This window comes from Pilimelia columellifera subsp. columellifera, from assembly GCF_039532605.1.
GTDB lineage: Bacteria > Actinomycetota > Actinomycetes > Mycobacteriales > Micromonosporaceae > Pilimelia > Pilimelia columellifera.
This window is the reverse complement of sequence record NZ_BAAARY010000007.1, coordinates 57,250-114,099: the sequence shown is the minus strand read 5'-3', so window position 1 is coordinate 114,099 and position 56,850 is coordinate 57,250. Positions and strand designations below refer to the sequence as shown.

Annotated in this window: 50 protein-coding genes and 1 pseudogene (2 of these 51 cut by a window edge); 38 read left to right on the top strand and 13 right to left on the bottom strand. The window is 70.9% G+C overall.

The genetic code is table 11. From position 1 onward, the window contains the following. From prmC to ABD287_RS10035, 16 genes are all read left to right on the top strand, one after another. Positions 1–773, top strand: partial view of a peptide chain release factor N(5)-glutamine methyltransferase gene (gene prmC, locus ABD287_RS10110; protein WP_344171557.1) — the 3' portion only. Its footprint begins 139 nt before the window's first position; 773 of the gene's 912 nt are visible here — the last part of the coding sequence; its start codon lies beyond the left edge, outside the window; the stop codon is at positions 771–773. Continuing rightward, positions 773–1,429 (top strand): L-threonylcarbamoyladenylate synthase, encoded by a 657-nt coding sequence (locus ABD287_RS10105; protein ID WP_344171663.1) that lies wholly within the window; start codon positions 773–775, stop codon positions 1,427–1,429. The genes prmC and ABD287_RS10105 overlap by 1 nt, the downstream gene beginning before the upstream one ends. Then, positions 1,426–2,046, top strand: a complete 621-nt coding sequence (locus tag ABD287_RS10100; RefSeq protein ID WP_344171555.1) for an arsenate reductase/protein-tyrosine-phosphatase family protein — start codon at positions 1,426–1,428, stop codon at positions 2,044–2,046. The genes ABD287_RS10105 and ABD287_RS10100 overlap by 4 nt, the downstream gene beginning before the upstream one ends. Continuing rightward, a complete protein-coding gene (locus ABD287_RS10095) occupies positions 2,043–3,320 on the top strand; it encodes a serine hydroxymethyltransferase (RefSeq protein ID WP_344171553.1) in 1,278 nt (425 codons plus the stop codon). Before ABD287_RS10100 ends, ABD287_RS10095 begins: the two co-directional genes overlap by 4 nt. Continuing rightward, complete coding sequence (locus tag ABD287_RS10090) at positions 3,317–3,826, top strand: hypothetical protein (RefSeq protein ID WP_425565576.1); 510 nt, start codon at positions 3,317–3,319, stop codon at positions 3,824–3,826. The genes ABD287_RS10095 and ABD287_RS10090 overlap by 4 nt, the downstream gene beginning before the upstream one ends. A gap of 134 nt (positions 3,827–3,960) precedes the next feature. Then, on the top strand, positions 3,961–4,194 hold the full coding sequence (locus ABD287_RS10085; protein ID WP_344171551.1) for an AtpZ/AtpI family protein: 234 nt from the start codon (positions 3,961–3,963) through the stop codon (positions 4,192–4,194). 31 nt (positions 4,195–4,225) lie between these two features. Continuing rightward, the gene (gene atpB / locus ABD287_RS10080; RefSeq protein WP_344171660.1) at positions 4,226–4,999 is read left to right on the top strand and encodes a F0F1 ATP synthase subunit A; all 774 of its coding nucleotides are present in this window, start codon (positions 4,226–4,228) and stop codon (positions 4,997–4,999) included. Between the two features lie 68 nt (positions 5,000–5,067). Next, entirely contained in the window at positions 5,068–5,322 is a 255-nt protein-coding gene (locus tag ABD287_RS10075) for a F0F1 ATP synthase subunit C (protein WP_344171549.1), read from the top strand. A gap of 29 nt (positions 5,323–5,351) precedes the next feature. Beyond that, the gene (locus tag ABD287_RS10070) at positions 5,352–5,882 is read left to right on the top strand and encodes a F0F1 ATP synthase subunit B (RefSeq protein WP_344171547.1); all 531 of its coding nucleotides are present in this window, start codon (positions 5,352–5,354) and stop codon (positions 5,880–5,882) included. Then, a complete protein-coding gene (locus ABD287_RS10065) occupies positions 5,879–6,700 on the top strand; it encodes a F0F1 ATP synthase subunit delta (protein ID WP_344171545.1) in 822 nt (273 codons plus the stop codon). The genes ABD287_RS10070 and ABD287_RS10065 overlap by 4 nt, the downstream gene beginning before the upstream one ends. A 154-nt stretch (positions 6,701–6,854) precedes the next feature. Continuing rightward, complete coding sequence (gene atpA, locus ABD287_RS10060) at positions 6,855–8,495, top strand: F0F1 ATP synthase subunit alpha (RefSeq protein WP_344171543.1); 1,641 nt, start codon at positions 6,855–6,857, stop codon at positions 8,493–8,495. Positions 8,496–8,504: 9 nt separating this feature from the next. Then, a complete protein-coding gene (locus ABD287_RS10055; protein ID WP_344171541.1) occupies positions 8,505–9,431 on the top strand; it encodes a F0F1 ATP synthase subunit gamma in 927 nt (308 codons plus the stop codon). Beyond that, a complete protein-coding gene (gene atpD, locus ABD287_RS10050) occupies positions 9,431–10,855 on the top strand; it encodes a F0F1 ATP synthase subunit beta (protein ID WP_344171539.1) in 1,425 nt (474 codons plus the stop codon). Before ABD287_RS10055 ends, atpD begins: the two co-directional genes overlap by 1 nt. Before the next feature lie 187 nt (positions 10,856–11,042). Next, complete coding sequence (locus ABD287_RS10045; RefSeq protein ID WP_344171537.1) at positions 11,043–12,167, top strand: LCP family protein; 1,125 nt, start codon at positions 11,043–11,045, stop codon at positions 12,165–12,167. Between the two features lie 239 nt (positions 12,168–12,406). Continuing rightward, on the top strand, positions 12,407–12,685 hold the full coding sequence (locus ABD287_RS10040; RefSeq protein ID WP_344171535.1) for a F0F1 ATP synthase subunit epsilon: 279 nt from the start codon (positions 12,407–12,409) through the stop codon (positions 12,683–12,685). Between the two features lie 13 nt (positions 12,686–12,698). Beyond that, a complete protein-coding gene (locus ABD287_RS10035) occupies positions 12,699–13,148 on the top strand; it encodes a DUF2550 domain-containing protein (RefSeq protein ID WP_344171533.1) in 450 nt (149 codons plus the stop codon). A 29-nt stretch (positions 13,149–13,177) separates the two neighbouring features. Here ABD287_RS10035 and ABD287_RS10030 read toward each other — a convergent pair whose 3' ends face one another. Continuing rightward, positions 13,178–13,750 carry a cob(I)yrinic acid a,c-diamide adenosyltransferase gene (locus tag ABD287_RS10030; protein ID WP_344171531.1) on the bottom strand — a complete coding sequence of 191 codons (573 nt, stop codon included), beginning with the start codon at positions 13,748–13,750 and terminating at the stop codon, positions 13,178–13,180. Between ABD287_RS10030 and murA the strand changes: the two genes are divergently transcribed. Beyond that, complete coding sequence (murA, locus tag ABD287_RS10025; RefSeq protein WP_344171529.1) at positions 13,749–15,119, top strand: UDP-N-acetylglucosamine 1-carboxyvinyltransferase; 1,371 nt, start codon at positions 13,749–13,751, stop codon at positions 15,117–15,119. The two genes, ABD287_RS10030 and murA, sit on opposite strands and share 2 nt — an antisense overlap. A gap of 65 nt (positions 15,120–15,184) precedes the next feature. After that, positions 15,185–16,033 (top strand): 3-hydroxyacyl-CoA dehydrogenase family protein, encoded by an 849-nt coding sequence (locus ABD287_RS10020; RefSeq protein ID WP_344171527.1) that lies wholly within the window; start codon positions 15,185–15,187, stop codon positions 16,031–16,033. Between the two features lie 5 nt (positions 16,034–16,038). Here the strand turns inward: ABD287_RS10020 and ABD287_RS10015 are convergent, their stop codons facing one another. Continuing rightward, complete coding sequence (locus ABD287_RS10015) at positions 16,039–16,788, bottom strand: ABC transporter permease (protein ID WP_344171658.1); 750 nt, start codon at positions 16,786–16,788, stop codon at positions 16,039–16,041. Between the two features lie 32 nt (positions 16,789–16,820). Next, positions 16,821–17,672 (bottom strand): ABC transporter ATP-binding protein, encoded by an 852-nt coding sequence (locus ABD287_RS10010; RefSeq protein ID WP_344171525.1) that lies wholly within the window; start codon positions 17,670–17,672, stop codon positions 16,821–16,823. Between the two features lie 83 nt (positions 17,673–17,755). On the opposite strand from ABD287_RS10010, the gene ABD287_RS10005 reads away from it, so the two are divergent. Both ABD287_RS10005 and nucS read left to right on the top strand, forming a co-directional pair. Next, complete coding sequence (locus tag ABD287_RS10005; RefSeq protein ID WP_344171523.1) at positions 17,756–18,649, top strand: pentapeptide repeat-containing protein; 894 nt, start codon at positions 17,756–17,758, stop codon at positions 18,647–18,649. Positions 18,650–18,716: 67 nt separating this feature from the next. Next, complete coding sequence (gene nucS, locus ABD287_RS10000) at positions 18,717–19,376, top strand: endonuclease NucS (RefSeq protein ID WP_344171521.1); 660 nt, start codon at positions 18,717–18,719, stop codon at positions 19,374–19,376. A 28-nt stretch (positions 19,377–19,404) separates the two neighbouring features. Here nucS and ABD287_RS09995 read toward each other — a convergent pair whose 3' ends face one another. Next, positions 19,405–20,229 (bottom strand): LamG domain-containing protein, encoded by an 825-nt coding sequence (locus ABD287_RS09995; protein WP_344171519.1) that lies wholly within the window; start codon positions 20,227–20,229, stop codon positions 19,405–19,407. A 138-nt stretch (positions 20,230–20,367) separates the two neighbouring features. On the opposite strand from ABD287_RS09995, the gene ABD287_RS09990 reads away from it, so the two are divergent. From ABD287_RS09990 to ABD287_RS09980, 3 genes are read left to right on the top strand one after another with little or no spacing between them, the layout of a single operon-like run. Next, positions 20,368–22,014, top strand: a complete 1,647-nt coding sequence (locus ABD287_RS09990) for a 3-hydroxyacyl-CoA dehydrogenase family protein (RefSeq protein ID WP_344171517.1) — start codon at positions 20,368–20,370, stop codon at positions 22,012–22,014. A 12-nt stretch (positions 22,015–22,026) separates the two neighbouring features. After that, complete coding sequence (locus ABD287_RS09985) at positions 22,027–22,311, top strand: hypothetical protein (protein ID WP_344171515.1); 285 nt, start codon at positions 22,027–22,029, stop codon at positions 22,309–22,311. A gap of 29 nt (positions 22,312–22,340) precedes the next feature. Further along, positions 22,341–23,120 (top strand): alpha/beta hydrolase, encoded by a 780-nt coding sequence (locus tag ABD287_RS09980; RefSeq protein ID WP_344171513.1) that lies wholly within the window; start codon positions 22,341–22,343, stop codon positions 23,118–23,120. Here ABD287_RS09980 and ABD287_RS09975 read toward each other — a convergent pair. The 5 genes from ABD287_RS09975 to mce all read right to left on the bottom strand — a co-directional run bounded on the left by ABD287_RS09975 (position 23,117) and on the right by mce (position 30,791). Next, positions 23,117–25,714 carry a hybrid sensor histidine kinase/response regulator gene (locus ABD287_RS09975; RefSeq protein WP_344171656.1) on the bottom strand — a complete coding sequence of 866 codons (2,598 nt, stop codon included), beginning with the start codon at positions 25,712–25,714 and terminating at the stop codon, positions 23,117–23,119. The two genes, ABD287_RS09980 and ABD287_RS09975, sit on opposite strands and share 4 nt — an antisense overlap. Positions 25,715–25,824: 110 nt before the next feature. Next, positions 25,825–26,964 (bottom strand): AI-2E family transporter, encoded by a 1,140-nt coding sequence (locus ABD287_RS09970; RefSeq protein WP_344171511.1) that lies wholly within the window; start codon positions 26,962–26,964, stop codon positions 25,825–25,827. Then, on the bottom strand, positions 26,961–28,340 hold the full coding sequence (locus ABD287_RS09965) for a coiled-coil domain-containing protein (protein WP_344171509.1): 1,380 nt from the start codon (positions 28,338–28,340) through the stop codon (positions 26,961–26,963). The genes ABD287_RS09970 and ABD287_RS09965 overlap by 4 nt, the downstream gene beginning before the upstream one ends. A gap of 137 nt (positions 28,341–28,477) precedes the next feature. After that, complete coding sequence (locus ABD287_RS09960; protein WP_344171507.1) at positions 28,478–29,914, bottom strand: DivIVA domain-containing protein; 1,437 nt, start codon at positions 29,912–29,914, stop codon at positions 28,478–28,480. Positions 29,915–30,314: 400 nt separating this feature from the next. Next, positions 30,315–30,791, bottom strand: coding sequence for a methylmalonyl-CoA epimerase (gene mce / locus ABD287_RS09955; RefSeq protein ID WP_344171505.1), 477 nt, complete (start codon positions 30,789–30,791; stop codon positions 30,315–30,317). 113 nt (positions 30,792–30,904) lie between these two features. Here mce and ABD287_RS09950 point away from each other — a divergent pair, with 113 nt between their 5' ends. The 7 genes and pseudogenes from ABD287_RS09950 to ABD287_RS09920 all read left to right on the top strand — a co-directional run. After that, positions 30,905–32,089 (top strand): acetyl-CoA C-acetyltransferase, encoded by a 1,185-nt coding sequence (locus ABD287_RS09950; protein ID WP_344171503.1) that lies wholly within the window; start codon positions 30,905–30,907, stop codon positions 32,087–32,089. A gap of 8 nt (positions 32,090–32,097) precedes the next feature. Then, positions 32,098–33,078 carry a methylmalonyl Co-A mutase-associated GTPase MeaB gene (meaB, locus tag ABD287_RS09945; RefSeq protein WP_344171501.1) on the top strand — a complete coding sequence of 327 codons (981 nt, stop codon included), beginning with the start codon at positions 32,098–32,100 and terminating at the stop codon, positions 33,076–33,078. A gap of 8 nt (positions 33,079–33,086) precedes the next feature. Beyond that, positions 33,087–34,334: a glycosyltransferase 87 family protein gene (locus tag ABD287_RS09940; RefSeq protein ID WP_344171499.1), complete on the top strand. Its 1,248-nt coding sequence runs from the start codon at positions 33,087–33,089 to the stop codon at positions 34,332–34,334. 161 nt (positions 34,335–34,495) lie between these two features. Next, positions 34,496–35,695, top strand: coding sequence for a hypothetical protein (locus ABD287_RS09935; protein ID WP_344171497.1), 1,200 nt, complete (start codon positions 34,496–34,498; stop codon positions 35,693–35,695). Between the two features lie 437 nt (positions 35,696–36,132). Next, positions 36,133–37,806 carry a coenzyme B12-dependent isobutyryl-CoA mutase large subunit gene (icmA, locus tag ABD287_RS09930; RefSeq protein WP_344171495.1) on the top strand — a complete coding sequence of 558 codons (1,674 nt, stop codon included), beginning with the start codon at positions 36,133–36,135 and terminating at the stop codon, positions 37,804–37,806. 79 nt (positions 37,807–37,885) lie between these two features. After that, on the top strand, positions 37,886–38,833 hold the full coding sequence (locus ABD287_RS09925; protein WP_344171493.1) for a tetratricopeptide repeat protein: 948 nt from the start codon (positions 37,886–37,888) through the stop codon (positions 38,831–38,833). Positions 38,834–38,844: 11 nt separating this feature from the next. Next, positions 38,845–39,738: pseudogene (locus ABD287_RS09920) on the top strand (arginase family protein); the annotation flags it as partial. Positions 39,739–39,787: 49 nt separating this feature from the next. Here the strand turns inward: ABD287_RS09920 and ABD287_RS09915 are convergent. Further along, positions 39,788–42,277, bottom strand: coding sequence for a sensor histidine kinase (locus ABD287_RS09915; RefSeq protein WP_344171491.1), 2,490 nt, complete (start codon positions 42,275–42,277; stop codon positions 39,788–39,790). A 108-nt stretch (positions 42,278–42,385) separates the two neighbouring features. Continuing rightward, complete coding sequence (locus ABD287_RS09910) at positions 42,386–44,368, bottom strand: penicillin-binding transpeptidase domain-containing protein (protein ID WP_344171489.1); 1,983 nt, start codon at positions 44,366–44,368, stop codon at positions 42,386–42,388. A gap of 193 nt (positions 44,369–44,561) precedes the next feature. On the opposite strand from ABD287_RS09910, the gene ABD287_RS09905 reads away from it, so the two are divergent. Continuing rightward, the gene (locus ABD287_RS09905; protein ID WP_344171487.1) at positions 44,562–49,466 is read left to right on the top strand and encodes an NAD-glutamate dehydrogenase; all 4,905 of its coding nucleotides are present in this window, start codon (positions 44,562–44,564) and stop codon (positions 49,464–49,466) included. A 128-nt stretch (positions 49,467–49,594) separates the two neighbouring features. After that, positions 49,595–50,422 carry an ABC transporter ATP-binding protein gene (locus ABD287_RS09900; RefSeq protein ID WP_425565581.1) on the top strand — a complete coding sequence of 276 codons (828 nt, stop codon included), beginning with the start codon at positions 49,595–49,597 and terminating at the stop codon, positions 50,420–50,422. 10 nt (positions 50,423–50,432) lie between these two features. On the opposite strand, the gene ABD287_RS09895 is transcribed toward ABD287_RS09900, so the two are convergent. Next, positions 50,433–50,918, bottom strand: a complete 486-nt coding sequence (locus ABD287_RS09895; protein ID WP_344171486.1) for a DUF6232 family protein — start codon at positions 50,916–50,918, stop codon at positions 50,433–50,435. Positions 50,919–51,003: 85 nt separating this feature from the next. Between ABD287_RS09895 and ABD287_RS09890 the strand changes: the two genes are divergently transcribed. The 3 genes from ABD287_RS09890 to ABD287_RS09880 all read left to right on the top strand — a co-directional run bounded on the left by ABD287_RS09890 (position 51,004) and on the right by ABD287_RS09880 (position 53,647). Next, on the top strand, positions 51,004–51,792 hold the full coding sequence (locus ABD287_RS09890) for an enoyl-CoA hydratase-related protein (RefSeq protein ID WP_344171654.1): 789 nt from the start codon (positions 51,004–51,006) through the stop codon (positions 51,790–51,792). Positions 51,793–51,890: 98 nt separating this feature from the next. Further along, a complete protein-coding gene (locus tag ABD287_RS09885; RefSeq protein ID WP_344171484.1) occupies positions 51,891–52,847 on the top strand; it encodes an ATP-binding cassette domain-containing protein in 957 nt (318 codons plus the stop codon). Next, positions 52,844–53,647, top strand: coding sequence for an ABC transporter permease (locus tag ABD287_RS09880; RefSeq protein ID WP_344171482.1), 804 nt, complete (start codon positions 52,844–52,846; stop codon positions 53,645–53,647). The genes ABD287_RS09885 and ABD287_RS09880 overlap by 4 nt, the downstream gene beginning before the upstream one ends. Positions 53,648–53,650: 3 nt before the next feature. Here the strand turns inward: ABD287_RS09880 and ABD287_RS09875 are convergent, their stop codons facing one another. Next, positions 53,651–53,965 carry a PLD nuclease N-terminal domain-containing protein gene (locus tag ABD287_RS09875; RefSeq protein WP_344171480.1) on the bottom strand — a complete coding sequence of 105 codons (315 nt, stop codon included), beginning with the start codon at positions 53,963–53,965 and terminating at the stop codon, positions 53,651–53,653. A gap of 170 nt (positions 53,966–54,135) precedes the next feature. Between ABD287_RS09875 and ABD287_RS09870 the strand changes: the two genes are divergently transcribed. The 3 genes from ABD287_RS09870 to ABD287_RS09860 all read left to right on the top strand — a co-directional run. Then, positions 54,136–54,915, top strand: coding sequence for an electron transfer flavoprotein subunit beta/FixA family protein (locus ABD287_RS09870; protein WP_344171478.1), 780 nt, complete (start codon positions 54,136–54,138; stop codon positions 54,913–54,915). Positions 54,916–54,929: 14 nt separating this feature from the next. Next, positions 54,930–55,889, top strand: a complete 960-nt coding sequence (locus ABD287_RS09865; RefSeq protein ID WP_344171476.1) for an electron transfer flavoprotein subunit alpha/FixB family protein — start codon at positions 54,930–54,932, stop codon at positions 55,887–55,889. Between the two features lie 120 nt (positions 55,890–56,009). Further along, on the top strand, positions 56,010–56,850 hold the 5' portion of the coding sequence (locus tag ABD287_RS09860; RefSeq protein WP_344171474.1) for a cysteine desulfurase family protein. 422 nt of this gene lie beyond the right edge of the window; only the first 841 of its 1,263 coding nucleotides appear in the window; its start codon is at positions 56,010–56,012; its stop codon lies off the right edge, out of view.

The window sequence follows — 56,850 nt, the reverse complement described above, 5'->3', positions numbered from 1 at the left end:
TGGGCGTGCCCCGCGCCCGGCTGCTGCTCGTCGATAGCTTCCCGGCCGAGGTGGCGGCCCGGTACGGCACGCTGGTCGCCGCCCGCGCCGCCCGGACGCCGTTGCAGCATCTGGTCGGGCACGCCCCGTTCCGGCAGCTGGGGCTGGCCGTCGGGCCCGGGGTCTTCGTCCCGCGCCCGGAGACCGAGCTGCTGGCCGGCTGGGGCCTGGCGGCGATCGCCGGGCTGGCGTCGCCGTTGGTGGTGGACCTGTGCTCGGGCTCGGGCGCGATCGCCTTGGCGGTCGCCCAGGAGGCGCCGGGCGCCCGGGTGGTGGCCGTGGAACGCTCCCCGAGGGCACTGGAGTGGCTGCGTCGTAACGTGGCGGCGCGGGCCGCGGCCGGGGACCGTCCGGTCGAGGTCGTCGCCGGCGACGTCACCGACCCCGACCTCCTCTACGACCTCCGTGGCCAGGTCGATCTGGCCCTGTGCAACCCGCCGTACGTGCCAGCGGCGGCCGATGTCCCGGCGGAGGTCGCCGGGCACGATCCGGCCGAGGCTGTCTTCGGCGGCCCGGACGGGCTCGCGGTGATTCGACCGGTGATCGCGCTGGCCGCGCGGCTGCTGCGACCGGGCGGCGCGGTGGGCGTCGAACACGACGACACCCACGGCGACGCGGTCGTCGACCTGCTCGCCGCCGACGGCCGGTTCGTCGAGGTCGCCGCGCACCCGGACCTGCTCGGCCGCCCGCGGTTCGGCGCCGCCCGGCTGGCGCGTGGCAGACTTTCCTGGTGATGTTCTTCGACTGCCGCACGCTGGCCGAACGCGACCGTGGCATCAACGCCGCCGTGGAGGCTGTCCGCCTCGGCGAGCTTGCGGTGCTGCCCACCGACACCGTCTACGGCCTCGCCGTCGACGCCTTCAGCAGCGACGCTGTCGCCTCGCTGCTCAACGCCAAAGGGCGCGGTCGGCACATGCCGCCGCCGGTCCTGGTCGGGTCCCGGCACACTCTCGACGGGCTGGTCTACAGCCTGCCGGCGGTGGCCAACGACCTGGTCGAGGCGTTCTGGCCAGGCGCGTTGACGCTGGTCGTCGAGCACGCGCCCAGCCTCAAATGGGACCTGGGCGACACCGACCACACAGTCGCGGTGCGGATGCCGCTGCACCCCGTGGCGCTGGAGGTGCTGCGAGAGACCGGGCCGCTGGCGGTGTCGTCGGCCAACCTCACCGGCCAGGCCGCGGCGACGACCGCCGAGCAGGCCCGCGACCAGCTGGGCGCCTCGGTGCGGGTGTACCTGGAGGCCGGGCGGTGTGGGGCGGCGTCGCTGCCGAGCACCATCGTGGACGTCACCGGCGAGGTCCCACGGGTGCTGCGGGAGGGCGCGATTCCCACCGCGACACTGCGGACGGTCGCGCCGACGCTGCTCGGCGCGAACGGTGAGTCGGCGTGAGCGCGCCGTTCGTGGTGCTGCACGTCTGCATGGGCAACATCTGCCGGTCGCCGATGGCCGAGCGGTTGCTGGCGCTCGCCGTCCGGGAGCGGGTCGCCGCGGCGGGGTGGTCGACACCTGCCAGCTACCTCTTGCACAGTCATGGCGCGGGGACCGGCGGGTGGCATGTCGGGCAGCCGATGAACGCCCCGGCGTCCCGTCAGCTGCTGGCCCGCGGCGCGGAGACGACCGGATTCGCCGCCCGGATGCTACGCGGCGAGCACATCGAGTCCTCCGATCTGATCCTCACCGCCACCGCCGAACAGGCCGAGCAGGTCCAGCTCATGCGCCCGGACGCCGCCGATCGCACCTTCGTGCTGGGGGAGTTCGGACGCCTCCTGCGAATGGTCGACCGGTCGTCGTTGCCGGTCGTCGCCGCGGACGCTGATGCCGTGTGCGCGCGCGGCATGGCGCTGGTGGGGGCCGTCAACAAGGCCCGGGCCGGCCTGCCACCGCGTCCCGGCGACGACTTGGCGGACCCGTACGGCCTTGACGATCACTACTTCGGGCGGATCGCCGACCAGATCGAAGCGACCGTCCGCCCGCTGGCCGCGGTGCTCATAGACTCGGAGGCGTGACGCAGACCTTCTGGGGGCCGGACTTCGCCCAGCTCGAGGCCACTGACCCGGAGATCGCCGCGGTGGTGCTGGGGGAGCTGGAGCGCGAGCGCGGCGGCCTCCAGCTCATCGCCAGCGAGAATCTCACCTCGCCCGCGGTGTTGGCGGCGCTGGGCTCCACGTTGAGCAACAAGTACGCCGAGGGGTATCCGGGCCGGCGCTACTACGGCGGCTGCGTCGAGGTGGACCGGGCCGAGGCGATCGGCGTCGAGCGGGCGAAGGCGCTGTTCGGGGCGCAGCACGCGAATCTTCAGCCACACACCGGCAGCAGCGCCAACCTGGCCGCCTTCGCGGCGCTCCTCCAGCCCGGCGATACGGTGTTGGCGATGGACCTGCCGCACGGCGGGCACCTCACCCACGGCAGCAAGGTCAATTTCTCGGGTCGGTGGTTCGCCACCGTCGGGTACCACGTGCGGGCCGACACCGAGCTCATCGACTACGACGAGGTGCGGGAGCTGGCGCTCGCCCACCGCCCGAAACTGATCATCTGTGGCGCGACCGCCTACCCACGACTCATCGACTTCGCCGCCTTCCGGACCATCGCCGACGAGGTCGACGCCTACCTCATGGTCGACGCCGCGCACTTCATCGGCCTGGTCGCCGGGCGGGCCGTCCCGTCGCCGGTGCCGCACGCGGACGTCGTCACCATGACGACCCACAAGGTGCTGCGCGGCCCGCGCGGCGGCATGATCCTGTGCACCGAGGAGCTGGCCCCTCGGATCGACAAGGCGGTGTTCCCCTTCAGCCAGGGCGGACCGCTCATGCACGCGGTGGCGGCCAAGGCGGTGGCGCTCAGGGAGGCCGCCGCGCCTGAGTTCGCCGCCTACGCCCGGCAGGTCATCGCGAACTCACGGGCGCTGACCGCGGCGCTGGCGGAGCATGGCATGCGCCCGGTCTCCGGGGGGACCGACACCCATCTGGCCCTGCTGGACCTGCGCGGCATCGACGTCACCGGGGCACAGGTCGAGGCCCGCTGCGACGCCGCCCGGATCAGCCTCAACAAGAACGCGATACCGTACGACCCGCAGAAGCCGATGACAGCAAGCGGGATCAGGGTGGGCACGCCGAGCCTGACCACCCAGGGAATGGGAGTGGACGAGATGCAGCTCGTCGCGCGGATGATCGCCACCGCGGCGCACAGCGACCCGGACGACCCGTCCGGCGCCGCGGCGCTGCGTGAGGTCGCCTCGGAGGTGCTCGACCTGGTCGGCAAGTTCCCGGCGTACCCGCGGTGAGGCTGCGTTTCGTTCCCAACGCCTGGGCCGACGAGGACGACGCGGAGGACGCCGAGCGCGCCGAGCGGATCGCCAGCGGCGAGATCGACCCGCCGGCGCCGTTGCCCGGTCTGGCCTGGCGGTTGGCGCACCTGCGGGTGTTGCTGCCCACAGCCGCGGCGATGCTGCTCGTCGCCGGTGTTGCCGGCGGGATGACTCGTGGCGTCGACGGGGCGGCCGGCGCGGTCAGTGGCGTCGCCCTGGTGGTCTTCAGTTATCTGTTGACCACGGTGTTCCTGGCCTGGGTCGACACCGCCGCGCCCGCGTTGATCTTTCCGATGGGGATGACGCTCTACGTCACCAAGTTCGGGCTGTTCGGCATGATCATGTACCTGGTCGCGAACGCCGGATGGGCCGGGCTGGCCCCGATGGCGATCGGGATCTGTTTCGGGGTCTTCGGCTGGACCGGCGTCCACATCTGGTGGCTGCACCGCGGCCAACGGCGCGGGGCGCTCGCGGTCAGCTGACGGTCCGTCAGTTCGCGACAATCTGCCCAGCGTCGCGGGTTCGAGGCATCGACACGCCCCGCTCCACTTGGGTCCTGGCGGCCCGGGGGGTGCGGGGCGTATCCGTAGGCGCTGCTGATATCGTTCGCCGCGTCATGGCCGGTGACCAGCCTTCCCAGTCCAGTGGTGCTCCGAACGGCGACGAGCCGCCCCGGAGCGATCAGGGCTGGGCGGTGATGGGTTACCTGATCGGCGGCATGGCTGTGTGGGGCGGCGTCGGCTATCTGGTCGATCGTTGGCTCGACACCGGTGGCATCGCCACCGCCATCGGGTTGGTGCTCGGCATGGCCGGAGCGATCTACCTCGTGGTCCGCCGGATGAGCGCGTAAGAACGGAAGGGATACGGTGCTCGCACAGCAGATGGCCCCCACGGCCGAGGTTCCTTTCCCGCCGACCGTGGGCGACTTCTTCACGCCGTCGATCCTCGGCGGCGATGACCAGTGGCTGACCAAGTACTCGATCCTGGTGTGGGTGGCGGTCGCCGCGATCATCATCTACTTCCTCATGAGCTACCGGGACCCGAAGCTGGTCCCGACGAAGAAGCAGTGGATGGCGGAGTCCATCTACAACTTCGGCCGTAACACCATCGCCAAGGACATGATCGGTCATGAGGGGCTGCGTTTCGCGCCGTATCTGACCACCCTGTTCTGCTTCATCCTGCTGACGAACTTCATGGGCATCATTCCCGGTATTCAGACGTCGCCGAACTCGCACATCGCGATGCCGCTCGTCATGGCCGCGATCAGCTACGTGATGTTCATCTACGTCGGCATTCAGAAGAACGGCGCGGGCACGTTCTTCAAGAACCACCTGATGCCCCCGGCGCCGTGGTTCATGATGCCGATCCTCATCCCGATCGAGCTGGCTTCGAACTTCATCTTCCGCCCCGCCACGCTGGCGCTGCGTCTGTTCGCGAACATGTTCGCCGGCCACGTCATCCTGTTGGTGTTCACCCTCGGTGGCTTCGTGCTCCTCAACTCCGAGAGTCTATTCCTCAAGCCGGTCTCGCTCCTGTCCTGGGCGCTGGCGATCGGGCTGACCTTCCTGGAGGCGCTGGTGGCGGTCCTTCAGGCGTACGTGTTCACCGTGCTCACCGCCAGCTACGTCTCCGGCGCGCTGGCTGAGGAGCACTGAGTCACCACCTGCAACGTCCGAATCTCGGCGCGTGAACGTCACGCCCGGAATCCAGGAGGAAACACAGCATGTCCGTAGCATCCGCAGTTCTCGCCGAGGGCGTCGTCGGCGGCAGCCTGTCCGCGATCGGCTACGGCCTCGCGGCCATCGGCCCCGGCATCGGCGTGGGTCTGGTCTTCTCGGCCTACATCCAGTCGACCGCGCGCCAGCCGGAGTCGTCGCGGCTGACCCTGCCTTATGTCTGGATCGGCTTCGCCGTCATCGAGGCCCTGGCGCTGCTGGGTATCGCCTTCGGTTTCGTCTTCAAGGGCAGCACCTCCTGACGTAACTCCAACACAGCCGGGAGGTTTACATGCGCTACCTCGCTGAAGGTGGTGAGCACCACCCACTCGTGCCGATCTGGCAGGAGATGGTCCTCGGCACGATCGCGTTCGCGCTGCTGTGCTTCGTGCTGATGAAGTTCGTCTTCCCGAAGATGGAAGAGACCTTCCGGGCCCGGGTGGACGCGATCGAGGGCGGCATCAAGCGCGCCGAGGCCGCCCAGGCCGAGGCGAACGCCCAGCTCGACCAGTACCGCGCCAAGCTGGCCGAGGCAAGCACCGAGGCGGCGCGGATCCGTGACGAGGCTCGCGCCGACGCCGAGGGCATCCGCAGGGACGTCCTGGCCAAGGCCGCCGAGGAGCGGGACCGCATCATCGCGGCCGGCAAGGAGCAGCTCGCCGCTGAGCGGCAGACCATCGTCCGCGAGCTGCGGGCCGAGATCGGCACCATCGCCGTCGACCTCGCCAGCAAGATCGTCGGCGAGTCGCTGGCGGACGAGGCGCGTCAGCGCGGCACGGTCGAGCGGTTCCTGTCCGACCTCGAGACCGCCGGACGGCGTTGATGTCGGCCGTCAGCCGGGAGTCGTACGCCGCCGCGGGCGAGCGGCTGGCGGCCTACGCCGCTGGCGCTCCGGCCGAGGCGGTGGCCGCGACCGCTGAGGAGATCCTGTCGTTGGCGTCGCTGCTGGCCGGTGAGCCACGGCTGCGTCGCGCCCTGTCGGACCCGGCCCGTGAGGGCCAGGACCGCGCCGGGCTGCTGCGTTCGGTGTTCGCCGGCAAGGTCGGCGCCGCCACAATCGACCTGCTGTCCGCGCTGGTGGTCGGCCGGTGGAGCTCGGCCGAGCTGCTCAACGCGGTGGAGCGGATCGGCGTCGACGCCCTCTTGGCCGCCGCCGACCTCGGTGGCGAGCTGGCGGAGGTCGAGGACGAGCTGTTCCGTTTCGGTCAGGTTGTCGACGGCTCCCCGGAGCTGGCCTCCACTGTGAGCGACTCGTCGGCGCTGCCGGAACGGCGGATCGCGCTGGTGCACAGCCTGCTCGTCGGCAAGGCCAGGCCGGTCACGGTTCGGCTGGCCGAGCTGGCGGTCCGTGGTTTCGGCGGTCGTAACTTCGCCGCTGGGCTCAGCCGCCTGGTCGAGCTTACCGCCGAGCGTCGGGAGCGTCAGGTCGCCTACGTGACCGTCGCCTCGCCGCTGAGCGAGCTGGCTCAAGGTCGCCTCGCCACGGCGCTGTCGGGGATCTACGGCCGGGAGATGTCGCTGCGGTTCACGATCGACCCGCGGATCCTCGGCGGCATCAGCGTGCAGGTCGGGTCCGACCTGTACGACGGCACCGTCGCCCGGCGCTTCGTCGACACCCGCAACGCGCTGGTCGCGCGCTGAGCACCACTCGCGCCCGAGAGGGCACGATGATCGTCTGGGCGCCTGACCGCGCCGAGGAACATGAAGCGTCCGACGGGCGCTTCAAGCACCACTTCGCCGTTCGCTCACGGCGCCCCTCGCGGGAGCCCGGGCACTGAATCAGAGGAAGCAGAGGATGGCCGAGCTGACCATCTCGACGGAGGAGATCCGGGGCGCCCTGGAGCGCTACGTCTCCTCCTATAACCCGGAGATCTCCCGCGAGGAGGTCGGTACTGTCACCGACGCCGGCGACGGCATCGCCCACGTCGAGGGCCTGCCCTCGACGATGGCCAACGAGCTGCTGGAGTTCGCCGACGGCACCCTGGGTATCGCCCTGAACCTGGACGTCCGCGAGATCGGTGTGGTCATCCTGGGTGACTTCACCGGCATCGAGGAGGGTCAGAAGGTCAAGCGGACCGGCCGGGTGCTCTCGGTCCCGGTCGGCGACGCCTTCCTCGGTCGTGTGGTGGACCCGCTGGGCACCCCGATCGACGGCCTCGGCGAGATCCAGAACGAGGGTTACCGCGAGCTGGAGTTGCAGGCGCCGAACGTCATGGCCCGTCAGGGCGTGTCGGAGTCGCTGGCCACCGGCATCAAGGCCATCGACGCGATGATCCCGATCGGCCGCGGCCAGCGTCAGCTGATCATCGGTGACCGCAAGACCGGCAAGACCACGGTCGCGCTGGACACCATCCTCAACCAGAAGGCCAACTGGGACTCCGGCGACCCGAAGAAGCAGGTCCGCTGCATCTACGTGGCCATCGGGCAGAAGGCGTCAACGATCGCGTCGGTCAAGGGCCTGCTCGAGGAGCACGGCGCGATGGAGTACACCACCATCGTGGCGTCCCCGGCGTCCGACCCGGCCGGCTTCAAGTACCTGGCGCCGTACTCCGGCTCGGCCATCGGCCAGCACTGGATGTACGCCGGCAAGCACGTCCTCATCGTCTTCGACGACCTGAGCAAGCAGGCCGAGGCGTACCGCGCCGTGTCGCTGCTGCTGCGTCGCCCGCCGGGCCGCGAGGCCTACCCGGGTGACGTCTTCTACCTGCACTCCCGTCTGCTGGAGCGTTGCGCGAAGCTCTCGGACGAGCTGGGCGGCGGCTCGATGACCGGACTGCCGATCATCGAGACGAAGGCCGGCGACATCTCGGCGTTCATCCCGACGAACGTCATCTCGATCACCGACGGTCAGATTTTCCTGGAGGCCGACCTGTTCAACCAGGGCGTCCGCCCGGCGATCAGCGTCGGCACCTCGGTTTCCCGGGTCGGTGGCGCCGCGCAGGTCAAGCCGATGCGTAAGGTCGCCGGCCGGCTGCGTCTGGACCTGGCCCAGTACCGGGAGCTGGAGGCGTTCGCCGCCTTCGCGTCCGACCTGGACAAGTCCTCCCGGGCACAGCTGGAGAAGGGCTCGCGCCTGGTCGAGCTGCTCAAGCAGCCGAACTACAGCCCGATGGCGCCGCAGGAGCAGACGGTCTCGATCTGGACCGGCACCGAGGGCAAGCTGGACGACATCCCGGTGTCGGACGTGCGCCGCTTCGAGACCGAGTTCCTGGCCTACCTGCGGCATACCCACAAGTCGACCCTGGAGACGATCGCCGGCAACACGTGGAACGACGATGTCGTCGCCGCGCTGGACGAGGCGATCGCCACCTTCAAGAAGCTCTACCTGGCCAAGGCCAAGGAGCTTCGGATCAACGAGGCCGCCGCTACCCCGCTGGAGGGCGATGAGGGCCGGGAGACCGTTACCCGCCTGACCCCGTCCGCCGACGACAAGTAGGGCTGACCGATGGCTGGCCAGGTTCGAGTTCTTCGTCAGCGGATCCGTTCCGCCAAGTCGATGAAGAAGATCACCAAGGCGATGGAGCTGGTTGCGACCAGCCGTATCGCCAAGGCTCAGGCACGGGTCGCCGCCTCTCTTCCGTACGCCGAGTCGATCACGGGGGTGCTCACCGCTCTGGCGTCGAGCACCGCGATCGACCACCCGCTGCTGACCGCGCGTCCGCAGGTGCGTCGGGCCGGGGTCCTGGTCATCACCAGCGACCGTGGCCTGGCCGGTGGTTACAGCTACAACGCGATCAAGACCGCGGAGCAGCTGATGGCGAGGCTGCGGGACGAGGGCAAGGAGCCGGTGCTGTACGTCGTGGGCCGCAAGGGCCTGGCGTACTACACGTTCCGGAGCCGGGCGATCGGGGCGAGCTGGACGGGCTTCTCGGAGCAGCCCAGCTTCGCCGACGCCCAGCGGATCGGCGCGACGTTGATCGAGGCGTTTGTGCGGGGCGCCGATGACACGGCGTCGGGCCCCGGTCCCGACGGTGTGCTCGGCGTCGACGAGCTGCACATCGTGTCGACGCAGTTCAAGTCGCTGATGACGCAGACCCCCCGGGCGCGCGTCATCGGGCCGATGCAGGTGCAGGACCAGCCGACGGCGGCGGGCCTGCCGGCGTACGAGTTCGAGCCCGAGGCGGAGGCGCTGCTCGACGCGCTGCTGCCGAAGTACATCAACACCCGCATCTACGCGGCGTTGATCGATTCGGCGGCGAGCGAGTCGGCGTCCCGGCGGCGTGCGATGAAAAGCGCCACCGACAACGCGGATGACATGATCCAGAAGTACACGCGGGAAATGAACTCCGCGCGTCAGGCCGGGATCACCCAGGAGATCAGCGAGATCGTCGGCGGCGTCAACGCCCTCGCTGCGGCAGGAAGTGAACAGTGATGACAGAGACCAAGACCGCCACCGGTCGCGTTGTCCGGGTCATCGGCCCCGTCGTGGACGCCGAGTTCCCGCGCGACGCCATGCCGGACATCTTCAGCGCCCTGCACGTGGACGTTGAGCTGTCCGAGGGTCGCAGGACCCTGACCCTCGAGGTCGCGCAGCACCTGGGCGACAACATCATCCGGGCCATCTCGATGCAGCCCACCGACGGCATGGTCCGCGGCTCGGAGGTCCGGGACACCGGATCGCCGATCAGCGTCCCGGTCGGCGACGGCACCAAGGCCCACGTCTTCAACGCGATCGGCGACTGCCTCAACCTCAAAGAGGGCGAGCAGTTGCAGGTCACGGAGCGGTGGCCCATTCACCGTAAGGCCCCGGCCTTCGCGGACCTGGAGCCGAAGACCGAGATCCTGGAGACCGGCATCAAGGTGATCGACCTGCTCGCCCCGTACGTCAAGGGCGGCAAGATCGGTCTGTTCGGCGGCGCGGGCGTCGGCAAGACGGTCCTCATCCAGGAAATGATCATTCGGGTCGCCAACAACTTCGGCGGCACCTCGGTCTTCGCGGGCGTCGGCGAGCGGACCCGCGAGGGCAACGACCTCATCCACGAGATGACCGAGTCCGGCGTCATCAACCAGACCGCGCTGGTCTACGGCCAGATGGACGAGCCCCCGGGAACGCGTCTGCGGGTCGCCCTGTCGGCGCTGACGATGGCCGAGTACTTCCGGGACGTCCAGAAGCAGGAGGTGTTGCTCTTCATCGACAACATCTTCCGCTTCACCCAGGCCGGCTCTGAGGTCTCGACGCTGCTGGGCCGGATGCCGTCGGCCGTGGGTTACCAGCCCACGCTGGCTGACGAGATGGGTCAGCTCCAGGAACGGATCACCTCGGTCCGTGGCCAGGCGATCACGTCGCTCCAGGCGATCTACGTGCCCGCCGACGACTACACCGACCCGGCGCCGGCGACCACGTTCGCGCACCTGGACGCCACCACGAACCTGGAGCGTTCGATCTCCGACAAGGGCATCTACCCGGCGGTCGACCCGCTGGCGTCCTCGTCGCGGATCCTGGCCCCGGAGTACGTGGGCGCCGAGCACTACGCGGTGGCCACCGAGGTCAAGCGGATCCTCCAGCGGTACAAGGATCTTCAGGACATCATCGCCATCCTCGGCATGGACGAGCTGTCCGAAGAGGACAAGATCACCGTCAACCGGGCTCGCCGGATCGAGCGGTTCCTGTCGCAGAACACCTACGCCGCCAAGATCTTCACGGGCATCGAGGGTTCGTTCGTGTCGATCAAGGACACCGTCGAGGCGTTCCGGAAGATCTCCGAGGGCGAGTACGACCACGTGCCGGAGCAGGCGTTCTTCATGTGCGGCGGTCTGGACGACCTGGAGCGCAACTACCGTGAGCTGACCAAGTAGTCAGTCGGCTCAAGGCTCTGACGGCGGGCCGGTAGGGGAGACCCCTGCCGGCCCGCCGGCTGTGTAGCGGTTTAGGGCGAGTTGCCCATCGGCGGCCGACCACGAACTACCCTGGTCGGTGTCGGCCCGCTGGCGCCGGGCGGGCGTCTGGGCGGCCGGTGGCGTGGCCGCGACATGGGGGAGTCACATGCCACAGAAACCGCGCGTTCGGCGACGATCCCCGTGGTGGGCCAGGCTGAGCATCGCCATGGGCGCCCTGCTGCTGCTGTTCAGCGGCGGCGCCTGGATGGGGACCACGGCGCTGGTGGCGCGGTACGAGGGCGCGGTCGGCCAGGCTGACCTTTTCGGGGACGCCGCGGGCCCGCCGACGCCGACCAGCGACATCACCGGCCCGCTCAACATCCTGCTGGTGGGCATCGACCCCCGCGACAGCGTCCCGGACTGGGTGCCCCGGGCCGACTCGGTGCTGCTGCTGCACGTGCCGAAGTCCATGGACCGCGGCTATCTGACGTCGCTGCCCCGGGACCTGCTGCTGGACATCCCCAGCTTCCAGAAGGCCGGTTACGGCGGCGGCGTCGACCGCCTCGCGCACGCCATGTACTTCGGCGCCACCCCGGTCGGCGGCGGGCGTCCGAACGTGGCCGCCGGCTTCGAGCTGCTGGCCAGCGCCGTCAGCGACTACACCGGCATCCGCCGGTTCGATGCCGGGGCGATCATCACTTTCACCGGCTTCAAACGCATCGTCGACGCCATGGGCGGGGTGACGATGTACCTCGACCAGAACGTCACATCGATCCACATGCAGCCGGATGGACGGCACCGCCGTCCCAGCTACACCGGCGGCGAAGGCCCGTACGGATATGTGGGCCCGCAGAAGCGCTACGTCAAGGGGACCCGGCAGCTCAAGGGCTGGGAGGCGCTCGACTACGTGCGTCAGCGGTACATCCCCGGCGGCGACTACGCCCGCCAGCGCCACCAGCAGCAGTTCATCCGGGCGATGGCGAACCAGGCGCTGAGCCGTGCGGTCCTCACCGACCCAGTGAAGCTCGACCGGGTGCTGCGGGCGGCCGGCCAGGCCCTGGTGTTCAGCGGGCGCGGGCACACTGTCGTCGACTACGCCCTGGCGTTGCGGCAGATCCGGTCGGAGTCGATCACCATGGTCCGGCTCCCCGGCGGCAGCGTGATGGCGGACGGCCAGTACCAGGGCGAGGAGTTGACATCCCTGGCGAACCAGTTTTTCTCCGCGGTGCGTGGGAACCGGGTGGAGGAGTTCGTCGTCGGACACCCGGAGCTGATCAACACTGTGCGGTGAACCGTTTCGTGCCGCGGCGCGTATTGACAGACATGAGGCGTCGAACGACTGAAAAGCGTTGCTGGTCTGATCTGCCCCCGGCGGCCGCGCCGTTGCCGGCGACGCCCACGGGCGAGGGACGGGGGTCGCCCCCGACGGCGCTCTTAGCCGATCGGCCCGGGTGGGGGCGGTGGTCGCGCTGCGATTAGACTCGCCGCATCCCGCCCCTTAGCACCAGCGAATCACCGAGGAGTTCCAGCGTGGCGAAGCAGCTTCAGGTCGAGTTCGTCGCTGTCGAGGAGAAGGTCTGGGCCGGCGAGGCCGAGATGCTCGTCGCCCGCACCACCGAGGGCGAGCTGGGCGTCCTTCCCGGGCATGCGCCGCTGCTCGGTCAGCTCGCCGAGCCCAGCGAGGTGCGGGTCAAGCTCGCCGGCGGCGAGCAGCTCGTCTACGAGGTTCCCGGCGGTTTCCTGTCGGTGACGGACGAGGGTGTGACCGTCCTGGCTGAGAGCGCCACCCGCGTCTCCGCGGCGAAATGATCCGCTGACGCCGATGTCGGTCCTCGAAGCGATCGGAATCGGCTTCGGCCTGGCGTCCGGCGCGTTGGTGCTGGTGACGCTGGTGCTGTTCCTGCGCCGCGCGGCGATCTCCGGCTCTGGCGGGACGATCAGGCTCCAGGTCCGGTTGTCGACGTCGGTGCGGGGGCGCGGCTGGTCGCCCGGGCTGGCCCGGTTCGTCGGCGACGAGCTTCGCTGGTACCGGCTCTTCAGCGTCTTCCCATGGCCCCGCCAGGTGTTGTCCCGGCGGGGTCTGATCGTCCGTGGACGGCGGGCCCCCGAGGGGCCGGAGCGGCTGACGATGTCGACGGACTCGATCATTCTTCGCTGTCAGAGCGGGCCAGCTACGTTCGAGATCGCCATGGCCAGCGGGACGCTGACCGGCTTCCTCTCCTGGCTGGAGGCGGCGGCGCCGGGCGAGGGCCCGCCGCGCGCCACCTCCTGACCCTCGGCCGCCGGGCCGCGCCGACCGCCTCAGCGGCCGCCGCCGGGGGACCACAGCACGTCGCCGCCCGGATTGGCGGTTCTCGCCAGAATGAACAACAGGTCCGACAGCCGATTGAGATACTTGGCCGGCAGCGTTGTGGTGCGCTCGGGGTCATTGTCGATGAGCGCCCACGCGGCGCGTTCGGCGCGTCGGGCGACAGTCCGGGCGACGTGCAGCAGCGCGGCGCCGGCCGTCCCGCCGGGGAGCACGAACGAGGTCAGCGGGCTGAGCTTGTCGTTGAACTCGTCGCACCACTGTTCAAGGCGGGTGACGTACTCCTCGGTGACGCGTAGCGGGGGATGAGCGGGATCGGGGGTGACCGGGTTGCCCAGGTCCGCGCCGACGTCGAAGAGATCGTTCTGGATCTTGGTCAGCACGTCCCGGACCGCCGGGTCGAGCCCGCCGACGGCGACCGCCACGCCGATGGCCGCGTTGCATTCGTCGGTGTCGGCGTACGCGGCGATCCGTGGGGCGGTCTTGGGCGCCAGCTCGTTGTTGACCAGTCGGGTCGTGCCGTCGTCGCCGGCGCGGGTGTAGATGCGGGTGAGGTGAACAGCCATGGCGGCAAGCTTACGGACGCCCGGGTCCGACCCGTGGCTGACGTTGCTGCCGCCTGACCTCGCCCCAGCCCACACGGCGACCGGGGTGGACGTGATCCGCGTCGCCGGTGGGGCCCGGCTGGCGGGTTCGGTGCGGGTGTCGGGGGCGAAGAACTCGGCGCTCAAGCTCATGGCCGCCGCGCTGCTGGCCCCTGGCCGGTCGGTGATCGCCAACGTGCCCCGGATCACCGACATCGCGATCATGGCCGAGGTGCTCCGACGGCTCGGCTGCGAGGTCGCCTTCACCGGCGACGAGGTGGCCGTCGACGTCCCCGAGGCGCCCGGCGCGGCCGCCGACTACGACCTCGTCCGACGCCTGCGCGCGTCGATCTGCGTCCTGGGTCCGCTGTTGGCGCGACGCGGTCAGGCGCGGGTGGCCCACCCCGGCGGCGACGCCATCGGCTCCCGGGGCCTCGACATGCACATCCGCGGCCTGGAGGCGATGGGCGCGCGGATCTCCAACGAACACGGCTTCGTCCTGGCCCGCAGCGACCGCCGCCTCACCGGCGCTCCGGTCTGGTTGGAGTTCCCCAGCGTCGGCGCCACCGAGAATCTGCTCACGGCTGCCGCGCTCGCCGACGGCGTCACCGTCATCGACAACGCGGCCCGCGAGCCGGAGATCGTCGACCTGTGCGCGATGCTCACGGCGATGGGCGCGCGGGTGCGCGGCGCTGGCACGTCCACCGTGGAGGTCGAGGGGGTGGACCGGCTCGCCCCGGTCCGGCACGTTGTCGTCGGGGACCGTGTGGTGGCCGGTACCTGGGCGTACGGGGCGGTGATGACCCGCGGCGACGTCACCGTGACCGGCGCCGACCCCCGGCACCTGGCCGTGGCCCTGGACAAGCTCGTCGACGCGGGCGCCCTGGTGGAGACCCGGGGGCCTGACGCCTTCCGGGTGCGGATGGACGAACGCCCCCGGGCGGTCGACGTGGCTACGCTGCCGTTCCCGGGGTTCGCCACCGACCTGTTGCCGATGGCGATCGGCATGGCGGCCGTCAGCGCCGGCTCGTCGCTGATCACCGAGAACATCTTCGACGGCCGGTTCATGTTCATCAACGAGATGACGCGGCTGGGCGCCGACGTCAGAACGGACGGGCATCATGCCGTGGTGCGCGGTCGGGAGGGATTGTCGAGCGCGCCGGTGCGGGCCACCGACATCCGCGCCGGCGCCGGACTGGTCATGGCCGGGCTCTGCGCCGACGGCATCACGGAGGTCAGTCACGCGCACCACATCGACCGGGGCTACCCCGGTTTCGTGGACGATCTGCGCTCGCTCGGCGCGGTCGTGGAGCGGGGTCCCGCGCCGGAGGAGCCGTCGTTCGGGTTCTGAGGCGCCGGTAAGGTCCCGGGAAGTCATTGGTGGGCGCGTGCGGCGTCCGAAACGGGAGGTGTGACATGGCGGGACGACTCGCGGTCATCGGGGCCGGTCTGATGGGCTCGGGCATCGCGCAGGTGGCTGCGCAGGCGGGCTGGCAGGTCACTCTGCGGGACCTGGACGACGCCGCGACGGCCCGGGGTCTGGCCGGCATCCGCGGCTCGTTGGAGAGGTTCGCCAGCAAGGGCAAGATCGCTGAGGAGGACGTCGCGGCGGCGTTGGGCCGGATCACCACGACGACCGAGCTTGACGCGGCCGCTGACGCGGACATCGTCGTCGAGGCGGTCTTCGAGAAGATCGAGATCAAGCACGAGGTCTTCAAGGCGCTCGACAGGATCTGCAAGGACGGCGCGGTCCTGGCGACGAACACCTCCGCGATCCCGGTCACCGAGATCGCCGCGGTCACCGGACGTCCCGAGGCGGTCGTCGGCACGCACTTCTTCTCGCCGGTGCCGATGATGCAGCTGTGCGAGCTGGTCCGCGGTTTCAAGACCACCGACGAGACGCTCGCGACGGCGCGTTCGTTCGCCGAGGGTGTCGGCAAGACCTGCATCGTGGTGAACCGGGACATCGGCGGGTTCGTCACCACCCGGCTCATCTGCGCCCTGGTGATGGAGGCGGTCAAACTCGTCGAGTCCGGCGTGGTCTCGGCCGAGGATCTGGACACCGCCAGCAAGCTCGGGTTCGGTCACGCGATGGGGCCGCTGGCCACCTGCGACCTGACCGGCACCGACATCCTGCTCAACGCCGCCCGCAACATCTACGACTCCACCGGCGACGAGAAGTTCTTCCCGCCGGAGCTGCTCCAGCGCATGGTCACCGCCGGCGACCTCGGCCGCAAGGCCGGCAGGGGCTTCTACCAGTACTGAGCCCGTCAGTCGCGGTTGGACCAGCGGAAGGTGCGCACGCACAGCACCAGCCCGATGACGCACCACAGCCCCAGCACCAGCGCCACCTTGCCCAGCTCCCACGATCCGCCCGGCTCGTTCGCCGCGAACGAGTCGGGCAGGAACACCGAGCGCATCCCCTGGCACATCCACTTGAGCGGGAACAGCGCCGCCACCTGCTGCATCCAGGTCGGCAGCTGGGTGAAGACGAAGAACACGCCGGAGATGAACTGGAGCACCAGCGCCACCGGGGTCACCACCGCGGGCGCCCCGCGGGCGGTGCGCACCAGGGAGGTGAACGCGATCCCGCAGAGTGTGCAGGCGGTGATGCCGAGCACCGACACCCAGGCGAACGTCCACCAGTCGGTCGCCGAGCCGGGCATGTCGAGTCCGAAGAACGCGGTGGCGATGGCCAGCAGCAGGACCGTCTCGACCACCCCGACGACGATGACGAAGACGACCTTTCCGGCGAAGTAGGCCCAGGGCGGCATCGGGGTTCCGCGTAGTCGCTTGAGGACGCCCTTGTCCCGTTCGATGGGGATCTGGATGGCCAGGTTCTGGAACCCGACCGTCATGAGCCCGGTGGCGATCATGCCGGTGACGAAGTACTGGGTGAACCGCACACCGGGCGCGATGACGCCGTTGAAGATCGATCCGAAGATCGAGATCATGATTACCGGGAACAACAGGGTGAAGACCACCGATTCCCGGCTGCGGCTGAACTGGAGCAGCTCCATCCGGCCCCGGCTCCAGGCCAATGTCAGCGGCGTCACCGGCCAGCTCCGATCATGCTCAGGTAGACGTCTTCGAGAGTGGGGCGGGAGACCGTCAGGCCGGGCGCCTCACCGCCGTACCGGACGGCAAGCTCAGCCACCAGCGCGGTGGGGGTATGGGTGTCCGCGGTCTCGACGGCGCCGTCGGGCCGCTGCCACGTCACCGTCGCCGGGGCGTCCTGCCGGCCGCCGAGCGCTTCGGTGGTGTCCACCGCGACGATCCGCCCCGCCACGATGACCCCGACCCGGTCGGCCAGCGCCTCGGCCTCCTCCAGGTAGTGGGTGGTGAGCAGGATGGTGGTTCCGTTGGCGGCCAGGCGCCGGATCAGCTCCCAGAACTCGTGCCGGGCCGCCGGATCGAACCCGGTGGTCGGCTCGTCGAGGAACAGCAGCTCGGGCCGACCGACGATGCCCAGGGCCACGTCGAGTCGTCGTTTCTGCCCGCCCGACAGGGTCCTGGTGCGGGCGTTCGCCTTGTCGGACAGGCCCACCAGGGCGATGACCGTGGCCGGGTCGTCGGCATCGGGGTAGAGGCCGGCGAAGTGGGTGACGACCTCCCGGACCGTCAGCTCCTCGAACTCGCCGGTGCCCTGCAACACGATGCCGACCCGGGCCCGCCAACCCCGACCGGCGTTGGCGGGATCCTGGCCCAGGACGCTGACCTCGCCGGCGTCCCGCTGCCGGTATCCTTCGAGGATCTCCACCATCGTCGTCTTGCCGGCGCCGTTGGGCCCGAGCAGGGCGAACACCTCGCCGGACCGCACGTCCAGGTCCACGTCGTCGACGGCCGCCCGCGACCCGTACGTCTTGCGTAGGCCCCGCACGCGGATAGCCCCCTGTCCAGCCATGCGGTCACTATGCACCGGGGTTGGTGGCGCCCCCGCGGCGCCCCGGACGGTCGATCCCCGCGTTCGACTCATGAGGAGGCGCCATGTCGCGACGCCAGCCAGCCGTTGACTCCGATCGGCTGCGCGCCGACTGCCGGCGGTGCTTCGCGTTGTGCTGTGTGGCGACGGCCTTCGCCGCGTCGGCCGACTTCGCTGTCGACAAACCCGCAGGGCAGCCCTGCCGCAACCTGGCGCCGGACTTCCGCTGCGGGATCCATGCGAGCCTGCCGCAGCGGGGTTTCGCGGGCTGTGTCGCCTTCGACTGCTTCGGGGCGGGCCAGCAGGTCGCCCAGGTCACCTTCGGTGGGCGGGACTGGCGCCAGGCGCCGGCGACGGCGCCGCTGATGTTCGACGCGTTCGCGGTCATGCGTCAGTTGCACGAGCTGCTCTGGCACCTGACGGCGGCGCTCGCGCTGCCGGACGCGCGGCCGTTGCTGCCGGATCTGCGCCGGGAGCTGGCCGCCACCCAGGCGATGACCGCTCTGCCGGCGGACCAGCTGGTGGCGGCGGACGTGTCCGGGCGCTGGGCCAGCAGCAGCGTGCTGCTGGTCCGGGCGAGCGAGCTGACCCGGGCCGGGCGCCGCGGACCTGAGCGTCGCGGCGCGGACCTCATCGGGGCTGATCTGCGGGGCGCTGACCTGCGCGGCGCGAACCTGCGGGGCGCCTACCTCATCAGGGCCCGGCTGGGGCGGGCCGACCTGCGCCGCGCGGATCTCGCCGGCGCGGACCTGCGCGGCGCTGACCTGCGTGGCGCCGACCTCAGCACCAGCATCTTCCTTACCCAGCCGCAGGTCGACGCCGCGGGCGGCGACGCGGCCACCCGGGTGCCGGCAGGTCTGCGCCGGCCGCTCAGCTGGTCCAGCCCGCCGGCCCCCGGCGGCGCCGACGCCACAGAGGCGAAGTACTCGCCGGGGCGGCGGCCAGGCCGGCGGCGGTGAGGACCTCGAACCCGGCTCCCAGCATGGCACCGGCGGGCTCGCTGCGCCGGGCCGCTACGCTCCCGGGGTGCGGTTGGTGATTGCGCGGTGCTCGGTGGACTACGTCGGACGGCTCTCGGCGCATCTGCCGTCGGCCACCCGACTCCTGATGATCAAAGCGGACGGCTCGGTGTCGATCCACGCTGACGACCGCGCCTACAAGCCCTTGAACTGGATGAGCCCGCCGTGCCGCCTTGAGGAGGCGCCCGGGGTGTGGCGGGTGGTCAACAAGGGCGGCGAGCAGCTGCTCATCACCCTGGAGGAGATCTACCAGGACACCTCGTACGAGCTGGGAATCGATCCCGGCCTGGTCAAGGACGGCGTCGAGGCGCACCTGCAAGAGCTGCTGGCAGCCTCGCCGGAGTCGCTGGGGGCCGGCTACAGCCTGGTCCGGCGCGAGCACATGACCGCTATCGGTCCGGTCGACCTGCTCTGTCGGGACGGGCTCGGCGGGTCGGTCGCCGTGGAGGTCAAACGCCGTGGCGACATCGACGGCGTCGAACAGCTCACCCGCTACCTGGAGTTGCTGAACCGGGACCCGCTGCTCACCCCGGTGGTCGGGGTGTTCGTCGCCCAGGAGATCAAGCCGCAGGCACGCGTGTTGGCCACGGACCGGGGTATCCGTTGCGTGGTTGTCGACTACGACAAGCTACGCGGGATCGAACGCGACGAACTCACCCTCTTCTGACCGCTCCTCAGCAGAACGTTGCGCCCCGTCAGGACGCGGCGCCCATGGCTTCGTGGTGCTCGGCCAGCTCCAGAGCCGTCAACGCCCGGTCATAGATGGCGACCTTGCCGATCGCGCCATGGAAGAACGAGTGGAGGTTGCCGCCGATCCGCAGCGGCGCGTCGCCGTCGGCTGGTCTGATCCGCAGCTCGGCCAGCGAGTCCTGGTCGCGGCGGACGCCGTTGACCACCAACGCGGTGTGGCCCATCAGATTCCCCGGGCTGCGATCCGTCGTGATCACCAGTCCGTAGTGGATCCACTCGCCGACGGTGACCGGCTCCTGGGCGTAGCTGCCGACGCCGAACCCGCCGGCGGCGTTGAACGCATAGCCGGAGAGCCGGTTCGGGCGGCCTTCCCCGTTGAGCTGTGAGTACATCCGGGCCACGTACTCCTGCTGATCCGCCTCGCCCTTGGCCAGCCAATGCACGTAGCCCGCGCCCTCGGCGCGGGGGAACTGGAGCGTGTCCGGGCGCAGCCACGCCTCGATCGTCAACGATCCGGTGGTGGCGACGCTGAGCTGCGCTGTGTCGCCCACCTCGGCGTACTGGCTGACGCCGTCGAACACCAGGGCGGCGTCGCCGTTCGGCAGCGTCCCCGGGGCCGCTTCGCCGACCTGTCGGAGCGTGTCGGCGCCGGGGCAGTCATGGTCGTCGGCGCCGAGGGGCAGATACATGACGGGCCCGTCGTCGAGAACGGTCCGGTCGTACCCGCTCACCGCACACCCGTCAGGCTGCCGGTTGGCATGGACTGCCACCGAGGCGCCGGTGATGACCGTGATGACGGCCGCGATGACGATGCTCTTCCGCAGGCGCATGCCAGGCAGTGTCCATGACGATTCCTGGACGCGGTGCCAAATCGACAATCGATGCCACTAACGCGCTCACCGCGCCCCGGGCCGGCCAACGTAGGCATGGGAGACTGCGACCGATCAAAGCTCTCGAGGAGGCGGACAGTGACGGACGGCATCGGCGTAGTAGGGGTCATCGGCCTGGGAACCATGGGCGCCGGCATCGTTGAGGTGTTCGCCCGCAACGGCGTCGACGTCATCGCCGTCGAGATCACTGAGGACGCCCTGGAACGTGGCCGGGCCGCGCTGACCCGATCCACCGACCGCGCCGTGGCGCGGGGTCGGCTCAGCGAGCCGGACCGTGACGCCCTGCTGGGCCGGGTCTCCTTCGCCACCGGTCTGGAGTCCCTGGCCACGGCTGATCTGGTCATCGAGGCCGTGCCCGAGCGGTTGGAGATCAAACAGAGCCTCTTCGCCGAGCTGGACCGGATCTGCCCGCCGGCCACCATCCTGGCAACCAACACCTCGTCGCTGAGCGTCACCGACATCGCGGTTGGCGCCGGCCGGCCGGGGCGGGTCGTGGGCATCCACTTCTTCAACCCGGCGCCGGTGATGAAACTGGTGGAGATCGTCCGGACTGTCGTCACCGACGATGACGTGGTCGACCGGGCCCAGGAGCTGGTCGACCGGCTCGGCAAGGTTGGCGTCACGATCGGCGACCGGGCCGGGTTCATCGCGAACTTCCTGCTGTTCGGGTACCTCAACCAGGCCGTCGGGATGCTGGAGTCGGGCTACGCCAGCCGTGCGGACATCGATGCGGCGATGCGGGTCGGCTGTGGCCTGCCGATGGGCCCGTTCGCCCTGCTCGACCTCATCGGTCTCGACACGTCCGTCCAGATCCTGGAGACCATGTACGAGCGGGGCGGCCGCGACCGTCGGCACGCCCCCGCGCCGCTGCTGGCGCAGCTGGTCGCCGCCGGCCTGCTGGGCCGCAAGACCGGCCGCGGCTTCTACACCTACGACCGGCCCGGCTCTGGGACGGTCGTCCCCGACGCGTCCGCCGCCCCGGGCGACGCCACCCAGGCCGAGGCCGCGGGCGTGATCGGCGCCGTGGGCGTGGTCGGCGCCGGCCCGACGGCGACCCGCCTGGCCAAGGAGCTGGCCGCCGCCGGCATCACCGTTCTCGACGCCGACGCCCTGGCCGAGGCCGATCTGGTCATCGACACCGGCGCCCCGGACCGGGCTGCGACGCTGGCCCGCTTCGCTGAGCTGGGCGCCGCGGTGAAGCCAGGGGCGGTCCTGCTCAACACGTCGACGACCGTCCCGACGATCGACTGCGCGATGGCTGCCGGTCGTCCCGGGGACGTCGTCGGTTGGTCCCTGCCGGCGCCGGCGGCGCCGCTGGCGGAGGTGGCCCGGTCGGTGCGGTCCGACGACGCGGCGGTCGCTGCCGCCGTCGCCCTCTCCGCCGCTCTGGGCAAGACCGCCGTCGTGTGCGGGGACCGCGCCGGCCGGATCGTGCACGCCCTGCTGATGCCGTACCTCAACGACGCGGTCCGGATGATCGAGAACTCCTACGCCTCCGCCGACGACATCGACCATGCGATGACGCTCGGCTGCGGCTACCCGATGGGGCCGATCGCCCTGCTCGACCACGTCGGCCTCGACACCGCGCTGGGCGTTCTGGACGCGCTGTTCGCGCAGGTCCGTGAGCCCGGTCTGGCGCCGGCGCCGCTGCTGCGTCAGCTGGTCGCCGCGGGGAGGCTCGGCGCCCGCAGCGGCGCGGGCGTCCGCGCGGGCCAGGCCGACTGAGGCGGGCCCGCGGTGAGTCCGCGCCGGCATCATCGCGCGCCCGGGCCCGAGCCGTTGGACCAGGCGCGGGCCCGCTCGGGCGGCGCGCGGGTCGAGTCGTGGCGTGACGGGCAGTGGCTGGTCCGGCCGGTGACGGCCGCGGCGAAGACGTACCGGTGCCCTGGGTGTGACCACGAGATTCGGCCCAACGCCCAGCACCTGGTCAGCTGGCCGGCGGACGAGCGCGGCGACCTGGCCGACCGGCGGCACTGGCACAACGGCTGCTGGCGTGCCCGCGACCGCCGCCCCCCACGCTGACCGGCCGGGCCACGCGCGACACTGGACGGGTGAGCACACCCCTCCGCGCCAACGTGATCCTGCCCGGCGAGCGCCGTGACATCGAGCTGCACACCGCGGACGGTCTGCGCCTGGTCGGCGAGTTGGCGTTGCCGCCCGCGGGGCGGGCCCCGGTCGGCGCCCTGGTATGCCTGCACCCGCTGCCCACCCACGGCGGGATGATGGACAGCCACCTCCTGCGCAAAGCGGCCTGGCGGTTGCCGGCCTTGGCGGACCTGGCGGTGCTGCGGTTCAACACCCGGGGCACGGCCAGCGTGCGCGGGGTCAGCGAGGGGGAGTTCGACCGGGCCGGCGCTGAGCGGTTCGACGTGGCCGCCGCGATCGAACACGCCGAGTTCGCCGAGCTGCCGAACATCTGGCTGTTGGGTTGGTCCTTCGGGACCGATCTGGTCCTGCGGCACGGGCTCGATCCGGCCGTGGCCGGGGCGATCCTGCTGTCGCCGCCGCTGCGGTACTCGACCGACGCTGACCTGGTCCGCTGGGCGGAGTCGGGGAAACCGGTGACCGCACTGGTCCCCGAGCTCGACGACTACCTGCGCCCGGACCAGGCCCGCCAGCGGTTCGCCCCGCTGCGGCAGGCCGAGATCATCGGCGTGCCGGGCGCCAAGCACCTTTGGGTGGGTGACTCCGAGACCGTCCTCGACGAGATCGTCCGGCGGGTGGCGCCGTCGTCGTACCCATTGCCCCGGCAGTGGGAGGGTCCGGTGGAGTTCGGCGATTCCTCCGCCTACGCGGACCGGACGACGGCTGCCTTCGGCCCGTTGACCTAGCGTACGACGTCGGCCCGTTGGGTCAGCTGCGGAAGCTCCCGTAGGTAACGCAGCCAGTCGCGAACCAGCTCGGCCGGATCGTGGCTCTTGCCGGCCACGCCGAGGATCTTGCCCGCCAGCCGGTCTTTGTCATCGTCGGTGAGGTCGCGCGCGGTGAGCACCAGCACGGGCATGTCCCGGGTGCGCGGGTGTTCGTTGAGGTTGGCGATGACGGAGAAGCCGTCGAGGTCGTCCATCATCAGGTCGCAGATGATGAGGTCGAAGTCGTGCCGGTGCGCCATCCGGAGTCCGTCCAGGCCGTTGGCGGCGGTGATGACCCGCAGCCCGGTGCCGCTGAGCCGGCGTTCCAGCAGGGTCAGCACGGCCGGGTCGTCGTCGATGACCAGCACCATGAGGGCGTGCTCCCGCATCGGCGGCACCATGCCGTGGCGGATCATCCAGGACACGAGAACGTCGTGGTTGACCGGCTTGGTGAAGTAGTCCGCCGCGCCCATGGTCAGCCCCAGGGTGTGGTCCTCCATGACGCTGACGATCGCCACCGGGACGTGTCTGAGCCGTTCGTCCTCTTTCAGCCGGGACAGCACCTCCCAGCCGTCGATACCGGGCAGCATCATGTCGAGCAGGATCACTTCGGGGAGCATCTGGCGGGCCAGGGCGAGCCCTTTCTCACCGGTGTCGGCGATCGCGACCAGGTACCCGGCCCGACGCAGGTGGGTGGCGAGCAGGTCCGCCGCGGGCCGGTCGTCCTCGACGATCAGGACGCCGCCGCTTCCCTCCGGACCGGGGTCCACGCCGTGCGCCGGCTGCGGCGCCGGAGCGGGCAGGTGGACGGTGAAGCGGGTGCCCTGGCCGACCCGGGACCACACCTCGACGCGGCCGCCGTGGGCCTGGGCGAGCCGGCGGGTCAGCGCCAGACCGAGCCCGGTGCCGGCGCTGCGCAGGGCCGGGTCGCCGACCTGTTCGAACTCCTCGAAGATCCGCTGCTGGTCGGTGGGGCTGATGCCGGCGCCGGTGTCGGTGACCGACAGGGCGACGGTGTCGCCATCCCGGCTTCCGGCCACGAAGATGTGGCCGTTCTCCGGGGTGAACTTGATGGCGTTCGACAGGAGATTGGTGAGGATCTGGCGAAGTCGGGTCAGGTCCGCGCGGATGTCCAACGGCGGGACGGCGACGTGGATGTTGAGCCGCTTGCTTTCGACGAGCGGCCGGACGGCCGCCACGACGTCGTCGACGATCGTGGCCGCGTTCACCAGCACCGGCCGCAGCTCGATCTTCCCAGCCTCGATCTTGGCCAGGTCGAGCACGTCGTTGATGAGCGCGAGCAGGTGCTGGCCGCTGACGTGGATGTGGTCGATCCACTCGGCGGGGACGATCCGTAACGAGTGGTCGGCCGTTGGCTCGTCGCGCATGAGGTCGCTGAATCCGATGATCGCGTTGAGCGGGGTCCGCAGCTCGTGGCTCATGTTGGCGACGAAGTGGCTCTTCGCGGTGCTGGCCGCGGCGGCGGCCTTCGCCGCGGCGGCGAGTTGCGAGGTGAGGGCATGGCGTTCGGCGATCAGCGCGGCTTCGGCGCCCAGCTCGCCGAAGAGCGCGATGTCGTCCTCGCTGAACAGGGTGCGGTTGGCGTCCAGCAGGATGAGCGCGCCCCGGCTCTGGTCGGGCAGCGGGATGGGCGCGGTGACGGCGTACCGCTGTGTGACGTTGAGCAGGTGGGCCAGGGTGTCGCCGGGCGTCCGCAGATCGATGCTGGCGCTGGCCCGGGTCTGCGAGAGCTGTTCGACCGAGCCGGCGGTGATGCCGTCCGGGCACGTCAGCCCGGCGCCGTGCTGGGCGGCGATGAGTGCCTGCCCGCGTGGCCCGGGGATCAGGACCACGACCGCCTCGCTTGAGGTCAGCGCCGCGACCTCGTCGGCGTAGCGGCGCCAGGTCGCCGCCGCCGACTCGGCTGGCGCGTTGAGCAGGCCGATGGTCAGCTGGTACGCCGCGCCGCGGGACCAGGACCGGCGCAGCCAGCCCGGCGGGACGAACGCCAACAGGTAGGACACGGCGGAGAGCAGGGCGATGACCCGGGCCTCGCGACTGGCACCGGCGCCGGCCGTGAGCAGCGCCACCGCGAACAGGGCGGTGCCGGCCGCGGCGAGGACCAACCGGACCCGGGACGAGCCGGTGCGTCCGCGGGCGGCGGTGGCGAAGAACCAGGCGGACAGCAACTCGCCCCCGGCGAAGACCGTCACCACCCCGAGAACCACCACTGGTGGCGCCGGCGAGTCGCCGACGAGGGTCAACATGACGGCCGCGCTGGCGATCCATCCTGCGAGCACCGCGACGCTGGCGGCCCGGGGCACCGGACGGACCCGCGCTACCAACCGCAGCGTCAGATAGGGCTGGCCCAACAGTAGGACGGTCGCGGCGAGCTGGAGCCAGGACGGTGGGTCGGCCCCGGTGAGCAGGCGTACCAGCCCGAGCAGAAAGAGCGCTGCGACGGCTGAGAAGACCAGCATGACGTCGCGTTTGATGGGGTCGCGGTCCCGCAGGTAACCCCAAAGAACGCTGACGAGGACCACGCCGAACACGGCCTCGGTGAGCAGCGTCATCCACACGGCATTCGCCCCCGCACAAGCATTGCGTTCGTAGCGGTCTAGGTACCCCTGGCTACGAACGCTCAACCCTCAGTGAGGCAAAAAAGTACGACAATTCATGCCAGCTAGTGGCGCTGTTGGCGGGGCGCGACGACCTCGTCAACGATGAGCTGGATCGCGGCGACCGCCGGAATCGCGATCAACGCCCCGATGACCCCGAACAGCGCCACCCCCGTCAACGCACCGACGATCGCGGCGAGATCACTCACCTTCACCGACCGGCGCATCATCTTCGGGTAGATGAGGTAGTTCTCGAACTGCTGGTAGATCACGAAGAACACGATGCAGGCGATGCCCACCGGCACCGAGGTCGCGAATCCCGCGATGCTCACCACGACCGCGCCCAGCGTCGCGCCGATCTGCGGGATCAGGTCACACACCGCCACGACGAACGCCAGCGCGAACGGGTACGACACCCCCGCGACCCACAGGAAGATGAACGTCGACACCCCGGCCATGAGCGCGATGAGCAGCGCGCCGACCATGTACGCGCCGACCTTGCTGAGGATCGCGTCGCTGAGCAGCGACACCCGTTCCCGCCGCGACGCGGGCGCCAACCGGTACACCCAACGCTTCATCCGGTCAAACGACGCCATGAAGTACAACGTGAGGACGAACACCGTCAGCACCTTGAAGACCGTGCCGAACACCACCGAGGCGCCCCCGACCACCCCGCCGGCGACGTCCGTCACCGCGCCCGGAGTAGCCGCCGCCTGTAGCTTGTCGATGATGTCGTAGCGCTCGTTCAGCTCGTTGACCGTCTTGCTGCGCTTGAGCGCCTCGATATAGCCGGGTAGCTTCTCGGCGAACGCCTCGGTCTGCGCGACCAGCGGTGGCGCCAGCGCCAGTAGACCCGCCCCGAACAGCGTCACCGCCGCCGCCCCCACCGCCAGAACGGCGAAGCCCCGACGCATGTTCAGCCGCTGCAACGCCTCCACCGCGGGGTTCAACCCGATCGCCAGGAACAGCGCGGAGAAGATGAGCACCAGGATCGGCATGGCGTTGTCCAACGCCCGCAGCATCCCGAACGCGGTCAGACCGCCGAGCGTCACCACGAACCCCAGGGCGAACGGGCTCCGGCTGAACGGTCGTCCCGGCATGCCGTACGGCCGTTGCGCGACCTCGATGTCCGGAGTCTGGCCGTCGTTCAACGGCGGCTCGGTCGCCGCGTCCGCCGAGGCGTCCCCACCGGGCGCGCCGGTCATTCCTTGTCAGCGCCGACCCGCTGCGGCCGACGATCCCCGTTGGCCTCGGTGGTGGGCTTCGCCGGAGGAATGGGGGCGGTGGTCTCGCTCTCGTCGCCCGCGTCGCTCCCGTCATCGCTCCCGTCGTCGCTGGCGCTGGCGGCCGCCGGCGGGCTGGCCGGCGCCGCATTTACCGGCGCGGGACTGGCCGGCGCGGGGCTGGCTGTTGGCACCGGCGCGTTGGCCGCTGCCGCGCCCGCCGTCCTGCTCGCCGTGGCCCTGATCTTGTCTTCGAGCTCGCTGAGCCGATGCTGGCTCGCGACGAGGTCCCTGCGGGTCTCGCCGGTGCGCTGCTCGACCTCGGCAAGGCGTTGGTGCGCCTGGGTGATCTCGTGCTGGATGCCGGTCAGCCGCTGCTGAGCCGCCGTCAACAGTTCATCGGCTTCGCCGCGGACCCTGCCCGCGTGCGTCTGGGCGTCGGCCCTCAGCTGGGCGATTTCCTGCTCGGCCTTGGCCTTGCGGTCCTTGAGTTCCTGCTCGGCCTGCGCCCGACGTTCGCCGACCTCCTGCTCCAGCGTGCTCCGCCGCTGAGCGAACTCCTGCTCAGCCTGGGTGCGACGCTTGGTGATCTCCTGTTCCAGGGCTGCCCGCCGCTGGGTGCTCTCCTGCTGGAGCTGCGCCCGGGTCGCCTGGACCTGGGATTCCAGCTCCATCCGAGTCTGGTCGGCGTGCTTCTTAACGGTCTCGGTGAGCTGCTGGGTTTCCTGACGGGTTTGGGCGAGCCCGTCCTCAGCATCGACGCGCAGCTGAGCGACATGCTTCTCCGCGGCCTCACGAAGCTTCGCCGCATCCTGCGCCGCCGCCGCCCGAAGCTGGTCACACTGGCGGTTGACCTCGGCGACCTTGGCCTCCCGCGCCTTGGCCCGCTCCGCGTCGGCCTGGTCGGCTTCGGCCCGTCGCGCCGACAGCGCGACCTCGAAGTCGCGGGCGGCGACCTGGGCCTTCTCCTGGGCTTCCACGAGCGCCCGGTCCGCGGCGCGCTTGAGCTGCTCGGACTCCCGGGTGGCGTCATCGCGCATCTGGTCGGCCTGCTCCTCGGCGAGCAGAAGGATCTGCTCGACCCGCGGCCCCAGATGCCGGAAGGAGATCTTTTCGGGGACCGCCGCGCGACGACGGGTCTCCACCAACTCGTTCTGGAGCTGTTCGATCTGGGTGGCCAGCGCCTGGACCTGCGAGTACGCCTGCTCACGCTCAGTGGCGAGGGTGGTGACCTCGGCCTCGACGTGCTGGACGTACCGTTCGACCTGCCGTCGGTCGTAGCCGCGGAGGGCGATTTCGAAGGTCGGCTCTGAGGCGCCGTCGTCGAGGGGGAAAAGGTCTGCGCCGTGCTGCACCATACGGCCATTTTGGCACGGGCGTCGGCCTGGCGTCGCGTTACACACCTGCCAGGGGTGGACCTTGCACCCCATGGTGTCCGCGTGGCCGGCGCGCATCGCCGGCCACGCGAGGGTAAAGAGCCCTCCCGGGCTTGCCGTCAGCTCGCCTTCGCCGGCTGCTTCGGCTCCGGCCGCGGGTCCTTCGCGGTCTGCGTCGGCCCAGCCGTGCCGGCGTGCGGGCGCCTGGCGGACTGCGTCGCGTCGTTCTCTGCCGGCGGGCCGGATGCCCTGGCGGTCCCGCCGGGGGCATCGGTCAACCGGCTCGAGCCGTCTGCGTGGTCCGCGGCGGTGGGCGCTTCGGCCCCGGCGTCCTTCTCTGAGCCGGTGACCTTCTCCGCGACCGCCTTGGCCGCGGCGCCGACGGTCGGCACGATGCCGGCGAGCCCGGAGAGCATCTGCCCCAGCTGGGCGGTCACCGTCTCTTTCTGCCTGGTCAGATCCTCGACCTGGCGACGCGCGGTCTGGAGGTTCAGCTCGGCCTCCTGACGGGCGTCGCTGGTGAGGCGGTGTGCCTCGTCCCGCGCCTCGGTGACGGTCCGGTCAGCCAGGGCCTTGGCCTTGTCGATGGTCTCGGCGGCCAGCTTCTCCGACTCCAGACGCCGCGCCTCGGCCCGCTGCTCGATCTCCTTGGCCCGATCCTCGGCGGCACGCGCCCGCTCCTCGGCCTCGCCCACCAGCTTCTGGGTGGCGGCGACCTGGGCGGCGTGCCGCTCGGACTCCTCCCGCTCGGCCCGCTCGTTGCGTTCGGCCAGCTCCAACGCCAGGGCCTGGAGGTCCTTGTCGCGCTTATCGCGGGCGTCGCTGAGCAGTTTGGCGGCCTCGGTCCGCTTCTGCTCGGCCTCCTGGCTCGCGGTGGAGCGGAGCTGGGTGACCTCCCGCTCGGTGGTGGCCCGTAGCGTCGCCACCTCGCGCTCGGACGTCGACTTCAGCTCGGCGACCTCGTGCGCGGTGACGGTGCGCAGCTGTTTGGTGTCCCGCTCGGCCTCGGCGCGCAGCGTGTCCGCTTCGCGACGGGCCTGGACCCGAACCTCGGCCGCCTCCCGCTCGGCGGCGGTCCGCAGGGTGTTGGCCTCGCGCTCGCCGTTGGCCTTCATCGCGGTGGCGTCCGCCCGGGCCTTGTCGGTGATCTCCCTGGCCTCTAGTTTGGCCGCCGAGAGAATCCCCTCGGCCTCGCGACGGGCCTCGGACCGGTGGTCGTTGGCCTGCTCCTCGGCCAGCCGCAGGATCTGCTCGACCCGGGTGCCCAGACCCGAGAGCGTGGGACGGCTGTTCTCCTCCAACTGCTTCTCGCTGTCGGCGAGCTTCTGCTCGACCGCGCTGATCCGCTGCTCGGCCTGGCGCAACCGGCGCTGCGCGTCGTTCATCCGTTGTTCGGCCTCGGCCCGCGCCTGCTCCGCCTGGGTCAGCGCCGCGGTGAGGCGCTGAAGGTGGCTGTCGACCTGCTGACGGTCGTAGCCGCGCAACACCACGGTGAAGTCATGTGGCGCGCTGCTGTTGTCGAAAAAGGCGATCGAGGAGTCATGCTGCTGGGCCATTGGCACATGGTCGCAGATAGGCCCAGGGGCTCCGCAAGAGCGGCGGCCCATGATTCATCGACGGCGGCCGGCATTCATTCCGCGGACGTGGTCGCCGACCGCGGAGTTGGCCGTCGTCGCGCCGCTGCGGACCAGCGCGCGGGGTCGGGTCCGGCGACGGCCGGAAGCTCACCGATTCCCTTGCCACGTAACGGATCGGGCCGGCCCGGCGAGATTGCGGCGCCGAGGATCATCGCCGCGCCGTGACGGGCAGCCGGAGGCGTCGGAATGATTATTCAAGTCAATTACCTCGATATTTCGATGCCGACGCCGGCGCCGACAGGTAAGGGATGACAAATGCGTGAGCGCCCGCCTGCGCGTGGGCGACCGGCAATGTCCACCGGAGGTGTGGCCAGTCACCTTATCGGCGGGCCGGTTCGACCAGCTCGACGAGCACGCCACCGGCGTCTTTGGGGTGGACGAAGTTGATCCGGGAATCCGCGGTGCCCCGCCTCGGCTCGTCGTAGAGCAGTCGTGTTCCCCGCGCCCGTAGCGTCGCGCAGGCCACGTCGATGTCGGCGACGGTGTAGGCCACCTGCTGAACCCCCGGCCCGGAGCGGTCGAGGAACCGGGCGATGGGGGAGTCCGGTCGCAGCGGGGCGAGCAGTTGGAGCCGGCCGCGCCCGGGGTCCGGCCCGACGGCGAGCATGGCCTCCCGCACCCCCTGCTCGTCGTTGACCTCCTCATGGACACAGCGCATGTCGAAGATCCGCTGGTGGAACGCGATCGCCGCGTCCAGATCCGGCACCGCGACGCCGACGTGGTCGATGCCCAGCAGGCCCAGCCCGCCGGCTGTGACGTAGTCCGCAGGGTGGTCATGAGCTTCACGTTCAGTCATGGCGTTAGTCTGACTGAACCAGCGTTCAGGCGTGGCCGTGGGTGTGAGGACGCCCTCGCGGCCGGCTGGCCCGGCTGGCCCCAGAGACTTTGAGCCACAGAGAGGCGGACCCGATGACCTCGGTGATCGTTGGCGGCGCGCGCACCCCGATGGGTCGCCTGCTGGGCAACCTCAAGGACCTCCCCGCGACCAGGCTCGGCGCGGCCGCCATCGCCGGGGCGCTGGAGCGTGCCGGCGTCGCCGCCGACCAGGTGCAGTACGTGATCATGGGTCAGGTGCTTCAGGCCGGCGCCGGCCAGATCCCCGCCCGCCAGGCCGCCGTCGAGGCCGGTATCCCGATGAGCGTCCCGGCGCTGACCATCAACAAGGTCTGCCTGTCCGGCCTCGACGCCATCGCCCTGGCTGACCAGCTCATCCGCGCCGGCGAGGTCGACATCGTGGTGGCCGGCGGCATGGAGTCGATGACCAACGCGCCGCACCTGCTCGTCGGCCAGCGCTCCGGCTACAAGTACGGCGACGTCGTCATCAAGGACCACATGGCCCTCGACGGCCTCACCGACGCGTACGACGGCATCTCGATGGGCGAGTCCACCGAGCGGGCCGGCGCCAAACTCGGCCTCACCCGGCAGGAGCAGGACGCGTTCGCCGCGACCAGCCACCAGCGGGCCGCCGCCGCGCAGAAGAACGGCGCCTTCGCCGAGGAGATCGTGCCGCTGTCGATCCCACAGCGCCGGGGCGAGCCGGTCGTCGTCGCCGAGGACGAGGGCATCCGCCCCGACACCACCGTCGAGTCGCTGGGCAAGCTGCGCCCGGCGTTCGCCAAGGACGGCGCCATCACCGCCGGAACCTCCTCGCCGATCTCCGACGGCGCCTGCGCGGTGGTCGTCATGAGCAAGGAGAAGGCGCAGGAGCTGGGGCTGACCGTCCTGGCCGAGATCGTTGCCCACGGCAACGTCGCCGGCCCGGACAACTCGCTGCACGCCCAGCCCGCCAACGCCATCAAGCACGCGCTGTCCAAGACCGACCTCACCGTCGACGACCTCGAACTCATCGAGATCAACGAGGCGTTCGCGGCGGTCGGCATCCAGTCCACCAAGGAGCTGGGCGTCGACCCGGCCAAGGTGAACGTCAACGGCGGGGCGATCGCCCTGGGCCACCCGATCGGCATGTCGGGCGCCCGGCTGGCGCTGACCCTGGCGATGGAGCTGCGTCGGCGTGGCGGCGGCGTCGGCGTGGCGGCGCTGTGCGGTGGCGGCGGTCAGGGCGACGCGCTGGTGCTGCGCGTCCCGGCGGCCTAGGGCGCGCGTTGTCGACCGTTTCGCCACGGCGGTCCCGGGACGTCAGCGACCTGGTGTCCCGGGCCCGCGAGGGCGACCCCCGCGCGGTGGCCCGGCTGGTGACGCTGGTGGAGTCCGGCGATCCGCTGCTGCCCGAGATCGCGGCGGCGCTCGCCCCGTACGCCGGCCAGGCCCAGGTCATCGGCCTGACCGGCTCCCCAGGGGTGGGCAAGTCGACCACCACCAACGAGCTGGTGCGGGTGCTGCGCGCCCGGGGCGCCCGGGTGGGGGTGCTTGCGGTGGACCCGTCAAGCCCGTTCACCGGCGGCGCGATCCTCGGCGACCGGGTCCGGATGCAGGACCACGCGACTGATTCCGGCGTCTACATCCGGTCGATGTCCAGCCGGGGTCACCTGGGTGGCCTGTCGGCAGCTACCCCGGCGGCGGTGCGGGTGCTCGAAGGGGCCGGCTGTGATGTCGTCGTGGTGGAGACCGTCGGCGTCGGGCAGGCCGAGGTGGATGTCGCCAGCCTCGCCGACACCTGCCTGGTGCTGCTCGCCCCGGGCATGGGCGACGCGATCCAGGCGGTGAAGGCCGGCATCCTGGAGATCGCTGACGTGTTCGTCGTCAACAAGGCCGACCGCGATGGCGCCGACGCCACCTACCGTGACATCCAGGGGATGATCGCTCTCGGCGAGCGGGAGCCTGGCCAGTGGCGGCCGCAGGTGGTGCGGGCGGTGGCCTCCCGGTCCGAAGGCATCGACGGGATTGTCGAGGCGGTCGACAAGCACCGCGCCTGGCTCGCCGGGTCCGGGGCGCTGACGCTGCGGCGGCGGCGTCGGGCCCAGGTGGAGATTGAGGCGATCGTGGTGGGCCGGCTGCGGGCCCGGATCGGGTCGGTCGGCGACGGCGCGGAGCTGACAGCGTTGTCGGCGGACGTGGTCGAGGGTCGGACCGACCCGTACGCCGCTGCGGAGCGGCTGCTCGCGCGGATCGCGGCGGACAGGTAGCCACGCCCGTGTCCGTCGCCGCCCGGAAGGGCGCTGTGGCCCGCGCGGCCAGGCGGATGCTGGCCGACGACCGCCGGACGGCGTTGCTGGCCCGTTGGTTGTGGGCGGTCGCCGGGGTCGCGTTCGCGGTTCACACGACGGTGACGCTGCTGCGACCGGCCCGTCAGCAGATGTCTGACCTCGGCGTCTACATCGGTTCGGTGAATTCGTGGCTGTCGGGCCGGAGCCTGTACGACTTCGCCGCGGTGGACGGCGCCCCGTTCACGTATCCGCCGTTCGCCGGCGTGCTGTTCCTGCCCACGGCTCTGCTGCCGGCGCCAGTGACGCGCGTGCTGTGGCTGACGGCGACCGCCGCGGCGATCGTCGCGCTGAGTCTGATGGCGGGCCGGCGGCTGGCCCCGGTGGGTGTGCCGCCGGCGTTGGCGGGCGCCGCGACCGCCGCGGCGCTGGCGCTGTCGGCGCCGGTATCGAGCAACGTCCGGTTCGGCCAGGTCAGCGTGCTGCTGGTGGCGCTGGTCCTGGCCGACGTGGCCGGGGTGCTGCCGCGCCCGCTGCGCGGTGTCGGTGTGGGAGTGGCCGCGGCGGTCAAGCTCACGCCGATCATCTTCATTCTGGGCTTCGTCGTGGTCCGGCGGTGGCGCCCGCTGGCCTGGCGGGCGGCGGCCACCTTTGTGGTCGCGACGGCCGTGACCTGGTGGGCGTTGCCGGCGGAGTCGGAGCGTTTCTGGTTGGTTGAGCTGTGGCATGTGGAGCGCATCGGCAATCTGGCGTCCACTGCCAACCAGTCGCTCAACGGGGCGTTGCTGAGGTTGGGGCTGACAGACCAGGTCAGGGTGCCGACGCTGGCGGCGCTGGGGGCCGTCGCGCTGGCGCTGGCGTTGGCGCGGGCGAGACGTCTTGCCGGTCAGGGCCGGGAGTTGCCGGCGATGGTGGTGCTCGGGGCGGCGTCGTTGGTGCTCTCCCCGGTCTCCTGGACGCATCACGGGGCATGGTTGGTGCTGGCCGCTGGCCTGGCGGCCGCGGCACGCTGGCGCTGGTGGTGGACCGCATCGACGTTGGCGGTGATGACCCTTCCTGTCGCGACGATTCCATTCCCGCCATTCAGCGAGGCGCGACTGCTGCTTGCGGCGGCAGTCGCTGTCGCATTGCCACTGGGGACACATGTCGGACGAGGTCGTGAATGTCAGGCGCCATCCGTAATGCCGTTAGCGGCATCGGACGGGCGGTCCATTGCCCTTGATCAACATGTCGTCTAGCGTCTGCGTCGGCGTTGGCAGATTGAGATAGTTCGATTCCTGAGGGCCTCGTCGAGGCCGCCGAGCGGTAAGCGTCAGAACCGCAATGTCTGACGCTGGGGAACACCGGAGCGGGTCGGGCGTCTCAATCGCGTAGCTCGAAATCGACAAGGACGGATTCCATGCCCTCACACGGTTCCGCACGTCCTCCGGGCGCCCCGTGGCGCCCTGCGGCGCTGCGAAGCACGGCCTTCCTGGCCGGCATCGCGGTCGCCGCGTTCGCTCCGCTGACCCTCGGCGCGATGGCCGCCGCTGCCAGCCCTGCCCCCGCCGAGGTGGTGACGAGCACCGGCACGGTCTCGATGACCCTGCCGCCGCTGTCGGCTGAGCTGAACCTGGCCGACCCGCCGCGTCCGCCGCAGCCAGGCCAGCCGAAGCCGCCCACGAAGCCGAAGCCGCCCACCAACCCCAAGCCGCCGACGAAGCCGAAGCCGCCGACGAAGCCCAAGCCGTCGAAGCCGGACAACCCGCGTCCGCCGCAGCCGCCGAAGCCGACCCCGCCGCCGAAGCCGGACAAGCCACGTCCGCCTCGACCGCCGCACCCGAAGCCGCCGGCGCCGAGCAAGCCGCGTCCGCCGAAGCCGCCGCAGCCTGCCCCGCGGGACGAGGCCCGGATCGTGCAGATGGACCTGTGCCGCTACAGCTCCGACAACGCCTGTGACGACCGTGGCCGCCAGGTCGACGAGGCCGAGGGCCAGATCCGTTCGCTCAAGCCGGATGTCGTCACATTCAACGGCGTCTGCGCTGCCGACATGCGTCCGCTGCTCAGCTCGCTGCGTGGCGTGTGGACCAACTCGTGGACCAAGTCAGTCTTCCAGGCGGTCACGGACGACGACGGCGACGCCGTCGAGTGCGAGGACGGCTCCGACTACGGCGTCGGCGTCATCGGTCGTGGCCTGAGCCGGGCGCACGACGGGTTCGAGGAGTACGGCGACACGTTCGTCGAGCAGGACCGTCGCGGCGACGCCGAGGCGTACGCCTGCGTGTACTCGGTGAACGAGTACCTGGCCTGCGCCACCGGTCTGGACGAGCGTGACGACCGGACCGCTCTCGCACAGTGCGAGGAGCTGGCCTGGGACATCGTGCCGGCGATCCAGAGCCGCGAGCGCGACCCAGTGATTCTGGGCGGCACGTTCAACCTGTCGGCGGCGCAGAAGGGCTCCGACATGTGGGACTGCCTGGGCAAGAGGGACTGGGAGTTCCGTGAGGACGGCGAGGGTCAGGCCGTGGCCGTCTCCAGCGACCTGGACATCACCGCCGGGTACCGTTATCAGATGCGCAACACCCGGCACGACGCTCTGCTGATCGTTGTCAGGGACTAGTCACCGGTTGGTAACTCGTTGAGCCCCGGGTCGGCATTCGCAGAGCCGGGGCTCAACCGTGTCCGGCGGTGTCTGCGCTTCGATTGCCCTTTGCCGCAAATAGCGAACAGCAATTAGCCGATGTCTGTCGGACTACGTACGGTGATGCCGTTCCGTCGATGGCGTGACGAGACGGGTGGGTCTTGTCACGCCATCCGCGGGACACCCGGGCACAATGTCAAACAGCACACGAGGAATCGTGCCTTCGCCTTGGAACCGTGTCCTCACCCGGTCCTTTGGCGCCGGTCGCCGCCCGCTGTTTGCCGCGTCGCCGCAGGTGGTCCCGACGGCGGGGTCGCTGCCGCCGCCGGTCGCTGTCAGGCCCTCAGGCCCGCGCTGTCCTGAGCCAACGTTCAGGGATCGCTAGACTGCTGGACGAGACTTCAGGAGGTGCGGCCATGAACGCCGACGAGATCGCTGCCGGACGTGCCCGCTGGCAGGCCCGCTACGACGCCGCGCGCAAGCGGGACGCGGACTTCACCACGCTGTCCGGCATGCCGGTGGAGCCGGTGTACGGGCCGCCGGCCGGCGTCGAGGCGCCGGGCTTCGAACGGATCGGTTGGCCGGGCGAGTTCCCGTACACCCGGGGTCTCTACCCGACCGGATACCGCGGTCGCACCTGGACGATCCGGCAGTTCGCCGGCTTCGGCAACGCCCAGCAGACCAACGAGCGCTACAAGATGATCCTCGGCGCGGGCGGCGGCGGCCTGTCCGTCGCGTTCGACATGCCGACCCTCATGGGGCGCGACTCGGACGATCCGCAGGCCCTGGGCGAGGTCGGCCACTGCGGTGTGGCGATCGACTCGGCCGCCGACATGGAGGTGCTGTTCGACGGTATCGACCTGGCCGCGAACACCACCTCGATGACGATCTCCGGCCCGGCCGTCCCGGTGTTCTGCATGTACCTGGTGGCCGCCGAGCGTCAGGGCGCGGACATCTCCAAGCTCGACGGCACGCTCCAGACGGACATCTTCAAGGAGTACATCGCCCAGAAGGAGTGGCTGTTCGAGCCCCAGCCGCACCTTCGCCTCATCGGCGACCTCATGGAGTACTGCGCTGCGGAGATTCCCAAGTACAAACCGTTGTCGGTGTCCGGTTACCACATTCGCGAGGCGGGCTCGACGGCGGCGCAGGAGCTGGCGTACACCCTGGCTGACGGCTTCGGCTACGTCGAGCTGGGCCTGTCCCGTGGCCTGGACATCAACACGTTCGCGCCCGGCCTGAGCTTCTTCTTCGACAGCCACGTCGACTTCTTCGAGGAGATCGCCAAGTTCCGGGCCGCCCGCCGGATCTGGGCCCGGTGGCTGCGCGACGAGTACGGCGCCACCAGCGAAAAGGCGTTGTGGCTGAAGTTCCACACCCAAACCGCGGGCGTCTCGTTGACCGCGCAGCAGCCGGTGAACAACGTGGTCCGGACGGCCGTCGAGGCGCTCGCCGCGGTGCTCGGAGGCACGAACTCGCTGCACACCAACGCGCTCGACGAGACCCTGGCGTTGCCGACCGACGAGTCGGCGGAGATCGCTTTGCGGACCCAGCAGGTGATCATGGAGGAGACCGGCGTCACCAACGTCGCCGACCCGCTCGGCGGCTCGTGGTACGTCGAGGCGCTCACCGACAAGATCGAGGCCGAGGCCGAGTCGATCTTCGCCCGGATCCGCTCGCTCGGGTCCGACGGCACGATCACCGCCGGCATCCTGCGGGGCATCGAGGACGGCTACTTCACCTCGGAGATCGCCGAGGCGGCCTTCGCCTACCAGCAGGGGCTGGAGAAGGGCGACAAGCGGGTCGTCGGCGTCAACTGCCACACCGCCACCATCGCCAAGGACCTTGAGGTGCTGCGGATCTCGCACGAGGTCGAGGTCGTGCAGAAGGCTCAGCTCGCCGACCGCAAGACGGCGCGGGACCAGGCCAGGGTCGAGGCCGCGCTGACGGCGATGGTCGCGGTCGCCCGGGGGGCCGGGAACATGATTCCGCCGATGCTCGACGCGGTCCGCGCCGAGGCGACGCTCGGGGAGATCTGCGACGTCCTGCGCGCCGAGTGGGGCATCTACCGGGAGCCGGCGCGCTTCTGACCGACGATCGACGTGTGGCGCTCGCGTGGGCGCCGCACGTCGTCCACACCAGCCAGCGGCCGCGTGCAAAACTGTGCTCATGAGCGACCCACGTGCCAACCCGTCGATCTTCACCCGCGGCGCCGTCGACCTCAGCGCCCTGCGCCGCCCCGCGGCCCCGGCGTCATCCGGTGGCGCGCCCGCCGGTCCGGCCGCGCAGCCGGACGCCGGTGGCGTGCCAGGGGCGGGCGGCGCAACGGATAGCGGCCCCGGCGGCGGCCCGATGGTGATCGACGTGACCGAGGCGACATTCCAGGCCGAGGTGTTGGAACGGTCGCTGACGACGCCAGTCGTCGTCGATTTCTGGGCCGAGTGGTGCGAGCCGTGCAAGCAGCTGTCGCCGCTGCTGGAGAAACTCGCGCTCGAAGGCGCCGGGGCGTGGGTGCTGGCCAAGGTGGACGTCGACGCCAACCAGCGGCTGGCCCAACTGTTCCGGGTGCAGGGCATCCCGATGGTGATCGCACTGGCCGGCGGGCAGCCGGTGGACGCCTTCTCCGGCGTGATCCCCGAGGCGCAGCTGCGGCAGTGGATCGGCGCGGTGCTGGCCGCCGGCGGGGTGGAGGCGCCGGTCGTGGAGGACCCGCGGCTGGACTCCGCCGACGCGGCGCTCATGGCCGGCGATCTCGACGCCGCTGAGGCGGCCTACCGGAAGATCCTGGCCGAGTCGCCCAGGGACATCGCCGCCGAGTCCGGGTTGGCGCACATCGCGCTGGCCCGCCGGGCCGGCGCCGTGGACCCGAACGCGGCCATCGCCGCCGCCCAGGCCGCGCCGGACGACGTGGCGGCACAGCTGCTGGCGGCTGACGTCGAGGTCCTGGTCGGCTTCGCGGACCGTGCCTACGCCCGTCTGGTGGATCTGGTCCGCCGGGTCGGCGGGGAGGAGCGGGAGCGGGCGCGCCAGCATCTGGTGTCGCTGTTCGCGGTGGCCGGACCGGACGACCCGACGGTGGCATCGGCCCGCCGCGCGCTGGCCAGCGCGCTGTTCTGACGGGCGCGGCGGTGCGTCGTATCGCGGTGCTTGACGCGCCGTCCAACCTGGGTCTGCGCCCTCCCACGCCGACGTCGGCGCCGGGCTGCGCGAAGGCGCCGGGCGCGCTTCGGGACCAGGGGCTGTTGGCCCGGCTGGACGCCCGGGACGCCGGCTGCCTGACACCGCCGCGCTACGACCCGGGTGACTGGCGCCCCGGCGACGGGGCCGCCCAGGCGGCGCAGATCGCGGCGTACTCCAGGCGGCTCGCCGATCGCATCGGGGCGGTCGTCGACGCCGACGAGTTTCCGCTGGTCCTCGGCGGCGACTGTTCGATCCTCATCGGCGCGGGCCTGGCGATGCACCGGCTCGGCGAGGCGGTCGGCGGGCGGGTGGGCCTGGTGTTCGTGGACGGCCACTCCGACTTCCGGCATCCGGGCAACGCGGCGTATGTGGGCGCGGCCGCGGGGGAGAATCTGGCCCTGGTGACCGGCCGCGGCCAGGGCGACCTGGCCGCGATCGAGGGCCGTCGCCCGTACTTCCGGGACATCGACGTGGTGGTGCTTGGCCTGCGCTGCCACGATCAGCACCGGCTCGATCTCCAGGCGGCCGGCATCGTCCACCGGCTGGTCACGGAGCTGAGGGCGGAAGGGCCGGCCCGGACGGCGCAGTGGGCCCGCGAGCAGGTCGCCGACTGCGCGGGGTTCTGGCTGCATGTCGATGTCGACGTGTTGGATCCGGCGGTGATGCCGGCCGTGGACGCCCCGGAGCCGGGCGGGATCGCTTTCGCTGAGCTTGAGCTGCTGCTGGCCGGCCTGGTCGGCACCCCGCACTGCCTGGGCATGCAGTTGACCGTCTTCGACCCGGACTACGACCCGGACGGTGTCCACGCCGGTGAGGTCGTCGGCGCGCTGGCGAACGGGCTGGGCCTGGCGAGCGCGGCGACGACGGGACATCCGGCGAGGTGAGCGCGATTCAGCTCGGGCCCGGCGACGGGTCTCCAGGCGAGGGCGTCAACGGTAGCCGCGCCGTCGCGACAGTGCCGGCGCCGGAGCCTGGCACCGGCGCCACGATGAGGTCGCCGCCGTGCATTTCGACCACCGCGCGGACGAGCGCGAGCCCCAGCCCGGTCCCCGGAATGCCGCGGTTGATGACGTTGGAGGCGCGAAAGAACCGGCGGAAGAGCTGTTCCCGCTCCTCGGTCGGAACGCCGACGCCGGCGTCGGTGATGGTCAGCTCCGCGACGTCATCGTGGCTGGAGGCGTAGACCTTCACCTCGCCACCCTCCGGGCTGTACTTGATCGCGTTCGACAGGAGGTTCTCCACCACCTGGCGCAGCCTGGTCTGGTCGGCGTGGAGCGGTAGGCGGTCCGGCACCCTGTCGACGACCGTGACGTTGTTGGCCGCGGCGCTCGCGGCCTGGGCGGCCATCACCTCACGGGCCAGCGGCGCGAGGTCGGTGTCGACGAGTTGCAGGTTGGCGTGGCCGGACTCGATCGCGGCCAGGTCGAGCAGGTCCTCGATGATCGCGCGGAGGGTCTCGGCGTTGCGGGTGATCGCCTCCAGCATCGACCGGTCGTCCTCCGGCCATGAGACGGCGCTGTCACGCAGCAGCTCGGAGTAGGCGCCGATGGCTGTCAGCGGCGTCCGGACGGCGTGCCCCACGAGAGCGACGTAGTCGTCTTTGCTGCGGTCCAGCTCGGCGCGCAGCTCCTGGGCCCGGTGCCGGGCCAGGAAGGCCGCCAGGTGCGCTGCCATCGCCTGGGCGAAACCGACATAGTGCTCGGCTGGTCCGTCGGCCTCGTCGCCGGAGAGGGCCAGCGCGCCAAGTTCCGCCCCGTCGGAGCGGATCGGCACCGCCAGCCGGTGCCGCGGCTCGAGCGCGCCGCCGGGCGGTCGGACCGGGGTGGCGCCGACATCGGTCGGGCCCAGCCACACCGCCTGCCCGCTCTCCAGGCACTGACGGGCCAGCGCTTCGCCCTGCCAGCGGACATCACGCCGGCATGAGTCGTCCGGATCGTCAGCCAGCCACCGGGCGGCCGGTTGGAGCCGCCCGCCGGGCGCCGCCAGCAGCCACGCCTCGCCCCACGACCAGCGGAGCGTGGCCGCCATAGCGTGCAGCACGGCCGCGATCGCGTCCGTTGGCGACTTGGCGTAGGCGAGGGTCCTGACCACCTCCAGCTCGCAGGCCCGGAACCGGTCGGTACGCATCTGGTCGGTCACGTCATGTAGGGCGGCCACCGCGCCCAGTAGCTGCCCGCCGCCGTCGCGTACCGGTTGGGCGTTGAGCAGGAACGTCCGCGACTGCCTGCCGGGGGGCTTTATCTGTAGGTGCTGGCCCTGCACGACCGCCCCATGCAGGGCCCGGAACAACGGCGTCTCGGCGGCCGGCACCGCCGTGCCGTCAAGTTCGTACGCGACGGTTGACGCCGCCCCGAGATCGAAGGGCTGCCAGTCGTCAGGCAGCCTGTACCACTCGCGCAGTGGCCGGTTCGCCACCACGACCATGCCGTTCGGGTCACAGGCGACGATTCCGGTGAGCACGCTGTCCAGCACTGCGTTGAGAAAGCTGCCCTGGCGGGCGGCGTACCGTCGGACCTCGGCCTGTTCGCTGGTGTCGATGAGGAAGCCGCAGATCAGCGGACCGGAGCGGGACGGCACGCAGGTCAGGTAGGCGTCGAGAGAGAACTCGCGGCCATCGACGGCGCGCCCGGTGGCGAGCGCCCGGTGCTGTGGCCGGTCGGTGGTGGCCATCTCGGCGAACAGGGCACGTTGCCGGGCGGCGTCGCCCTCCAGGGTGAGCAGGTCGCTGATCGGCTGACCGACGGCCTCGGCCGCGGTCCGTCCGAACAGCGCCTCGGCGGCTGGGTTCATGCCGACGAGCGCGCCATCGATGTCGATGGCGACAAACGCCTCCAGGACCGACTCCAGCAGCGGCCCCAGCTCAAGGTCGGGCAGGGCGCCGGCAGGGGTCCGGGGCGCCGTCGGCCGGAGCACCTCGGCGACCATCTCCAGCTGCGCGACCTGCCGCGCCGACCACTGCCGCGGCTTGTTGTCCGCGACGATGATCGAACCCACCGGTTCGCCGGCCGGCCCGTGCAGCGGCGCGCCGACGAATGCGCGCACCCCGTGCTCGGTGAGCTGGCGATGATCGGCCAGGTCAGAGTCGGCGGCCATGTCCGGAATCACGGTGGCGCCGTCGCTGGCGACAACATGTTTGCCGAGGGAGTATTCCAGCGCGATCCGGCGACCTCGGCCCAACTGCGCTGCCAGGCCGTAGCTGCCGATGATCGTGTCGGCGTCGCCGCCGACCAGGCAGACCGCCCCGAATGGCGCGTCGAGCAGCTTGGCGGCCAGCGCGGCCAGGCCGTCGAGCGGCACCGACAGGCCAGCCAGCGTGAGCCGGGCGCGGTCGACCGCGGCGACCCGGTTCGGCTCGGCCAACGCGGTCACATCGAACGGCATACCCCACCCCCGTGCCGAGGCCCGTTCTATGGCAATTTGTCAAGAACGACATCAAACTCTGTCTAATACCCGGTCAGCCTTCCCGCAAACGCCCAGAGTGGGTCGGTGTCAGCGCAGGGCCCGCAGGAATTTCGCCGTGATCGGGACCGCGGTGGCGCTGCTGGCGCCCCCGTTCTCGACGAAGACCGCGAACGCCACGTCGCCCTGCCAGCCGATCACCCAGGCGTGGGTGTGCGCGGGATTGTTGTCGTACTCGGCGGTGCCCGTCTTGGCATGCACCGGGCCGCCGGGCAGGTCCCGTAACGCCAGGGCGGTGCCCTTGGTGACGACCTCCCGCATCATGGTGTGCAGCGGGCCGATGGAGGTGGCGCGTAGCGCCGCCGGCGCGGGAGCCGCCGAGGCCGGAATGTCCGCTGGTGTGGACGCCCCGGGACCGGCCGGGGTGGGCGTCGGCGGCGCCGCCGCGCCCGGCGCCGGATCCAGCAGCACCGACGGCGGCTTCCAGCCGCCCCGGGCGACGGTTCCGGTGGCCACCGCCATCGCCAGCGGGCTGACCACGGTGGTCCCCTGACCGAACGCCGCCGCGGCTCGTTCGGCGTTGGAGCCGCCGGTCGATACCCGACCGGCGAACGTATCGACGCCCATCGGCCAGGCCCCGCCCAGGCCCAGGTTTGCCCCGGCGGCGGCCAGCCCCTCCGGACCGAGTTTGGGGGCCAGCGCGGCGAAGGCGGTGTTGCAGGATTTGGCGAAATCGACGCGGAAGGGCGCCGAGCCCAGGGCGAACTTGTTCGCGTTGCTGAACGTCCGCCCGTCGACCGTGTAGGTCTTCGGGCAGTTGACCGGCCCGTTGAGGCTGACGGCGCTGCGGTCCAGCAGCCCCAGGGCGCTCACCATCTTGAAGGTGGAGCCGGGCGGGACCTGGGCAGTGAAGGCCAGGTTCTCGCCGCCGCCCCCGGGGCCGTTGGCGGCCGCGAGCACCACCCCGTCGCTCACCCGGACCGCGACCACGGCGGCGCGGCGGGCCTGACCGGTCAGCGCCGCCTCGGCCGCCCCCTGGGTGGGCACGTCCAGCGTCGTCTTCACCGGTTGCCCCGGAACCGCCTCGATCCGGTGGATCTCGCGGCTCTGGGTGGCGCCGTCCGGCGTCTTGCTGGCGATGAGGACGCGCTGCCCGACTGTCCCGCGGAGCCGGTCCTCGTAGCGGCCCTGGATGCCGCCGTGCCCGACCTGATCGCCCAGCTGATAGACGTTCGGGCGGGCGGCCATGTCGTCGCGCTGGACCGGGTCGACGGTGCCCAGCAGCGCCCTGGCGAAGGTGCGGGTCGCGGCCAGCTGGCGGGTCTCCTCGCGGAACACTGTGCCCGCCAGCGGCTGGAGCCGCTGGCGGATCTTCTGGTAGTCCGGCTCCCGCAGCGAGACGACCTCGACGAACGCGTCGGGATCGGCCGCGGCGAGGCGCGCTGGCAGGTCGGCGAGGTCGACGGCAATTCCGGCCACCTTGAACGCCGCGGCCATGGCGGCGGTCAGGGTCGGCACGTTCGTCGCCAGCCGCGGCTGCACCCCGACCACGACGACCGGCCGCGCGGCGACCAGCGGACGTCCGGTGGCGTCGAGGATCGGCCCGCGGGCGGCCGTCAGCCGCTCGACCGCCAGCGCGTCGTCCGCGGTGAGCTGCGGCTCGACCACGGCGGGTTCCCAGACCACCACCCAGGCGTCGTTCTTGCGGGACAGTTTGACCGTCGTCGGGTACTTCCACCGAGCGCCGCCCGGCAGCGTCCAGTCGACGTCGACGGTGTACTCGGCGGCCCGGTCGTTGGCCTTGGTCCGCCCGGAGCGGGTCAGCGCCGGCGGGATGTCCTTCAGCTCCCCCGACACCTGCTTGAGTTGGGCGAGCACATCGGCGGCGGCCAGCTTCTCGCCGGCGGGGCTGACGAATCCGACCTTGTCGAGGGCGCCGGAGCGCCAGCCGTCCAGGAACGCGGCGAGCGTCGGGTCCGGCGAGTCCGTGGAGCAGCCGGCGAGGCCGCCGGCGGCGGTGAGCAGGACGGCCAGAGCGCCGAGCGCTCGGGTCGGTCCGGGCAGGGGACGCATCGTGACACCTCCGGTCGCGGGCCCGGCAGCGTGGAGCCCGTCGGTTCAGCAAACCGTGCCAATCAAGCATGCTCCTCGGTGTTGTCGGAAAGTTGACAGCACGCGTGCGTGGGCGGTTCGGTGACACAAATCGCACGGCCTAGGCTATGAGGACGTGGGCCCGCGAGGCAGCGGGCGAGGGGAGTGGCATTCCATGGATCGGCAGGGCGGCACAGGCGTCGACATGCGCAGCGGTGAGCAGTCGCCCGCCGAGGTCGGTACCGGACAGCCGGGCGGTTCGCCGCCGACCGCCGCGCCGACCGCGCAGGACCAGATCGCCGCCGCGGTGGCGTTGGCGGCCGACGACACCGAGCGGGCGTTGGTCGAGCACTACTGGCGGTTCGCGCCGGACGAGGATCTCGTCGGCCGCCCGCCCGCGTCGCTGCTGGCGGCGGTGCGTGACCACCGCGACCTGGCCGCCCAGCGGGTCCCCGGCGAGTTGAAGCTGGAACTGACCCCGCCGACGGACAGCTCCCAGCCCGCCGCCGTGGAGATCGTCACCGACGACATGCCGTTTCTGGTCGACTCGCTCACCGCCGCGCTGTCGGTCCGCCGGCTCGACGTGCGGCTCCTTGTTCACCCGCTGGTCGTGCTGCGTCGCGAGCCGATGGGCCAGCTCACCGAGCTGCGCCCCAGGGTCGACCCGGACGACGCCACCGACGCGGACCTCATCGAGAGCTGGATCCGGGTCGAGATCGATCCCCTGCACGACGCCGACGCCGAGCGCCAGCTGCGTCAGGATCTCATCGGGGTGCTCACCGACGTGCGGGAGGCCGTCGAGGACTGGCCGCGGATGAACGAGCGGGCCAGAGCGCTTGCGGAGTTCCTGGAGGGCGCCTCGTTACCGGTGCCCCGCAAGGACATCACCGACTCGATCGAACTGCTGCGGTGGCTCGCCTCCGACCACTTCACGTTCCTCGGCTACCGCGAGTACCGGCTGGTCGAGGCCGCTGGGGCGGACGGCCGTCCCGAGCTGCTGCTCGAAGCGGTCCTGGGCACCGGCCTGGGCATCCTGCGGGCCGACCAGAACGCGCCCCGGGTGTTGTCGTCGATGACCCCGGAGGCCTACGCGAAGGCGCTGGAGAAGCGGCTGCTCACCATCACCAAGGCCAACGCGAAGTCGACGGTGCACCGGGACGCCTACCTCGACTACATCGGTTTCAAGATCTTCGATGAACAGGGTGAGGTCGTCGGCGAGCGCCGCTTCCTGGGCCTGTTCTCGTCGGCGGCGTACCGCACCAGCGTCCGTGAGCTGCCGGTGGTCCGACGCAAGGTCGCCGAGGTCTTCGACCGGTCCGGGCTCTCCCCGCGCAGCCATTCGGGCCGCGACCTCATGGAGATCCTGGAGAGCTACCCTCGCGACGAGCTGTTCCACGCCCGCACCGACGAGCTGTACCAGACCGTGATCGGCGTGCTGCGGATGGCAGGCCGTCGGCAGCTGCGGCTGTTCCTGCGCAAGGACGCCTACGGCCGGTTCATCTCCTGTCTCATCTACCTGCCGCGGGACCGGTTCACCACCGCGAACCGGCTCAAGATGCAGACCATCCTGCAACGCGGCCTCAACGGCGTCGGGCTCGACTACACCACCAGGGTCAGCGAGTCGATCCTGGCCCGGGTCCACTTCATCGTCCGGACCGACCCGGCGAATCCGCCCCGTGACATCGACGCGCATGCCCTGGCCGAGGAGCTGGACCAGGCCACCCGGGCCTGGTGGGACGACTTCCGGATCGGTCTGGAGACCAAGTTCGGCGAGGGTCCGGCCCGCCGGCTGTACGCCCGGTACCTGCCGGCGCTCAGCGAGGCGTACAAGGACGAGCACAACCCGTTCGAGGCCGGCCAGGACCTGGCCAAGCTGGAGCTGCTCGACGATCCCGGCCAGCTTGAGATGCACCTGTTCCGCAAGCGCAAGGACGAGGAGAACGTCCGTTTCAAGGTCTACCGGTACGGCGAGCCGATGCTGCTGTCGGCGGTGCTTCCGGTGCTGCACTCGCTGGGGGTGCGGGTCGCCGACGAGCACCCGTACGAGATCAACCGCGAGGACGGCACGATCTACCTGTACGACTTCGGGCTCCAGCTGCCGGTCGGGCACCGGGCGCTGCCGGAGGTCCGCCCGCAGGTCGAGAACGCCTTCGCCGCCACCTGGCGTGGCGAGGCTGAGGTGGACGGTTTCAACGAGCTGGTCCTGCGCGCCGGCCTCACCTGGCGTCAGGTCGTGGTGCTGCGGGCGTACGCCAAGTACCTGCGGCAGGCCGGGACGGTCTTCTCGCAGGAGTACATGGAGCAGACGTTCATCGCCTACCCGCAGATAGCCCGGCTGCTGGTCCGGTTGTTCGAGGCCCGGTTCGCGCCGGACGTGAAGGCGCCCGCCGGCCGTGCCCACCTGGCACGGGACATCGCCACGACGATCTCGTTGGAGCTCGACGATGTCACCAGCCTCGACCAGGACCGCATCCTGCGCTCCTACCTCACGCTGATCCAGGCGACCCTACGCACCAGCTTCTACCAGCGCGCCTCGGTGGCCGACGGCGGTCGGCCGAAACCGTACGTGTCGTTCAAGCTGGACCCGCAGGCCATCCCGGACCTGCCGGCGCCCCGCCCGAAGTACGAGATCTTCGTGTACTCGCCCCGGTTCGAGGGGGTGCACCTGCGTTTCGGCGCGGTGGCTCGCGGCGGGCTGCGCTGGTCCGACCGGCGGGAGGACTTCCGTACCGAGGTCCTGGGCCTGGTCAAGGCGCAGATGGTCAAGAACGCCGTCATCGTGCCGGTGGGCGCCAAGGGCGGCTTCGTGCTCAAGCAGTTGCCGGGCGACCGCGACGAGGCGGTGACCTGCTACCGGCAGTTCATCGCCGCGATGCTCGACATCACCGACAACATCGTCGCCGGGGAGGTCGTCCCGCCGCCGGACGTGGTCCGCCACGACGCCGACGACCCGTACCTGGTGGTGGCCGCCGACAAGGGCACGGCGACGTTCTCGGACATCGCCAATGAGATCTCGCTCAACTACAACTTCTGGATGGGCGACGCGTTCGCCTCCGGAGGGTCGGCCGGCTACGACCACAAGGGCATGGGCATCACCGCCCGGGGCGCGTGGGAGTCGGTCAAGCGGCACTTCCGGGATCTGGGCGTGGACACCCAGACCCAGAACTTCACCGTGGTCGGGGTCGGCGACATGTCCGGCGACGTCTTCGGTAACGGGATGCTGCTGTCGGAGCACATCCGGCTGATCGCGGCCTTCGACCACCGGCACATCTTCATCGACCCGAACCCTGACGCGGCGGTGTCGTTCGTCGAACGGCGGCGGCTGTTCTCCCTGCCGCGCTCGTCCTGGGCCGACTACAACGCCGAGCTGATCTCCGCGGGCGGCGGCGTGTTCCCCCGCACCGCCAAGGCGATCAACCTGAGCCCCCAGATCCGTGGGGCGCTCGGCCTGGACGAGACCGTCGTCACGGTAACCCCGGCGGAGTTGATGCGGGCGATCCTCTCCGCGCCGGTCGACCTGTTGTGGAACGGCGGCATCGGCACGTACGTCAAGGCCGCCGGCGAGTCCCACCACGACGTCGGCGACAAGGCCAACGACGCGATCCGGGTCAACGGCGCGGACCTCCGGGTCAAGGTCGTCGGCGAGGGCGGGAACCTGGGCCTGACCCAGCGCGGCCGGATCGAGCACGCCGCCCGGGGCGGCCGGATCTTCACCGACTTCATCGACAACTCGGCCGGGGTGGACTGCTCCGACCACGAGGTGAACATCAAGATCCTGATGGGCTCGGCGGTGGCCGACGGGGAGCTGACCGTCGCCGAGCGGGACACCCTGCTGGCGGAGATGACCGACGAGGTCGCCGAGCTGGTTCTGCAGGACAACTACGACCAGGCGCGGGCGCTCGGCAACGCCGACGCCCAGGCGCTGTCGTTGCTCCCGGTGCACCGTCGGATCATCACGGACCTGGAGCTGTCGGGTCACGTCGACCGGGCGTTGGAGTCGCTGCCCTCCGACGACGAGCTGCGGGTGCGTGGCGAGGCCGGTCGCGGTCTGACCGTCCCGGAGTTCTCGGTGCTCCTCGCCTTCGTCAAGATCGCTCTGGAGGAGGAGATCCTCGCCTCCGACCTGCCCGACGACGGCTGGACCAGCGAGGTGCTCAGCGAGTACTTCCCGACCCCGATGCGCAAGCGGTTCGCCGACCGGATGACCGGCCACCGGCTGCGCCGCGAGATCATCACGACCCAGCTGGTCAACGAGGTCGTCAACCGTGGCGGCATCTCGTTCGTCTACCGGGCGGTCGAGGAGACCGGGGCGTCGCCGGCGGACGTGATGCGCGCCTACGTGGTCGTCCGGGACGTCTTCGGTTTCCGCGAGCTGTGGCAGCACGTCGAGGACCACGACAACCAGGTCTCCACCGACGCGCAGACCGCGCTGTACCTGGAGTCACGCCGGCTGCTCGACCGGGCGGTCCGCTGGCTGGTGTCGTCGCGACCCTCGCCGTTGGACGTGGCCACCGAGATCGGCCGGCTGCGCGGCGGCGTGTCGCAGCTGCTGCCCAAGCTCGACGAGCTATTCCGCGGCACCGAGCAGGAGGCGCTTCGCGGTCACGCCTCCCAGTTGGTGGGCAGCGGTATTCCCGGGTCGCTGGCCTACCTGTCGACCCGCCTGGTCTACAGCTTCGGCCTGCTGGACGTCGTCGAGCTGGCTTCGGCCACCGGTCGCGGGGTGGAGGAGGTGGCCGGCGTCTACTTCGTGCTCTCCGAGCACTTCCGGGTCGACGACCTGCTGTCGCGGATCTCCGCCCTGCCGCGCAACGACCGCTGGCAGACCCTGGCCCGGATGGCGCTGCGGTACGACCTGTACGCCGCGGTCGCCGGGCTCACCGCCGAAGTGCTGGCGGCGACTCCGCCGGACGCCTCGCCGGACGATCGGGTCCGCCAGTGGGAGGACGCCAACGCCACAGTGATCACCCGGACGCGGAACGCCGTCGACGAGTTCGCCGAGTCGCAGGCCGACCTGGCCGCGCTCTCGGTGCTGCTGCGGCAGATCCGTACTCTGGTGCGTACCTCGGCGGCATCCTGAGCCATGACGGGTGGACGGCCGGCATTCCACCGACGGTGTGGCCGTGGTTACATGTTCCGGTGCCATTCGCCGGACAGTCCTTGCCTGACGCTCCTACCGTCGTAGCGCCCCAGCGGACCGCTGCGACGGTGGCCCCGTCGATTCCTCCGTCGGCCGTCGATCAAGCGACGGCCGGTGGGTCAGCGCTCGATGTGGCGGGTGTCACCGTCCGCCGTGGTGGGCAGTCGTTGCTGCGCGAGATCACCTGGCGGGTCGAACACGACCAGCGTTGGGTGGTTCTGGGGCCGAACGGCGCGGGAAAGACCACCCTGCTCAACCTCGCCGCGGCCCGCAGCCACCCCACCAGCGGCAGCGTGACGATCCTCGGCGACCGGGTCGGCGCCACCGACCTGGCCGTCCTGCGCGCCCGGGTTGGTCTGTCCACAGTGGCGCTCGCCGATCGGCTGCCCGCCGACGAGCGCGTGCACGACATCGTCCTGACCGCGGCCTGGTCGGTTGTCGGCCGGTTCCGCGAGGGCTACGACGCTGTGGACGAGGACCGGGCCTGTGGCCTTCTGGCGCAGCTGGACGTGCTTGATCTGGCTGACCGCCCCTACGGCACCCTTTCCGAGGGCGAGCGTAAGCGGGTGCAGATCGCCCGGGCTCTCATGACCGACCCCGAGCTGCTGCTGCTCGACGAGCCCGCCGCCGGTCTCGACCTGGCCGGACGCGAGCAGCTTGTCGCCCGTCTGGCCAGGCTCGCCGCCGACCCGTTGGCGCCGGCGATGGTGCTGGTGACCCACCACGTCGAGGAGATCCCGCCGGGCTTCACCCATGCCCTGCTGTTGCGGCAGGGCGCGGTGGTCGCGCAGGGCCCGCTGCGGGCCACTCTCACCGACGACGCCCTGTCGGCGACCTTCGGCCTGCCCCTGCGTCTGGACCTGGCCGGCGACCGCTTCACCGCCCGCGCCCGCTGACCCCGGGTCCTCAGGTGAGGTGGGGTTGTTCCATGGCGCGTTGCAGGGCGCGGTAGATCTTGCCGAACCGGAGGCGGTCGCCGGTGCTCAGCAGGAGCACCGATTCGCCGCGCCACCGGGCCCACAGCTGCATCTCCCGGGACCCGCGCGCGTACGACCGGTCCATCCATTCCAGCAGCAGGTCGGCCACCGGGCCGGTGGCCAGTCCGACAACGATCGCGGCGAGCACCACGGTCACCGTGGCCAGCACCGACAGCCGCATCGACAGGGCGACGGCGACCCCGACCACCGCGAGCGTCAACGGGACCAGTAGGGCGCCGCCGAGCAGCCCCCGCCGGAGGATCGCCGAGAACGAGCGCGCGCCGCGCTGGTGCCACACCTCGGTCAGCTCGGTCAACGCGTAGGCCCGCCCGTCGACGATGACGGCGCCCGCGGAGACCTCGACGTGACGGTCGCGGTAGTAGATCCGACTGTCGCGGCCCGTCCACTCCTGCATGACCTCACGCTACCGGCCCGATCGGCGGTGGCCGTAGGCTGACGGGCGGCTCGATCGTCGATGACTGGAGGCAGGCGTGGCGCAGGTGGCGCAGTTCGATAAGGGGGAGTTCGTCCGGTTGGAGGTCGCGGACGGGATCGGCACGATCCGCCTGGACCGGCCGCCGATGAACGCCCTGAACACCGCGTTGCAGGACGAGCTGCGCGAGGCGGCCGGCGCGGCCACCGCGGACCCGGAGATCAGGGCTGTGATCGTCTACGGCGGCGAGAAGGTCTTCGCCGCCGGCGCGGACATCAAGGAGATGGCCGACATGTCGTACGTCGACATGTCGGGGCGGGTCGCCGCCCTGTCGGCGTCCTTCGACGCGGTGGCCCGGATCCCCAAGCCGGTCGTCGCCGCGGTCACCGGATACGCCCTCGGCGGCGGGTGCGAGCTGGCGCTGGCGTGTGACTGGCGGGTGGTGGCCGAGGACGCCAAGCTCGGCCAGCCGGAGATCAAACTCGGCGTGATCCCGGGCGCCGGCGGCACCCAGCGGCTGGCCCGGCTGGTCGGCCCGGCGCGGGCCAAGGACCTGATCTTCTCAGGTCGGATGGTGGACGCCGCCGAGGCGCTGGCGATCGGTCTGGCCGACCGGGTGGTCCCGGCCGAGCAGGTGTACGAGGCGGCGTTGGCGCTGGTGAAGCCGTACGCCCACGGCCCTGCGCAGGCGGTCCGGGCGGCGAAGCTGGCCATCGACGGCGGGCTGGAGATGGACCTGGCATCGGGTCTGGTCTGGGAGGGTCAGCTGTTCGCGGCCCTGTTCGCCACCGAGGACAAGCGCGAGGGCATGGCGGCGTTCGTGGAGAAGCGAAAGCCGAATTTCACCGGACGGTGACCGTGGCGGGCAGTGTGGCCCGCTGAAACCCGCTGAAAATGTCGGACCCGTGAGGCAGGCTTCGCCCGACCCCGCCAGCCTCACGGGAAGACGACCACATGTCACACGCCATCCTGGCCGAGGGCCTGGTGAAACGCTTCGGCGACACCACCGCCCTGGCCGGCGTCGATCTCGCGTTGCCCACCGGTTCCGTCCTCGGCCTGCTCGGACCGAACGGCGCCGGCAAGACGACAGCGGTGCGGATCCTCGCCACTCTCACCAGCCCGGACGCCGGCACAGCGACCGTCGCCGGGCACGATCTGCTCCGCGAGCCGCATCTGGTGCGTACCCAGATCGGTTTGACCGGCCAGTACGCCGCGGTCGACGAGTCGTTGACCGGCGCCGAGAACCTGCTGCTCATCGGCCGGCTGCTGGGCCTGTCCCGGGCGGCGGCAAAGCGGCGCGCGGCCGAGCTGCTCGCCGACTTCCGGCTTGAGGACGCCGGCGGTCGCGCGGCCCGCACCTACTCCGGCGGTATGCGTCGCCGGTTGGATCTGGCCGCGAGCCTGGTCGGCGACCCGCGCCTGCTCTACCTGGACGAGCCGACCACGGGCCTGGACCCGCGGAGCCGTAACGAGCTGTGGGACATCGTCCGCCGGCTGGTGTCGGACGGCGCGTCGGTGCTGTTGACCACCCAGTACCTGGACGAGGCGGACCAGCTCGCCGACGACATCGTCGTCATCGACCACGGTCGGGTGATCGCCACCGGAACCCCGGACGAGCTGAAGTCACGCGCCGGGGCGCAGACCCTGGTGGTGCGTCCGGTGAAGGCCACTGACGTCCCGGCGTTGGCCGTCGAGGTGTCAGCTCTCATCGGACGGCCGGCGGCGGTGAGCGGCGACGTGGTGAGCGCCACCGTGAGCGACAGCGAGCTGCTGCCGGCGTTGGTGCGCCAGCTCGACGCCGCCGGCGTGCACGTGGCCGAGCTGTCGTTGCGCAGCCCCAGCCTGGACGAGGTGTTCCTGTCGTTGACCGGGCGCCCCACGAACGACGAGACCACCGAGGTGACCGCATGACCACCGCCGTCGCGACGATCCCGGCGCCGGGCCGGGTGGGGCCGTTGGCCGCGATCAGCAACACCGGAACGCTGGCGTGGCGCAGCCTGGTCCAGATCAAGCACAACCCCCTGGAGCTGCTCGACTTCAGCATCCAGCCGATCATGTTCGTGCTGTTGTTCACGTTCGTTTTCGGGGGCGCGATCGCCGGCTCCACCGAGGCGTACCTCGACTTCATGTTGCCGGGCATCATCGTGCAGAACACGATCTTCGCGACGATGTACACCGGCATGGGCATCAACGCCGACCTGACCAAGGGCGTCTTCGACCGGCTGCGGTCGTTGCCGATCGCGCGGATGGCGCCGCTGGCCGGCCGCATCCTGGCCGACACGGCCAAGCAGGCCTGGGCCATCGCGCTGCTGCTCGGGGTGGGGATGGCGCTGGGTTTCCGTCCGCACAACGTGGCCGGCGTCATCGCCGGGACGGCGCTCATGCTGGTGTTCGCCCTGGCCGTGGCGTGGATCGCGGTCCTCGTCGGGGTGACCGTGGAGAACGGCGAGAAGGTGCAGGCCTACGGCTTCACGGTGATCTTCCCGCTGACGTTCACCAGCAACATCTTCGTCCCCGAGGAGACGATGCCCAGCTGGTTGCAGGCGTGGGTCGAGGTGAACCCGGTGACGATCCTGGCCGACGCTCTGCGTGGGCTGATGGTCCGCGGCGAGGTCCTGCCGGGGCCGGTGATCCAGTCGCTGCTGTGGGCGGTGGGCATCGCGGCGGTGTTCGTGCCGCTGGCGTTGCGGGCGTTGCGCCGCCGGACCTGACGCTCAGCGCGACTGTTCGGGGTCGTCGTCCTTGCGGTCGCGGCGACGGTCGTCGAGCGAGCGCAGGAAGTCCGGGTCGTCGTCGGGCGCGACGACCCGGCCGCCCGCCCCGCCGGCGACCCGGGGGCGCGGCGCGCGGGGACGACCGATAGCGAACCACACCAGCGCTCCTACCAGCGGAAACAGCAGGATCAGGATGATCCAGCCGATCCGTGACAGCTTCTGGATCTTGTCGTCTTCGGTGGAGAGGCAGCTGATGAGGGCGGCGGCCGCCGCCCCGATCTGGACGACGAACATGAGGAGCGCGACGCGGGTCATGTTGACCATTGTCCGTGACCGGCGCCCAGGTCGACCACTACCCGGCGCGGCGGGCGTCGGTGGCCGAACCCAGCGGGCATTCTGGTGATCTGGGTCACCCGGGCCCGATGGATACACTGGCTCTCGCATGAACGATCGTTAAACCTCATCCAGGGGGGTCCTCGGGCGCGATGAACACCGTCGTACTTGTAAAGCAGGTGCCGGACTCCGGCGCGGAGCGCAGTCTGCGTTCGGACGACAACACCGTCGACCGGGCGTCCGCCAACAACGTCATCAACGAGATGGACGAGTACGCCATCGAGGAGGCCCTGCGGTTGCAGGAAGCCCACGGCGGCGAGGTCACCATCCTCACCATGGGCCCCGAACAGGCCGGCGAGTCGATCCGCAAGGCGCTGTCGATGGGGCCCAACGGCGCCGTCCACATCGTCGACGAGGCCCTTCGCGGCTCGTGCGCGCTCGGCACCTCCAAGGTTCTCGCCACGGCGCTCGGCACTCTCAACGCCGACCTGATCCTGTGCGGGGCGGAATCCACCGACGGCCGGGTGCAGGTCATGCCGCACCTGATCGCCGAGCGGTTGGGCATCGCGGCGCTCACCGGCGCCCGCAAGCTCGACGTCGACGGCGCCACGTTGACGATCGAGCGGCAGACCGACGAGGGCTACGAGGTGGTCACGGCCACGACCCCGGCGGTGGTGTCGGTCTGGGACACGATCAACGAGCCTCGGTACCCGTCCTTCAAGGGGATCATGGCCGCCAAGAAGAAGCCGGTTCGCCTCATGACGCTGGCTGATCTCGGCCTGGCCGCCGACGAGGTCGGGGCCGCCGGCGCCACCAGCGCGGTGCTGGAGCACAGCAGGCGCCCGGAGCGCGCGGCCGGCGTCAAGGTCACCGATGAGGGCGAGGGCGGCGTCAAGCTGGTCGAGTACCTCGCCGCCGAGAAGTTCGTCTGAGCCGGGAGAGGGACATGGCTGAAGTTCTTGTTGTCGTAGAGGCCAGCTCCGCGACCGGCGTCAAGAAAGTGACCCTGGAGCTGCTGACGCACGCCCGGACGCTGGGGGAGCCGGTCGCGGTCGTGCTGGGCGGGCCGGGCGCGGCGGCGCCGTTGGTCGACAAGCTCGCCGAGTTCGGCGCCACGAAGATCTACGCGGCGGAGTCCGCCGAGATCGACGGGCACCTGGTCGCCCCGAAGGCGAGCGTGCTCGCCCAGCTGGTCCGGCAGGCCCAGCCGGCGGCCGTGCTGGTGGCCGCCACCCAGGAGGGCAAGGAGATCGCCGCCCGGTTGGCGGTCAAGCTGGACAACGGTCTACTCACCGACGCCGTCGCGATCGCCGCCGACGGGACCGCCACCCAGGTGGCGTTCGCCGGATCGACGGTCGTCACCTCCAAGGTCACCAAGGGTCTGCCGCTGGTCGCTCTGCGCCCGAACTCCGTGACGCCCACCCCGGCGCCGGCGTCGCCGCAGGTCGAGCAGGTGTCGGTCGAGCTGGCCGGCAGCGACACCCTCGCCAAGGTCACCGAGCGGGTGGCCGAACAGAAGGGTTCGCGACCGGAGCTGTCGGAGGCCTCCGTGGTCGTGTCCGGTGGCCGAGGCGTCGGCAACGCCGAGAACTTCGCGCTGGTCGAGGAGCTGGCGGACTTGCTCGGGGGGGCTGTGGGCGCGTCCCGGGCGGCCGTCGATTCGGGTTACTACCCGCACCAGTTCCAGGTCGGACAGACCGGCAAGACGGTCTCGCCGCAGCTGTACCTGGCGCTGGGCATCTCCGGGGCGATCCAGCACCGGGCCGGTATGCAGACCTCGAAGACGATCGTCGCGGTGAACAAGGACGCCGAGGCGCCGATCTTCGACCTGGCTGACTTCGGTGTGGTGGGCGACCTGTTCAAGATCGTGCCGCAGGCCGCTGAGGAGATCCGCAAGCGCAAGTGATTCTTCGGCGGGTGGTGGCGGTCGGCTCCGGGCGGCCGACACCACCCGCCGCCGTGGCGAGGCGTCCGGTGGCCCGGCGTCCGGATCAGGCGGCTCGGCCGATCAACTAGGGTTGGTCGGATGGCTCAACTCGATCGGCCGGCGCCACGCGGTCAGGCGGTTTCACCCGACGCGGCGGCGGCACGCCCGCCGGCGCCCGCCGGCGCCCGCCGGGTCGTCTACCTCGACCACGCCGCGACCACCCCGATGACCGAGGCGGCGCTGGCCGCCTACGTCGAGGCCGCCCGCCAGGTCGGCAACGCCTCGTCCCTGCACCTGTCCGGCCGGTCGGCCCGCCGTCTGGTGGAGGAGTCCCGCGAACGCGTCGCCGCCGCGCTCGACGCCCGTCCGTCGGAGGTCATTTTCACCGGTGGCGGCACCGAGAGCGACAACCTCGCCGTCAAGGGCATCTTCTGGTCGCGGCGGGCAGCGGCCCCTCGGCGGCGGCGCATCGTCGCCTCCGCGGTCGAACACCACGCCGTGCTCGACGCGGTGAGCTGGCTGGAACGGGCTGACGGCGCCGTCATCAGCTGGCTGCCGGTGGACCACGAGGGCCGGGTCGCGGCGTCGGCGTTGGCCGAGGTCCTCGACAAGCACGGCGACGAGGTGGCGTTGGTGACCGTCATGTGGGCCAACAACGAGGTCGGCGCCGTGCAGCCGGCGCCGGCGCTGGCCGCGCTCGCCGCAGGCGCCGGCGCCCCGCTGCACACCGACGCGATCCAGGCCGTCGGGCAGGTGCCGGTGAGTTTCGCCGCCAGCGGGGTCGGCGCGTTGACCGTCACCGGGCACAAGCTCGGCGGCCCAGCCGGAGTCGGCGCGCTGCTGCTGAGCCGTGACATCGCCTGCACCCCGTTGCTGCACGGCGGCGGTCAGGAGCGGGACGTGCGTTCGGGCACCGTGGACGTCCCGGGCGTGGTCGCTT

What these genes read in the sequence shown, in the direction of transcription:
- ABD287_RS09865 (WP_344171476.1), top strand. Translation starts at nt 54,930, where the DNA reads ATGGCTGAAGTTCTTGTTGTCGTAGAGGCCAGCTCCGCGACCGGCGTC.
- atpD (WP_344171539.1), top strand. Translation starts at nt 9,431, where the DNA reads ATGACAGAGACCAAGACCGCCACCGGTCGCGTTGTCCGGGTCATCGGC.
- ABD287_RS09950 (WP_344171503.1), top strand. Translation starts at nt 30,905, where the DNA reads ATGACCTCGGTGATCGTTGGCGGCGCGCGCACCCCGATGGGTCGCCTG.
- ABD287_RS10015 (WP_344171658.1), bottom strand. Translation starts at nt 16,788, where the DNA reads ATGGAGCTGCTCCAGTTCAGCCGCAGCCGGGAATCGGTGGTCTTCACC.
- ABD287_RS09895 (WP_344171486.1), bottom strand. Translation starts at nt 50,918, where the DNA reads ATGCAGGAGTGGACGGGCCGCGACAGTCGGATCTACTACCGCGACCGT.
- ABD287_RS09910 (WP_344171489.1), bottom strand. Translation starts at nt 44,368, where the DNA reads ATGCGTCCCCTGCCCGGACCGACCCGAGCGCTCGGCGCTCTGGCCGTC.
- mce (WP_344171505.1), bottom strand. Translation starts at nt 30,791, where the DNA reads ATGACTGAACGTGAAGCTCATGACCACCCTGCGGACTACGTCACAGCC.
- ABD287_RS10075 (WP_344171549.1), top strand. Translation starts at nt 5,068, where the DNA reads ATGTCCGTAGCATCCGCAGTTCTCGCCGAGGGCGTCGTCGGCGGCAGC.
- ABD287_RS10070 (WP_344171547.1), top strand. Translation starts at nt 5,352, where the DNA reads ATGCGCTACCTCGCTGAAGGTGGTGAGCACCACCCACTCGTGCCGATC.
- ABD287_RS09905 (WP_344171487.1), top strand. Translation starts at nt 44,562, where the DNA reads ATGGATCGGCAGGGCGGCACAGGCGTCGACATGCGCAGCGGTGAGCAG.
- ABD287_RS09875 (WP_344171480.1), bottom strand. Translation starts at nt 53,965, where the DNA reads ATGACCCGCGTCGCGCTCCTCATGTTCGTCGTCCAGATCGGGGCGGCG.
- icmA (WP_344171495.1), top strand. Translation starts at nt 36,133, where the DNA reads ATGAACGCCGACGAGATCGCTGCCGGACGTGCCCGCTGGCAGGCCCGC.
- ABD287_RS09970 (WP_344171511.1), bottom strand. Translation starts at nt 26,964, where the DNA reads ATGACCGGCGCGCCCGGTGGGGACGCCTCGGCGGACGCGGCGACCGAG.
- ABD287_RS10105 (WP_344171663.1), top strand. Translation starts at nt 773, where the DNA reads ATGTTCTTCGACTGCCGCACGCTGGCCGAACGCGACCGTGGCATCAAC.
- ABD287_RS09885 (WP_344171484.1), top strand. Translation starts at nt 51,891, where the DNA reads ATGTCACACGCCATCCTGGCCGAGGGCCTGGTGAAACGCTTCGGCGAC.
- ABD287_RS09870 (WP_344171478.1), top strand. Translation starts at nt 54,136, where the DNA reads ATGAACACCGTCGTACTTGTAAAGCAGGTGCCGGACTCCGGCGCGGAG.
- ABD287_RS09975 (WP_344171656.1), bottom strand. Translation starts at nt 25,714, where the DNA reads ATGACGCTGCTCACCGAGGCCGTGTTCGGCGTGGTCCTCGTCAGCGTT.
- ABD287_RS10020 (WP_344171527.1), top strand. Translation starts at nt 15,185, where the DNA reads ATGGCGGGACGACTCGCGGTCATCGGGGCCGGTCTGATGGGCTCGGGC.
- ABD287_RS09995 (WP_344171519.1), bottom strand. Translation starts at nt 20,229, where the DNA reads ATGCGCCTGCGGAAGAGCATCGTCATCGCGGCCGTCATCACGGTCATC.
- atpA (WP_344171543.1), top strand. Translation starts at nt 6,855, where the DNA reads ATGGCCGAGCTGACCATCTCGACGGAGGAGATCCGGGGCGCCCTGGAG.
- murA (WP_344171529.1), top strand. Translation starts at nt 13,749, where the DNA reads ATGGCGGCAAGCTTACGGACGCCCGGGTCCGACCCGTGGCTGACGTTG.
- ABD287_RS10045 (WP_344171537.1), top strand. Translation starts at nt 11,043, where the DNA reads ATGCCACAGAAACCGCGCGTTCGGCGACGATCCCCGTGGTGGGCCAGG.
- ABD287_RS10085 (WP_344171551.1), top strand. Translation starts at nt 3,961, where the DNA reads ATGGCCGGTGACCAGCCTTCCCAGTCCAGTGGTGCTCCGAACGGCGAC.
- ABD287_RS10055 (WP_344171541.1), top strand. Translation starts at nt 8,505, where the DNA reads ATGGCTGGCCAGGTTCGAGTTCTTCGTCAGCGGATCCGTTCCGCCAAG.
- ABD287_RS10010 (WP_344171525.1), bottom strand. Translation starts at nt 17,672, where the DNA reads ATGGCTGGACAGGGGGCTATCCGCGTGCGGGGCCTACGCAAGACGTAC.
- ABD287_RS09960 (WP_344171507.1), bottom strand. Translation starts at nt 29,914, where the DNA reads ATGGCCCAGCAGCATGACTCCTCGATCGCCTTTTTCGACAACAGCAGC.
- ABD287_RS10030 (WP_344171531.1), bottom strand. Translation starts at nt 13,750, where the DNA reads ATGGCTGTTCACCTCACCCGCATCTACACCCGCGCCGGCGACGACGGC.
- ABD287_RS09965 (WP_344171509.1), bottom strand. Translation starts at nt 28,340, where the DNA reads ATGGTGCAGCACGGCGCAGACCTTTTCCCCCTCGACGACGGCGCCTCA.
- ABD287_RS09935 (WP_344171497.1), top strand. Translation starts at nt 34,496, where the DNA reads ATGCCCTCACACGGTTCCGCACGTCCTCCGGGCGCCCCGTGGCGCCCT.
- atpB (WP_344171660.1), top strand. Translation starts at nt 4,226, where the DNA reads ATGGCCCCCACGGCCGAGGTTCCTTTCCCGCCGACCGTGGGCGACTTC.
- ABD287_RS09915 (WP_344171491.1), bottom strand. Translation starts at nt 42,277, where the DNA reads ATGCCGTTCGATGTGACCGCGTTGGCCGAGCCGAACCGGGTCGCCGCG.
- ABD287_RS09880 (WP_344171482.1), top strand. Translation starts at nt 52,844, where the DNA reads ATGACCACCGCCGTCGCGACGATCCCGGCGCCGGGCCGGGTGGGGCCG.
- ABD287_RS09925 (WP_344171493.1), top strand. Translation starts at nt 37,886, where the DNA reads ATGAGCGACCCACGTGCCAACCCGTCGATCTTCACCCGCGGCGCCGTC.
- ABD287_RS10005 (WP_344171523.1), top strand. Translation starts at nt 17,756, where the DNA reads ATGTCGCGACGCCAGCCAGCCGTTGACTCCGATCGGCTGCGCGCCGAC.
- ABD287_RS10035 (WP_344171533.1), top strand. Translation starts at nt 12,699, where the DNA reads ATGTCGGTCCTCGAAGCGATCGGAATCGGCTTCGGCCTGGCGTCCGGC.